Source organism: Terrimonas ferruginea DSM 30193 (assembly GCF_000425585.1).
In the GTDB taxonomy this organism is placed as follows: Bacteria; Bacteroidota; Bacteroidia; order Chitinophagales; family Chitinophagaceae; genus Terrimonas; species Terrimonas ferruginea.
Window position 1 is genome coordinate 230,687 of the sequence record NZ_AUDS01000010.1, and the last position, 57,671, is coordinate 288,357.

At 49.2% G+C, this 57,671-nt stretch carries 47 protein-coding genes and 1 riboswitch (2 of these 48 running past the window's edge); of the genes, 27 read left to right on the forward strand and 20 right to left on the reverse strand.

Annotated features, from left to right (window positions below):
- The 3 genes from H608_RS0104015 to ruvB all read left to right on the forward strand — a co-directional run.
- Positions 1-3,470, forward strand: partial view of a choice-of-anchor J domain-containing protein gene (locus H608_RS0104015; protein WP_162142838.1) — the 3' portion only. 1,204 nt of this gene lie to the left of the window's left edge; 3,470 of the gene's 4,674 nt are visible here — the last part of the coding sequence; the start codon falls outside the window, past its left edge; it ends in the stop codon at positions 3,468-3,470.
- A 97-nt stretch (positions 3,471-3,567) separates the two neighbouring features.
- Positions 3,568-4,011: a DMT family transporter gene (locus H608_RS0104020; RefSeq protein ID WP_071836908.1), complete on the forward strand. Its 444-nt coding sequence runs from the start codon at positions 3,568-3,570 to the stop codon at positions 4,009-4,011.
- Positions 4,012-4,049: 38 nt separating this feature from the next.
- Positions 4,050-5,075, forward strand: coding sequence for a Holliday junction branch migration DNA helicase RuvB (gene ruvB / locus H608_RS0104025; protein ID WP_028786554.1), 1,026 nt, complete (start codon positions 4,050-4,052; stop codon positions 5,073-5,075).
- Positions 5,076-5,287: 212 nt separating this feature from the next.
- On the opposite strand, the gene H608_RS0104030 is transcribed toward ruvB, so the two are convergent.
- Positions 5,288-5,986 carry a response regulator transcription factor gene (locus H608_RS0104030; protein ID WP_028786555.1) on the reverse strand — a complete coding sequence of 233 codons (699 nt, stop codon included), beginning with the start codon at positions 5,984-5,986 and terminating at the stop codon, positions 5,288-5,290.
- Between the two features lie 133 nt (positions 5,987-6,119).
- Here H608_RS0104030 and H608_RS0104035 point away from each other — a divergent pair, with 133 nt between their 5' ends.
- Both H608_RS0104035 and H608_RS0104040 read left to right on the forward strand, forming a co-directional pair.
- Positions 6,120-6,491, forward strand: coding sequence for a co-chaperone GroES (locus H608_RS0104035; RefSeq protein ID WP_028786556.1), 372 nt, complete (start codon positions 6,120-6,122; stop codon positions 6,489-6,491).
- 343 nt (positions 6,492-6,834) lie between these two features.
- Entirely contained in the window at positions 6,835-8,361 is a 1,527-nt protein-coding gene (locus H608_RS0104040) for a helicase HerA-like domain-containing protein (protein WP_028786557.1), read from the forward strand.
- A 154-nt stretch (positions 8,362-8,515) separates the two neighbouring features.
- Here H608_RS0104040 and H608_RS0104045 read toward each other — a convergent pair whose 3' ends face one another.
- A complete protein-coding gene (locus H608_RS0104045) occupies positions 8,516-10,423 on the reverse strand; it encodes a RecQ family ATP-dependent DNA helicase (protein WP_028786558.1) in 1,908 nt (635 codons plus the stop codon).
- Positions 10,424-10,471: 48 nt separating this feature from the next.
- The gene (locus H608_RS0104050; protein ID WP_028786559.1) at positions 10,472-12,604 is read right to left on the reverse strand and encodes a heavy metal translocating P-type ATPase; all 2,133 of its coding nucleotides are present in this window, start codon (positions 12,602-12,604) and stop codon (positions 10,472-10,474) included.
- A gap of 133 nt (positions 12,605-12,737) precedes the next feature.
- Between H608_RS0104050 and tsaE the strand changes: the two genes are divergently transcribed.
- Together tsaE and H608_RS0104060 are read left to right on the forward strand one after the other, a co-directional pair.
- Positions 12,738-13,154, forward strand: a complete 417-nt coding sequence (gene tsaE / locus H608_RS0104055) for a tRNA (adenosine(37)-N6)-threonylcarbamoyltransferase complex ATPase subunit type 1 TsaE (RefSeq protein WP_028786560.1) — start codon at positions 12,738-12,740, stop codon at positions 13,152-13,154.
- A gap of 41 nt (positions 13,155-13,195) precedes the next feature.
- Positions 13,196-14,410: an alanine dehydrogenase gene (locus H608_RS0104060; RefSeq protein ID WP_028786561.1), complete on the forward strand. Its 1,215-nt coding sequence runs from the start codon at positions 13,196-13,198 to the stop codon at positions 14,408-14,410.
- Positions 14,411-14,539: 129 nt separating this feature from the next.
- Here H608_RS0104060 and H608_RS0104065 read toward each other — a convergent pair whose 3' ends face one another.
- From H608_RS0104065 to H608_RS0104075, 3 genes are read right to left on the reverse strand one after another with little or no spacing between them, the layout of a single operon-like run.
- Positions 14,540-15,832, reverse strand: a complete 1,293-nt coding sequence (locus tag H608_RS0104065; RefSeq protein ID WP_028786562.1) for a TolC family protein — start codon at positions 15,830-15,832, stop codon at positions 14,540-14,542.
- Positions 15,833-15,859: 27 nt separating this feature from the next.
- On the reverse strand, positions 15,860-17,437 hold the full coding sequence (locus tag H608_RS0104070; RefSeq protein WP_028786563.1) for a DHA2 family efflux MFS transporter permease subunit: 1,578 nt from the start codon (positions 17,435-17,437) through the stop codon (positions 15,860-15,862).
- 25 nt (positions 17,438-17,462) lie between these two features.
- Positions 17,463-18,512 carry an HlyD family secretion protein gene (locus tag H608_RS0104075; RefSeq protein ID WP_028786564.1) on the reverse strand — a complete coding sequence of 350 codons (1,050 nt, stop codon included), beginning with the start codon at positions 18,510-18,512 and terminating at the stop codon, positions 17,463-17,465.
- 98 nt (positions 18,513-18,610) lie between these two features.
- Between H608_RS0104075 and H608_RS23405 the strand changes: the two genes are divergently transcribed.
- Positions 18,611-19,147: a MarR family winged helix-turn-helix transcriptional regulator gene (locus tag H608_RS23405; RefSeq protein WP_028786565.1), complete on the forward strand. Its 537-nt coding sequence runs from the start codon at positions 18,611-18,613 to the stop codon at positions 19,145-19,147.
- 109 nt (positions 19,148-19,256) lie between these two features.
- On the opposite strand, the gene H608_RS0104085 is transcribed toward H608_RS23405, so the two are convergent.
- Together H608_RS0104085 and lpxA are read right to left on the reverse strand one after the other, a co-directional pair.
- Positions 19,257-19,877 carry an ABC transporter ATP-binding protein gene (locus H608_RS0104085; RefSeq protein ID WP_028786566.1) on the reverse strand — a complete coding sequence of 207 codons (621 nt, stop codon included), beginning with the start codon at positions 19,875-19,877 and terminating at the stop codon, positions 19,257-19,259.
- Entirely contained in the window at positions 19,858-20,664 is an 807-nt protein-coding gene (gene lpxA, locus H608_RS0104090; protein WP_028786567.1) for an acyl-ACP--UDP-N-acetylglucosamine O-acyltransferase, read from the reverse strand. Before lpxA ends, H608_RS0104085 begins: the two co-directional genes overlap by 20 nt.
- A 163-nt stretch (positions 20,665-20,827) precedes the next feature.
- Here lpxA and H608_RS0104095 point away from each other — a divergent pair, with 163 nt between their 5' ends.
- Together H608_RS0104095 and H608_RS0104100 are read left to right on the forward strand one after the other, a co-directional pair.
- Positions 20,828-21,772, forward strand: coding sequence for a helix-turn-helix transcriptional regulator (locus H608_RS0104095; RefSeq protein WP_028786568.1), 945 nt, complete (start codon positions 20,828-20,830; stop codon positions 21,770-21,772).
- Positions 21,773-21,828: 56 nt separating this feature from the next.
- Positions 21,829-22,383: a hypothetical protein gene (locus tag H608_RS0104100; RefSeq protein WP_155990038.1), complete on the forward strand. Its 555-nt coding sequence runs from the start codon at positions 21,829-21,831 to the stop codon at positions 22,381-22,383.
- A 129-nt stretch (positions 22,384-22,512) separates the two neighbouring features.
- Here H608_RS0104100 and H608_RS0104105 read toward each other — a convergent pair whose 3' ends face one another.
- The gene (locus tag H608_RS0104105) at positions 22,513-23,016 is read right to left on the reverse strand and encodes a ferritin (RefSeq protein WP_028786570.1); all 504 of its coding nucleotides are present in this window, start codon (positions 23,014-23,016) and stop codon (positions 22,513-22,515) included.
- A gap of 296 nt (positions 23,017-23,312) precedes the next feature.
- On the opposite strand from H608_RS0104105, the gene H608_RS0104115 reads away from it, so the two are divergent.
- Positions 23,313-23,543: a hypothetical protein gene (locus H608_RS0104115; protein ID WP_028786571.1), complete on the forward strand. Its 231-nt coding sequence runs from the start codon at positions 23,313-23,315 to the stop codon at positions 23,541-23,543.
- Between the two features lie 333 nt (positions 23,544-23,876).
- On the opposite strand, the gene H608_RS0104120 is transcribed toward H608_RS0104115, so the two are convergent.
- Positions 23,877-24,416 (reverse strand): tetratricopeptide repeat protein, encoded by a 540-nt coding sequence (locus H608_RS0104120; RefSeq protein WP_155990040.1) that lies wholly within the window; start codon positions 24,414-24,416, stop codon positions 23,877-23,879.
- A gap of 34 nt (positions 24,417-24,450) precedes the next feature.
- On the opposite strand from H608_RS0104120, the gene H608_RS0104125 reads away from it, so the two are divergent.
- Entirely contained in the window at positions 24,451-26,592 is a 2,142-nt protein-coding gene (locus tag H608_RS0104125; protein ID WP_028786573.1) for a sensor histidine kinase, read from the forward strand.
- 51 nt (positions 26,593-26,643) lie between these two features.
- On the opposite strand, the gene H608_RS0104130 is transcribed toward H608_RS0104125, so the two are convergent.
- Both H608_RS0104130 and H608_RS0104135 read right to left on the reverse strand, forming a co-directional pair.
- Positions 26,644-29,043 carry a ribonucleoside-diphosphate reductase subunit alpha gene (locus tag H608_RS0104130; protein WP_028786574.1) on the reverse strand — a complete coding sequence of 800 codons (2,400 nt, stop codon included), beginning with the start codon at positions 29,041-29,043 and terminating at the stop codon, positions 26,644-26,646.
- A 70-nt stretch (positions 29,044-29,113) separates the two neighbouring features.
- On the reverse strand, positions 29,114-30,085 hold the full coding sequence (locus H608_RS0104135) for a ribonucleoside-diphosphate reductase small subunit (RefSeq protein ID WP_028786575.1): 972 nt from the start codon (positions 30,083-30,085) through the stop codon (positions 29,114-29,116).
- A 120-nt stretch (positions 30,086-30,205) separates the two neighbouring features.
- Positions 30,206-30,441, reverse strand: a riboswitch (cobalamin riboswitch).
- Between the two features lie 217 nt (positions 30,442-30,658).
- Here H608_RS0104135 and H608_RS0104140 point away from each other — a divergent pair.
- The 11 genes from H608_RS0104140 to H608_RS0104190 all read left to right on the forward strand — a co-directional run bounded on the left by H608_RS0104140 (position 30,659) and on the right by H608_RS0104190 (position 45,305).
- A complete protein-coding gene (locus H608_RS0104140; RefSeq protein WP_028786576.1) occupies positions 30,659-30,994 on the forward strand; it encodes a DUF6686 family protein in 336 nt (111 codons plus the stop codon).
- Positions 30,995-31,148: 154 nt separating this feature from the next.
- Positions 31,149-31,727 (forward strand): nitroreductase family protein, encoded by a 579-nt coding sequence (locus H608_RS0104145; protein ID WP_028786577.1) that lies wholly within the window; start codon positions 31,149-31,151, stop codon positions 31,725-31,727.
- A 115-nt stretch (positions 31,728-31,842) separates the two neighbouring features.
- On the forward strand, positions 31,843-32,265 hold the full coding sequence (locus H608_RS0104150; protein ID WP_028786578.1) for an SET domain-containing protein: 423 nt from the start codon (positions 31,843-31,845) through the stop codon (positions 32,263-32,265).
- Between the two features lie 175 nt (positions 32,266-32,440).
- The gene (locus H608_RS0104155) at positions 32,441-35,173 is read left to right on the forward strand and encodes a TonB-dependent receptor (RefSeq protein ID WP_162142839.1); all 2,733 of its coding nucleotides are present in this window, start codon (positions 32,441-32,443) and stop codon (positions 35,171-35,173) included.
- 26 nt (positions 35,174-35,199) lie between these two features.
- Entirely contained in the window at positions 35,200-36,597 is a 1,398-nt protein-coding gene (locus H608_RS21185; protein WP_051268019.1) for a DUF4876 domain-containing protein, read from the forward strand.
- Between the two features lie 20 nt (positions 36,598-36,617).
- Positions 36,618-38,159 carry a DUF6850 family outer membrane beta-barrel protein gene (locus tag H608_RS0104165; RefSeq protein ID WP_155990041.1) on the forward strand — a complete coding sequence of 514 codons (1,542 nt, stop codon included), beginning with the start codon at positions 36,618-36,620 and terminating at the stop codon, positions 38,157-38,159.
- Between the two features lie 41 nt (positions 38,160-38,200).
- Positions 38,201-39,358, forward strand: coding sequence for a cytochrome-c peroxidase (locus H608_RS0104170; protein WP_028786581.1), 1,158 nt, complete (start codon positions 38,201-38,203; stop codon positions 39,356-39,358).
- Between the two features lie 290 nt (positions 39,359-39,648).
- A complete protein-coding gene (locus H608_RS0104175) occupies positions 39,649-40,116 on the forward strand; it encodes a DUF4920 domain-containing protein (protein ID WP_028786582.1) in 468 nt (155 codons plus the stop codon).
- 121 nt (positions 40,117-40,237) lie between these two features.
- Positions 40,238-41,404, forward strand: a complete 1,167-nt coding sequence (locus tag H608_RS0104180; protein WP_051268020.1) for a PepSY-associated TM helix domain-containing protein — start codon at positions 40,238-40,240, stop codon at positions 41,402-41,404.
- Positions 41,405-41,600: 196 nt separating this feature from the next.
- The gene (locus H608_RS0104185) at positions 41,601-44,078 is read left to right on the forward strand and encodes a TonB-dependent receptor (RefSeq protein ID WP_051268021.1); all 2,478 of its coding nucleotides are present in this window, start codon (positions 41,601-41,603) and stop codon (positions 44,076-44,078) included.
- 84 nt (positions 44,079-44,162) lie between these two features.
- Positions 44,163-45,305: a PepSY-associated TM helix domain-containing protein gene (locus H608_RS0104190; RefSeq protein ID WP_028786585.1), complete on the forward strand. Its 1,143-nt coding sequence runs from the start codon at positions 44,163-44,165 to the stop codon at positions 45,303-45,305.
- On the opposite strand, the gene hemL is transcribed toward H608_RS0104190, so the two are convergent.
- From hemL to hemA, 8 genes are all read right to left on the reverse strand, one after another.
- Positions 45,292-46,581, reverse strand: coding sequence for a glutamate-1-semialdehyde 2,1-aminomutase (hemL, locus tag H608_RS0104195; RefSeq protein WP_028786586.1), 1,290 nt, complete (start codon positions 46,579-46,581; stop codon positions 45,292-45,294). The genes H608_RS0104190 and hemL overlap by 14 nt on opposite strands.
- A gap of 41 nt (positions 46,582-46,622) precedes the next feature.
- Positions 46,623-46,991 (reverse strand): four helix bundle protein, encoded by a 369-nt coding sequence (locus tag H608_RS0104200; RefSeq protein ID WP_028786587.1) that lies wholly within the window; start codon positions 46,989-46,991, stop codon positions 46,623-46,625.
- Positions 46,992-47,090: 99 nt separating this feature from the next.
- Positions 47,091-48,071, reverse strand: a complete 981-nt coding sequence (gene hemB, locus H608_RS0104205; RefSeq protein ID WP_028786588.1) for a porphobilinogen synthase — start codon at positions 48,069-48,071, stop codon at positions 47,091-47,093.
- Between the two features lie 39 nt (positions 48,072-48,110).
- Positions 48,111-49,016 carry an oxygen-dependent coproporphyrinogen oxidase gene (gene hemF, locus H608_RS0104210; RefSeq protein ID WP_028786589.1) on the reverse strand — a complete coding sequence of 302 codons (906 nt, stop codon included), beginning with the start codon at positions 49,014-49,016 and terminating at the stop codon, positions 48,111-48,113.
- A gap of 186 nt (positions 49,017-49,202) precedes the next feature.
- The gene (gene hemE, locus H608_RS0104215; protein WP_028786590.1) at positions 49,203-50,234 is read right to left on the reverse strand and encodes a uroporphyrinogen decarboxylase; all 1,032 of its coding nucleotides are present in this window, start codon (positions 50,232-50,234) and stop codon (positions 49,203-49,205) included.
- A gap of 16 nt (positions 50,235-50,250) precedes the next feature.
- Entirely contained in the window at positions 50,251-50,955 is a 705-nt protein-coding gene (locus tag H608_RS21190; RefSeq protein WP_051268022.1) for a uroporphyrinogen-III synthase, read from the reverse strand.
- Complete coding sequence (gene hemC / locus H608_RS0104225; RefSeq protein ID WP_028786591.1) at positions 50,942-51,901, reverse strand: hydroxymethylbilane synthase; 960 nt, start codon at positions 51,899-51,901, stop codon at positions 50,942-50,944. Before hemC ends, H608_RS21190 begins: the two co-directional genes overlap by 14 nt.
- Before the next feature lie 6 nt (positions 51,902-51,907).
- Positions 51,908-53,143: a glutamyl-tRNA reductase gene (gene hemA, locus H608_RS0104230; protein WP_051268023.1), complete on the reverse strand. Its 1,236-nt coding sequence runs from the start codon at positions 53,141-53,143 to the stop codon at positions 51,908-51,910.
- A 145-nt stretch (positions 53,144-53,288) separates the two neighbouring features.
- On the opposite strand from hemA, the gene hemH reads away from it, so the two are divergent.
- The 4 genes from hemH to H608_RS21200 form a co-directional block, all read left to right on the forward strand.
- Positions 53,289-54,347: a ferrochelatase gene (gene hemH / locus H608_RS21195; protein WP_051268024.1), complete on the forward strand. Its 1,059-nt coding sequence runs from the start codon at positions 53,289-53,291 to the stop codon at positions 54,345-54,347.
- Positions 54,348-54,362: 15 nt separating this feature from the next.
- Positions 54,363-54,911, forward strand: coding sequence for a CopD family protein (locus tag H608_RS0104245; protein ID WP_028786593.1), 549 nt, complete (start codon positions 54,363-54,365; stop codon positions 54,909-54,911).
- A gap of 274 nt (positions 54,912-55,185) precedes the next feature.
- Positions 55,186-57,249: a TonB-dependent receptor plug domain-containing protein gene (locus H608_RS0104250; RefSeq protein ID WP_028786594.1), complete on the forward strand. Its 2,064-nt coding sequence runs from the start codon at positions 55,186-55,188 to the stop codon at positions 57,247-57,249.
- 23 nt (positions 57,250-57,272) lie between these two features.
- Positions 57,273-57,671: the beginning of an HmuY family protein gene (locus tag H608_RS21200; protein WP_081658786.1), read on the forward strand. It continues 660 nt past the right edge of the window; only the first 399 of its 1,059 coding nucleotides appear in the window; its start codon is at positions 57,273-57,275; its stop codon lies beyond the right edge, outside the window.

Genomic DNA, 57,671 nt, shown 5'->3' on the forward strand with positions numbered 1-57,671 from the left:
GTACGGATGCTGTGCAACTGGTAGCTACTATTACACCTCCGGCCACTGCGCTGGACGGTAATACGAGAATGCGCATTACCAAGAAGTTCGGTACCTCAGGTCAGGCGGTTGCTGTAGCTGCAGCTCCTCCCTGTAACACGGCCGGCTTCGGTCAGGCAGAAGATTACATGGTAAATGTATCTACGCCACTTTGCGCATTACCAAGCAACATTACCGCTTCTTCTCCCATTCCTGTAGGCGCGATACTTAACTGGACCGCCGCTTCTCCGGCTCCCGGAGCAACAGGAGGATATGAGTGGGCGGTTACTTCAACCAACACTTCTGCTACAACCAACGTTGTGTCTTCCGGCACAACTCCCGATAACGTAACAACTACTGCCAACGCAACCGGCCTCACTGCCAATACTGTTTATTATGTATGGGTACGTACGCATTGCGGTGGCGGAGTTTACAGCCCATGGGCCGGACCTGTCCAGTTCAGATCAGCTTGTAACCCGACTACCTTACCGTATGTACAGAAGTTTGATGCCATTACTCCGCCAGCTTACCCTGACTGTTTCACCGTTCAGAACGTAAACGGTGGCCTCACATGGCAGACATGGACAACATCATCAGGTCTGGCGGCCAACTCTCAGCCTAACTCTATCCGTTGTACGGTAGACGCCAGCGGACCGGCTGACGACTGGTTCTTCCTGCCTGCGTTCAACCTCACCGGTGGTACTCCTTACTACCTGTCTTTTGCTTACAAAGGATCAGATGTTGGATTCATCACCCGTATGGAGGTTAAATATGGCAACGCTCCGAATGCAGCGGCAATGACCAACACGCTGTTTACCAACAATAATATAACCAGCAGCCTGAATGACCCATGGGCTTTCCAAACCAGTCCGTTCACTCCGGCTGCCAGCGGTATCTATTATATCGGCTTCCATTGCACCACTCCTGCAAGCCAGGGCTGGCTGTATGTGGATGATATCGGTGTTGAGCTTTGCCCGACTCCGACAAATGTGAATGCTGTTGGCATCACGCCAACCAGCGCCGTGGTAAACTTCACAGGCTCAGCCTCCAACTATATTGTTGAATACGGTCCTGTAGGATTCGTTCCCGGTACCGGTACAACAGCAGGTGGTGGCACCATTATCCCGACCACTTCATCTCCTGTTATCATATCAACAGGTCTGAGTGCAGCTACCAACTATGATGTGTATGTACGTGCAATCTGCGGACCTACTCCAAGCAGCAATACAAAAGGTACACTCACTACCTTGTGTAATGCGACCAACATCATCTATACGCAGAACATGGAAACCGCGACTCCTGCTCTCGGCATGCCTACTTGTACAAGCAAGCAGGATGTGAACGGCAACAGCGGTGCTTACGATCCGGGTGATGGCTTCTTCACTCCGCCTTCAGGTGGTGGTGGATGGGAATCTTATACCGGTACAACGCAGACTTATGTGTCTGCAACCAAGAGCATTGTTTACCGTTACGACGCAAGCAATCTTAACCGCGGCGCTGACGACTGGTTCTACCTGCAAGGGCTGAACCTGACCGCTGGCACTTCCTATCGTCTGAAGTTCTTCTACAAAGCTTCCGACGGACCTGACTACTTCGAAAAACTGCAGGTAACTTATGGTGCTGCAGCTTATGCTCCGGCACAGACAAACGTGTTGTGGACCAATAATAACATTGTTACCAACATCAACAGTCCGTTTGATTCTGTAATCGTTGACTTCTCCCCAGCAGCTACGGGCGTCTATTATATTGGTTTCCATGCAATGTCTGATGCTGATAACGCTTTCCTTTACCTGGATGACGTTTCTGTAAAACTTGCACCGAAAGTAGATGTAGGTGTTACTGCAGTTCCGCTGCCGAACCTGACCTGTCCTACCGACGGCGTGTTCCTGCAGGCTACTGTACGTAACTTCAACACCACTCCGCAGAACTTTGCAACTTATCCTGTTACTGTGAGAGCAGATATAACGGGTGCGGTAACAGGTACGGCCAGTGCAACGATCAACACCGGAACACTTGCTCCGGGTGCCAGCACTACCATTTACCTGAGCCCTGCAATCAACTTCAACGTTGGTGGTACTTATAATATCAAGGCTTACACATCATCTCCGGATGATCCTGAATTTGCGAACGATACACTGCGTACAACTGTAAACGTGAATCCGTTCCCGGTTACTCCTGTTGTTACGCCTGCTGCGCCTGCCATCTGTATCGGCAGCACCGTACAGCTTAGCACGCAGTATACGCCGCCACCGGCACCAGCTACTACCACAGTAACATCCGGAACGATCAGCGTAACTATTCCGGATAACGGACCTGCCGGATCTAATCATACACTGGCAGTAAGCGGTATTCCTGCGGGCATGTCTATCCTGTCTATGACTGTTACTGCTAACGTAGCGCATAGCTGGATGGGTGACGTGGTAATAAACCTCCAGGCTCCAAATGGTAAAATACTGAACCTGATCAACTCTAAAGGTGGCAGCGGTGCCAACCTGACTAATACCGTGTTCAGCTCTACCTCTACCAATGCTATTCCGGCTACGGGAGCGCCTTATACAGGCACTTATCGCCCGGATGCAGCAATCGGCGTAGGTCCTACTGCTTATGTATCCAATGCAGCCGGCTTTGCCGACCTGTTCTCAGTTGCCAATGGTAACTGGACACTGGCCATGCGTGATGTGGAAGCACTGATCACCGGTCGCCTTACTTCCTGGACAATTAACATTACTTACGGTACTGTTAATCCGACTGTAACCTGGGCTCCTGTAACCGGTCTCTTCACAGATGCTGCCGCTACAGTACCTTACACAGCAGGAACCAACGCACTGAGCGTATATGCGAAACCTACACAGACGACCACTTATACCGTAACGGCAACAGGCGCAGGTCCTTGTACACGCACTGCCAACGTTACCGTAACAGTTAACCCGCTGCCAACCGTCACCATCGGTAGTCTGCCTGATACAGTATGTATCAGCGATCAGATCGTGCCGCTGTCCGGAACACCTGCGGGTGGCGTATGGTCTGGTATCGGCGTATCCGGTAACAACTTCATTCCGCCGGCCACTGCAGTAGGAACATACACACTGCGTTATACTTACAATAACCAGTTTAACTGTTCAGCATCTGCCACACGCTCTATCGCGGTGAAAGATTGCCCTGAACGTTACAACCAACTGCGTGACGACGCGGTGATCCTGTGGCCTAACCCAAGCAATGGTCAGTTCAACATCCGCATCAACAGCGTATTGTATGACTGGCTGTCTGTAAGGATCTACACTGCTACCGGCGAACTGGTAGGCCGTAAAGATCTCAGTGGTCTGACATTTGGCCGTGTGATTCCGTTCGATTACTCACACCTGGCCGGAGGCGTATACTTCGTTCAATTCTACTACAAGAATGGCGACCGCGCTACCGACAAGACCTTCAAGATCATCGTTGGTCATAACTAATCATAACTAAACGCAAATCGATATAACCCTGCCAACCGGCGGGGTTATTTTTTTAACGGCAGTATTGATTAATTTCACGGCGATTTAAACAGAGCTTATGCGATTTCTTGTGATGTTTGCTACGTTGTTTGTAGGGGCGTTGATGCCCGTGCAGGCTATTCTGAATGCCAGGCTTGGCCGGCAAAATGGAGGGCCGCTTATCGGCGCCCTCGTGAGTTTCCTGGTGGGAGCTGTATGCCTCGTCATCCTCAATCTTATTGTCAATTACCCGGCTATGCAGCAGATGCGGTCGTGGAGTGCGAGTCCCTGGTATCTCTGGGTGGGTGGTATTCTCGGCGCGATGTTCGTGGGATATATTACATGGGTGAGTCCGCAACAGGGTGTGGCGCTTACATTTGCACTGGCCGTAAGCGGGCAGATATTTGCCTCGATGGTCATCGACCACTACGGCTTATTTGGTACGGCCATCCGCACCATTACCTGGGAGAAAATTGCGGGTGCCCTGCTGATCCTCGGCGGCCTGCTGCTGATCAAAAAATAGACACCGGAAGAATCGGTGTATCTTGCACCGTACATAATATGGCGAATCCCAATCTCGATACCAACAAGTCTTCCCTCAGTGCTGCCGACAAGGAGTTTGAAAATAATATCCGGCCGGCCAGTATTTTGGAGTTTTCGGGGCAATCCCAGATCATCGACAACCTGAAGGTTTTTATACGTGCGGCGAAAATGAGAGGCGAAGCGCTTGATCACGTGCTCTTTCATGGCCCTCCCGGCCTTGGCAAGACCACGCTGTCACGCATTGTGGCCCACGAGCTGGGTGTAAACATCCGGGAGACGAGCGGTCCCGTGATCGAAAAGCCAGCCGACCTCGCAGGTCTTTTGACAGGACTGGAAAAAAATGATGTACTGTTCATCGATGAAATCCACCGGCTTTCCACCGTAGTGGAAGAATACCTGTATGCTGCAATGGAAGACTACCGCATCGATATCATGATCGACAGTGGTCCCAATGCCCGCAGCATTCAGCTGAGCCTGAATCAATTTACGCTCATTGGTGCCACAACGCGCAGCGGCTTGCTGACAGCACCGCTTCTTTCGCGTTTCGCCATTAAATCAAGATTGGAATATTATTCTGCTGACACCTTGCGGCAGATTGTACAGCGCGCTGCGAATATCCTGCAGGTGAAAATATCGATCGAAGCAGCGGGTGAAATCGCACGCAGGAGCCGTGCCACGCCACGTATCGCCAACGGGTTGCTGCGCCGTGTGCGGGACTTTGCGCAGGTACTCAACGATGGCGAAATCGATATGGGTATTACCAAACATGCACTCAAGGCGCTGAACGTGGATGAGTATGGCCTGGATGATATGGACAATAAAATTCTGGCAACGATCATTGACAAGTTCAAAGGCGGGCCGGTTGGCATTACCACCATTGCTACAGCAGTGGGAGAAGAGCCGGGTACATTGGAAGAGGTCTATGAGCCGTTCCTGATCCAGGAAGGATTTCTGCAGCGAACACCCCGCGGCCGGGAAGTGACACCAAAGGCGTATGAACATCTGGGACGTCAGCAACCGGGAGGGCAACCACAGCTCTGGTAATTCAAAAGTAAAAAGTCAAAATTCAAAAAAGGCAATCGTGTGAATAGTGCTCCCTGAGCCCGAAGTGTCGGGCCGGTACTACGGCCTCTCGAAGGGGCACCGCGTCAATGGTCAGTAAGTTAATGAACGATCCGGAATTACGATCATATTCACTTATTCACTGATTGACCTATTGTAAGAAAAAGCCCCTGTATTTGCAGGGGCTTTTTCTTTTATTCTCTGACGACAAGGCGGAAACCATTGCCGTGAATATTGACGATCTCGATCTTTTCATCGTCTTTCAGGTATTTGCGCAGCTTGGCAATGTATACGTCCATGCTTCGGCCGTTGAAGTAAGTATCACTTCCCCAGATTTTTTTCAGTGCCTGATCGCGGGGCAGCAGGTCATTGAGGTGTTCAGCCAGCATTTTCAGCAATTCATTCTCCTTCGGAGAAAGTGTTTGCGTGTTGCCGCCATGTATCAGTTGACGCAACTTGGGGTTGAAATGATAACTGGACAGGTCAAACTCCTTGTTCTCGTTTTCCTTGGTCAGTTCCTCATTGCGTTTGAGAATCGCTTTTATTTTCAGCAGCAATACTTCACTGTCAAAAGGCTTGGTGATATAATCATCGGCACCGAGTTTATATCCCTGGATGATATCCTCCTTCATGGTCTTGGCACTGAGGAAGAACAGGGGAATATCAGGATCTACATCACGGATCTCTTCCGCCAGCGTAAAGCCGTCCATGTTGGGCATCATCACATCCAGCAGGCAGAGATCAAATTTTTCACGTTGAAAAGCGGCCAGGCCGAGACGTCCGTCTCTTTCCAGCGTTACATCATAATCATTTAATTCCAGATAATTCTTCAATACGCTCCCCAGGTTCGGATCATCTTCACACAACAAAATTTTGGGTTTCTTTATATCCATGTTGTTCGTTTTTTACTTTGACGACAAATAAAGTTAAAGGTTTTTGTGATGGAACGGCGACGTGCAGAATTTTTTGTTAAAAGGCCCCGTTTTGCGCCTTATTCTACTCCTTTATCCTCCCTAAATTTGTGCCATGCGTGTTACAACCGACAATAAATGGAAAAAACTGATCATCATCGGCGATCGCGTGCTTGTTAAACCCACTCATCCGGGCGAACGTACGGCGAGCGGTCTTTATCTTCCTCCCGGAGTACAGGAGCGGGAAAAAGTGCAGCAGGGCTATGTGATCAAGACCGGCCCCGGCTACGCCATTCCGATGCCGGTGGAGAATGAACCCTGGAAGTCAGATGAAGAACAGGTGAAGTATGTACCGCTTCAGGCAAAAGAAGGCGACCTCGCCATCTTCCTCGTCAGCGGTGCCACGGAAGTGATGTATGAAAATGACAAATACTTTATCGTACCACAAGGCGCGATATTGATGCTGGAAAGGGAAGAGGACATGTAAGGCTTAAGGCGTAAGGTAGAAGGTGTAAGGCTTTGGGGCATAAGATTTTTCAGATGTGCGAAGGAAGCAGCCGGTTATAAGTTAAACAGCCTTTGTGCTGGTTCGTGAAGACACGAACCAGGGCATTCACCATTCACGATTGACGATTAACGCAGTGCCCCTTCGGGCCGAAGCTTCGGCCATAAGTAATAAGTTGTAAGTAAAGCATAGGCCCGATGTAAACAGCCTTGGTTCGTGTATACACGAACCAAGGCATGGACCTGGCCCCGGCCCGGGCTGTTTTTATTCACGATTGACGATTGACCATTCACCTATTTTCTTACCTTAACCACAAATTTTCTTTATGGCAGACACCACCGCCTTTCTTGATGCCGTCAAAGCCGGCTATACATTCAAAGGAGAATCATTTCGCCTGGGCAGTGCCATGCTCGATGGACATGTAGTGCCCGGCGCCGATGTTTTTATTCCTTTCCGCACGCTTAACCGCCACGGCCTTATTGCCGGCGCAACAGGTACGGGCAAAACAAAAACATTGCAGGTATTGGCCGAAGGCCTGAGTGATGCAAGCATTCCGGTGTTGCTGATGGACATCAAAGGCGACCTGAGTGGTATTGCCGCGGAAGGCGCGTTGAACGATAAGATCAAAGAACGCTACCAACTGCTGAATATGACCTATCAGCCGGCAGCCTATCCGGTGGAATTGCTGACGTTGAGTCAACAGAAAGGTGCCCGCCTGCGGGCCACGATCAGTGAATTTGGGCCCGTGCTGCTTTCCAAAATTCTTGGCCTAAACGACACACAAGGCGGCATCGTAGCCATGATCTTCAAATACTGCGACGATCAGAAACTGCCTTTGCTGGATCTGAAAGATTTTATCAAAGTATTGCAGTTTGTAGCCGACGAAGGAAAGGCTGAACTGGAAAAATCATACGGGAAAATATCCACCACTTCCACCGGAACCATCCTGCGCAAAGTGATCGAACTGCAGCAGCAGGGTGCCGATGTTTTTTTCGGGGAAAAAAGTTTTGAAGTGGATGACCTCATGCGCATCAACCAGGATGGACGCGGTGTGGTGTCGATCGTGCGCGTAACCGACCTGCAGGATCGTCCGAAATTGTTCTCGACATTCATGTTGCAGCTGCTGGCAGAACTATATGCGGTGTCGCCGGAAGAAGGTGATCTCGATAAACCCAAACTGGTGCTGTTCATCGACGAAGCACACCTGATCTTCCAGGAAGCAAGCGAGGCTTTGTTGCAGCAAATAGAAACGATCATCAAACTCATCCGTTCAAAGGGTATCGGCATCTATTTCTGTACCCAGAATCCGATGGATGTGCCTGCTTCAGTGCTGGCACAATTGGGATTGAAAGTACAGCATGCTTTGAGAGCCTTCACGGCCGCCGACCGGAAAATGATCAAACAAACAGCCGACAACTATCCCGAAACGAGTTTTTATAAAACAGAAGAATTGCTGACGCAGGTAGGTATCGGTGAGGCATTGGTAACGGTGTTGAATGAAAAAGGTATTCCTTCCCCGCTTGTGCATTGCATGCTTGCCTCTCCGCGAAGCCGCATGGATATTCTCACCGAAGCGGAGATCGATCAGGTTGTGAGCAAATCACGCATCGCGGCCAAATACAATGAAGTGATTGACAGCCGCAGTGCTTACGAAATTCTCACCGAAAAACTCGAAGCCGCCGCCCAACAGGAAGAAGAAAAAAAGGAAACGGCGAAAAAAGAAAAACCCGCACCGAAAGAAAAAGGATTTTTCGATGACCCTGTGGTGAAAAGCATGACACGCACCGCAGGTAATACGATCATCCGTTCTTTGCTGGGTGTACTGGGGCTCGGTGGACGGAAGAGAAGGTAGGAGGCATATGGCGTAACGTAGTTTTAAGTAATAAGTGATAAGTATTAAGTAATAGGTAATACGTTGTGCCGTTTTGAACCGAAACTCCAGCCCTGGACTCTCGGAGTGCAGACTACTTATAACTTACTACTTATAACGGCTGTTTTCACTCCCTCTACAACAGATGAATCCTTCCGCCAGGATCCACCCTGATTTTGTTTTCGGCTTGCAGGAAGTCGAGCACAACGCTCATCTTTTCTTTACGTATATGAGGCAATGCGGCAAGCAGCTCATGCTGCAACAACGGCTGCTGCAATAATTTTCCGCGCACTTGCTGATGAATGGCCGAGAACTCTTCTTTATTGAGGGTGGTGACTTTTCTCCGCAAACAATTATCACAAATACCGCAATCGGCAATGTCTTTATCACCGAAATAACGGCCGATAATGGTGCTTCGGCAATCTTTTTGCTCGCTGGCAAACTTCACCATGTCATTTACGCGTTGCGTAAATAAGGCTTTTCGTTTTTCATACGCTTCCATATCGATTGTCAATTCTTCCACACGTATGCGGCCGCGCAGCAACATCAGTTGCGGCGTTTCTTTTCGCGGTTCATATTCAACAATGCGATACGAATTGAGCTGGCGCAAACCCTGCTCCACTTCTTTTACATCGGCGCGCATCAACCGGGCAATATTTTTTTCATTGATCGATACGTTGCGGTCGAAAATGCCTTCATAGGCGCGCAGCAACGATTTAATCAGCGGTTCCAATTCCGGGTTGCTGTTTTCAAAGTCGTACAGGGCCGCTTTTGTTGTATTGAATTGCACCATCGAAGGCCGGAAGAATTGCTCATTGAATGTAAGCCAGCCATCGCTCTCCAATGCGCGCAAACTATTAAGCGCTACTGCCGGATCGGGATTGAATTTGCGGATGAAATCGTTGATATCGAAATCGTAATATTGTCCTTCTCCTCCACCAACGGGCAATTGCAGGTAGTTCACAATTCCCTGGTAGATGGTACGGATGTTGTCCAGGGAGGGAAAACGTACCGCGGGCATTTCCTTTAATTCATTCAGTTCATCCTGGTCGTACAACAGCACGGCATAAGCGCGTTGGGTATCGCGGCCTGCACGACCTGCTTCCTGGTAATAGTTCTCCAGGCAATCCGGCACATCGGCATGTATCACCACTCTTACATCGGGTTTGTCTATGCCCATGCCGAATGCATTGGTACAGACCATCACCCTTGTTTCATTTTTCAGCCAGGCTTCCTGTTTGGTACTGCGCGCATCCTGCGTGAGGCCCGCATGGTAATAATCGGACTGAATATTTCTGGCATTCAGCAGTTCACTGATTTCGCGGGTACGTTTGCGTGTCTTACAATAAACCAATGCTGTGCCTTTTACGTTTTCCAGTATCTCCACCATCTTGTTGATGCGGCTGTGCGTGGCAAAAGCACTGTAGGATAAATTCGGACGTGCAAAGGATTGACGGAATATTTTGTGTTCACCAAACGCGAGGCGCTGGCAAATATCTTCCTGTACTTCGGGTGTGGCAGAGGCTGTTAATGCCAGCAGCGGCACATCCGGCAATTCTTCCCGCAACGCGGCGATCCGTAGGTAGGAGGGTCGGAAGTCGTATCCCCATTGAGAAATGCAATGTGCCTCATCCACTGCCAGCAGCGTTATGTTCAGCGCGGGCAGGTATTCGCGAAACAGTTTTGTCTCCAGGCGCTCCGGTGATACGTACAGGAATTTGCAATTACTTTCGGCTACCGTCTGCATGGTACGGTTCACTTCCTGCCATGTCATGCCGGAATAAATAGCGTAGGCTGTGATCTTTTTGCGCCGCAATGTTTCCACCTGGTCTTTCATGAGCGCAATCAGCGGGGAGATCACCAGGCATAAACCTTCCCGGCTCATGGCCGGCACCTGGTAGCAAAGCGACTTTCCTCCACCGGTTGGCATGAGGGCAAGCGTATCCTTTCCGCTTAATACGGAATGCATGATATCCTCCTGCATGGGACGGAAAGCAGGATAGCCCCAGTAACGTTGAAGAATGTCAGATAAGGATGAATCCATGAATGTTCCTGCAATTTAAGGCAGGATAAATAAATGAGGCCAGCGCGATCACGCAACTTTTTTGACAAAAAGCCGTGCGGAATTGATCGCAAGGATCACATCACTCAACCCCATCAGCAATGCACCGTAGGTTGGGCCGTATGTACCCAGCAAGCCGAATGCCGCTACGGGAATGGCTACGATGTTGTAGGAAAATGCCCAGAACAGGTTCTGGCGGATCGTGCGATAGGTATGTAGTCCGAGACCGAGCGCCATCGGCAAATTTTTTAAACCGTGACCTACCAGTACCACCGATGCCGTTTGCATGGCTACCTGCGAAGCGTCGCTCATGGAAATACCGATGGTTGCTTTGGCCAGCGCCGGTGCATCATTTACGCCGTCGCCAACCATTACCGTTGGTGTCTGGGCCGTTAATGCGGTAATGACAGCGAGTTTTTCGGCCGGAGTTTTTTCTGCGATCGCTTCGTCCATGCCGAGTTCATGAGCCAGCGTATTGGCTTTTTGCCGGCGGTCGCCGCTGAGCAATATGGTGCGGATGCCGCGGTCGCGGAGATGATGGATGACTTCCGCTGCTTCGGGACGTACCTCATCTTTCACGTCCACCCAGCCCGCGAGGCGGCCATTAATGATGAGATAAATATTGTGATTGGACTCGGTGGTCAGTCCTTCTGCGATGGCATAAGAGCCGGCGAAATATTGATTGCCTTCTTTGTCGGCGGCTTTCATTCCCTGCCCTTTCACTTCTTCCACGGAAGCCCAGCGGATTTCATCTTTGGCCTTCCAGGCGTTTACGATGCAGCGTGCAATGGGATGTACCGAATATTTTTCCAGGGAAAATAAAATCAACCGGAATTGCTCTTCACGCAGTGCAGGGTCATGTATTTTATAATTATCAATAGCAAACTCGCCGGTGGTCAGCGTGCCTGTTTTGTCAAACACCACCTGTTTGATGTCTTTAAACAATTCGAGGCTCTTCGCTTTCCGGAACAACACACCATTGCGGGCGCCGCGTCCCAGGCCCACGGCAATAGCGGCGGGCGTGGCCAGTCCCATGGCGCATGGGCATGCGATAACCAGTACCGCGATCGAACGCATCAGTGCAGGCGCTATTTCACCCAGATAAAGCCAGTTGCCGATGAAAGTGAACAGGGCAATCGTCAGTACGGTGGGTACAAAAATGGCGCTGATGCGGTCAGCCAATTGTTGCACGGGAGGTTTTTCTCCCTGTGCCTGTTTCACGAGGTTCAGGATATTGGACAGTACCGTGTCTTTGCCCGCGGCTGTCACCTGCGCTTTCACTGTTCCTTCAATCACGAGGCTGCCGCCGACAAGCAGGTCTTTTTTTTGTTTGAAAAGCGGTTCGCTTTCACCTGTAAGGATGGCTTCGCTCACCTGGGCTTCACCCCACAATATTTTACAATCGGCCGGTACTTGTTCACCGGTACGCACCAGCACGAGATCGCCGCTGCGCAGATGTTCACTTTCAACGGGGAATACCTGTTCTTTATATTGATCATCGAAAGCAATCATGTTGGCCATTACTTTCTGGCTTTTAGCCAGTGCATGCAGGGAGCGCTGGGTCGATTGCACAGAGCGGTCTTCCATGTAATTGCCGAGGAATACCAGTGTGATGATGGTGGCAGCCGTTTCGTAATACATGTATCCCGGGCCGAGATCGAGCAGGGTGCCCACCAGGCTATAGCCAAAAGCGGCCGTGGCGCCGATCGCGATCAGTACATTCATATTCGGAATGCCGTTGCGTAAACTCTTCCACGCACTTCTGCCATAGAAGTTCATACCGATGATGTACACCGGCGTGCAGAGTGCGAGCTGGACCCAGGGATTCATCAGCCAATGCCAGCCCGGTTGATGGTGGATCGCCGGGAACATATGCAACATCAGCACAATGGTAAAAGGCAGGCAAAGCCAGAAACGCTGAAGATGTGTCAGCTTTTTGCGGCCGGCACCGGCAGCAGTCTGGCTGCCAACTACGGTGTAACCCAGCGATTGGAGGCCGGCAGCGAGTTGCTGCGTATCGGGCGCTGCGGTTTCAAAGAGTACATCGCCGGTGGCGTAATTGACCTTTACGTTTTTGCTGCCCTGTTTGGCCAGGTATTTATTGATGGTGAGTGCGCAGTTGGCGCAGTCCATTCCTTCTACTTTCCATTGAATTTTTTCCATACACGACGGTTGCGGATATATCCGGATAGATAACAAAAATCCGGTATACAAAGTTAAGACGGACGGGTGCGGCAAGTTTGCGAAGCCGGGAATATTAAAGCAACGAGGTTGCTAAACCTATTATTTTTGCTGTATGGAAAAGGTTTTTTCGCTGGAACAACTGCCTGAAACGGCGCAATGGGTATGGGAACAGGCCGGCGATATAAAAGTACTGGCGCTTCACGGGGAAATGGGAGCGGGCAAGACTACGCTGGTGCATGCGCTGTGCCGGAGCAAAGGCGTTACGGATGTGACCGGCAGTCCCACATTTTCCCTGATCAACGAATATGCCGCGCCCGGCAGCGGCCGCATCTATCATCTCGACCTGTACCGGTTACGTGATGAAGAAGAAGCGATTTATGCGGGCGTGGAAGATTGCCTGTACAGTGGCTATCCCTGCCTGGTGGAATGGCCGGAGAAAGCGCCGGGTATTTTTCCGCCTGAAACATTGCATCTTTACCTCGAACCATTGAATGAAGGGAGCCGGCGACTCAGAATCGGCCGGAATTAAGTACTTTTGAGCCGGCTTACTGCCAACTGTCAATCCATTACATGAGCCAGCAAAAACCGCTAATCAGCACATCTTTCAGCTACGAAACCCTGGAGGAAACATTGGATGTAAAACCGAAGACTGCCGGTATGTACATCGGTATTCCGAAGGAAATAGCTTTCCAGGAAAATCGCATTGCCCTCACTCCGGATGCCGTGAGCGTGCTGGTGAGCAATGGCCACCATGTAATGATCGAACACAATGCAGGTGATGCCTCGCATTTCCGCGATAAAGATTACAGCGAGGCCGGCGCCAAGATCGTATACGACCGCGCCGAAGTTTTCAAAGCACCTATCCTCGTCAAAAGCGCACCCATCATTGATGAAGATCTGCCTTTGCTGCAGATGAACCAGGTGATCATTTCTCCCATTCACCTTTCGGTACTCAAAGCCGAAATCCTTTCGACGATGATGCAGAAAAAGATCACGGCTATTTCATTTGAAAACCTGAAGGACAACAGCGATTCTTATCCCATCGTGCGCAGCATGAGTGAAATTGCTGGCAGTGCAGTAATGTTGATTGCGGCACAATACCTCAGTTCGGCTAATCATGGTAAAGGCGTATTGCTCGGTGGTATCTCCGGTATTGCGCCTACAAAAGTTATTATCATTGGTGCCGGAATTGTAGGGGAAAATGCCGCCCGCGCGGCCCTCGCACTCGGCGCATCGGTGAAAGTATTCGACAACAGCGTGTCAAGGCTCAAACGCCTGCAGAACAATATCGGCCAGCGTATGTGGACCTCGGTGATCGAACCGCGCCTGCTGGCCAAACAACTCAAAACCTGCGAGGTGGCCGTTGGCGCCCTCAACTCGCAAACAGGCCGCACCCCCATGGTGGTGACCGAAGAAATGGTCAGCAACATGCGTCCGGGTTCAGTAATCCTCGATGTAAGTATCGACCGTGGCGGTTGTTTTGAAACTTCCGAAATTACCAGTCATGAACATCCCATCTTCATGAAATACGGTGTGATCCATTATTGTGTGCCCAACATCCCATCGGGTTTTGCCCGCACAGCCTCACAGGCGATCAGCAATGTGCTGATGCCTTTGTTGCTCGAAGCTGGCGAAGAAGGTGGTTTTGAAAACCTGGTGTGGCACCGCATTCATCTCCGCAGCGGCATTTATCTTTTCAAAGGAGCATTGACTAATTTTTACCTCAGCCAGCGCTTCGATCTGAAGTTTACGGATATTAATTTGCTGATAGCAAGCCAAAGATAGCCTTCGGCTAATGTGTAAATATGTAAATGTGAAGATGTGCAAATGTCAGTTCTATTGGCTGTATCATTTTCACATTTACACATCCCGCCTTGGCGGGCACATTTTCACATTTCTTCGGTTACAGAAACTTTACCAATAAAGAACCCCCATCAACCTGGCCAACTCTGCATTCGCCGTGGTCAACTGGTACTCGTACTGAATACGTGCCAGCTCTACTTTCTGCAAATTCGTATTGGCATTTAACAATTCCACGTTGGTACTGATGCCGTTTTTAAAGCGGCTTTGAGCTATGCGTAAGGCTTCACGGGCGGCAGAGATCTGGCCTTCGGTGTGTTGAAGACGCTCCTGGTTGGAACGGATATCGGACCGGGCCTGCTCGATGTCTTTGCGATATTGATTGTCGAGCGTTTCGATGCCGAGTTCCTGCTGGCGTGTTTCGCTTTCCGCGAGTTTAACCTGCCGGCGCTGGCGGCCGCCGTCATAGATCGGAACGCTTATGCCCACGCCTGCTGCATAGTTGTAGCGATACTGCATGATCTCCGGCTGAAAGCCATTTTTAAAACCCGTATTACCGATCAGGTTGATCGAGGGTGCCGTGCCTTTCCGCACGATGGCGGTACCTGCCTCGGCCAGTTTTACTCTTTCACGGGCAATGATATAATCGTAGTTGTTGTGACGGGCCGACTCAAGGGCCGCGTCGGTATTTTGCGCCAATTGAATAAAATCGAAATCGCGGCCGGCGGGTAATTTGTCACTGCCGGTTGCATACGATAACAGATTGCGCTGTTTGTCGAGACTATTCTGCAGATCCACTTTACGGTTCTGCTCGATGTCAATATTGTTTTGCATGGTGATGACATCGAGTTGCAAGGCATCGCCATTTTTATAACGAGTCTCCACCTGCTGACGGTTGGCTTCCAGCACGGCTATCACAGAGTCCTGCACCGTAATCGCTTTTTGCAGGTAAATAATGCTGTAATAGATGGACGTTACCTGGCTGGCGAGTTGCGCTTTGGTGAACTCGATGTTTTGTTTGGACAACAACAGTTCTTCTTTTGCTTTTTCCACATTGAGTTTTGTTTTTCCAAAATCAATTACGGGATAAGCAATGGACAAAGTGGTGTTGAAATTGTGATTGGGCTGAAACTGCAACTCCTTGTTTTCACCGTTGACAGGGAAATTCACTTTGGTAACGGGATTGACATAAGTGTAGCTCGCGTCGCCGGTGATCACCGGATTGCGGCCGGTAGCGGCGAGGCCCACTCTTTGTTCGTTAGCTTTCACACCTTCTTCCAGTTCGCGGAAGCGCGGAAAATAATTGAATGACTGTTTGATCAATGACTGCAGTTCCGGATTGGCCTGCTGTGCGTCAGCTGCAAAAAAGCTGAAGGTGATCAATAAGGAGAAGAGATATTTTTTCATACTAAATGCGTTCATTTTTTTCAGAGATCAATGTGCTTCGGCGGCCGCTTTCATGGCTTCCGCCTGTTCGGCTTTCGTTTTTTTCTTTACACGTAAGAAAATTGTCAGCGGCAGCACTATTATAAAAAACAGCGAGATGATATGGAAGGTATCGAGGTATGACAGGTAGTAAGCTTGTCTGTCGATACTGTTGTTGACCATTGCCAGAGCCTGCTGACCTGCGGATACCGGGTCACCGGTACGCGAAGAGAAATAATTAGTGAGCGCGGATAACCGTTCATTCATGGCTGTGCCGGCTGTTGTGCCGGCTATCAGGTCGTAACGGTGTTGCGCATATTGATGGGCGATGTAATTATTGGCCAGTGCAATACCAAAAGCACCTCCCAACTGGCGGATCATATTATTCAGGGAAATACCTGCGGCATATTCTTTCGGTTGCAATCCTGCCACGGCCTGGTTGATCAGGGGTAGCTGCGACATCGACATACCCATGGCGCGCAAGGCGAGCGGGAAAAAGAAAAACCACCGGCCAGCATCCGGGCTTACGGTTGCCGACAACCAGGTATAACTGGCAAACAACAGAAACCCGATAATCAGGAACGGAATAGGCGACACACCTTTCGACATGATCTTACCGATGATGGGCATCATCATCACCCCAATCAAGGTCGGCCATAGCAGCGATAAACCGGTTTCATAGGGCGTGAATCCCAATACGCGTTGCGCCAATACGGGATAAACAAACACCGAAGTGAACAAACCAAGCCCTGCCACAAAGGTGAAGATGGTGGTGAAGGCAAGGTTCCGGTTCTGTAGCACGCGCAGATTGACAGCCGGATTTTTGATACTTAGTTCATACCATACAAATCCGATCAGGCCGAACACGGCAATAACGGAAGAAATGCGGATGGCATTGCTGCTGAACCAGTCTTCGGCCTCGCCACGTTCCAGTACAAATTGCAGACAGCCGATGCCGGCCATCAGCAAAAGAATACCGGTATAGTCGATATGTATATTTTTTTTCTGCTTTCCCTCCCCCGGTTTTTTATCGATGAACGAAATAGAAAGGAGCGTGGCGATGATGCCGATGGGAATGTTGATCATGAAGATCAACGGCCAGCTAAAATGCTCCATGATATAACCACCGATGGTAGGTCCGAGCGTAGGACCAAGCACGAGTCCCATACCAAAGAGGCCGGATGCGATGGGCCGGTCTTTCGGTTCAAAAGCATCAAAGAGGATTGCCTGGGAAGTGGATAACAAAGCACCGCCGCCTACACCTTGTATGAAACGCCAGACAATGATCTCAGTAAGGCTGGAGCTTTCCGCACACATATAAGAGGCCACGGTGAAAATGATCATCGAGGCGATATAATAATTCTTTCGTCCGAAATAATCGGCGAGAAATCCGGTCAGGGGAATAATGATGACGTTGGCGATTGCATACGCCGTGATCACCCAACTGATGTCTTCGATGGTCACACCAAGGCTGCCTGCAATATCATACAGTGCCACGTTGACAATCGACGTGTCCACCAGTTCCATCACCGCCGCCGTAACAGTAGTGAGTACAATGATGTACTTCGCAAAACCTTTCAAGGCCATAACAAAAAAATTGAGGCGGTCGGGATTAGTCTACGCGTGCTTCCACTGTTACGCTAAGGCCGGCCTTAAGGATTTTTTTGAGTTCGGGAGTATTATCAAACTCGATCTTCACCGGTACACGCTGGGTTACTTTTACGAAATTGCCCGAAGCGTTGTCTGGAGGAAGAAGCGAGGTTTGTGCACCGGTTGCTTCACTGAAGGAAGTGATGCGGCCGTGTATTTTTAATTTGGGATAACCGTCGATAGACACTTCAACGGGCTGACCGATCGACAGGTTTTTGAGTTGCGTTTCCTTGTAGTTGGCCACGATCCAGAAAGTCTCGTTGTTGACGATGGTAAACAGTGGTTGTCCGGGCTGAACGTACTGGCCTGGTGCCAGGTTGAGTTTGCCTATACGTCCTGATGCGGGCGCTAAGATGCGTGCATAGCTTAAACGGAGGCGGGCATTTTCCAGCTCGGCTTTGCGTGTGGCGATCACGGCTTCGGCTTTGGCGATCTGTGCCTGGATGGTGCCGCCTTGTGCGGAAGCCTGGCTGATCTGTTGGCCACCGGCAATAGCCTGTTGGTGTGCGGCCTGTGCGTTGCTTCGGCTGTCTTCGAGTTGTTTGCGGGTGATGGCGCCTTCATTAAATAAGGCTTCGTCGCGGGCGAGGTCGGTCTGTGCCTTGTCGTCTCTTGTTTTGAGGACGGCTGTGTTGGCACTGGCGACGCGTTCGGCTGCGGTCATGTTGGCAACGGAAGCGCGGGCGTTGGCGAGATCTGCTTCGGCGGTGAGCAGGTTGGCTTCTGCCTGGGCCACGGCGATGCGGTATTCGCGGTCGTCGAGTACCACCAGCGTTTCGCCGGGTTTTACTTCCTGGTAATCGCGGAGGTTGAGGGAATCGATATAACCGGCCACGCGGCTGAGTACGGGCATGGCATTCGACTGTACCTGGGCGTTATCTGTCTCTTCATAATGAAGAGCGTGCTGGATTTTTTTATAGCCAAACCAGCCGCCCACGATAAGTACGAGCGGGAAAAAGACGTATATCGGCTTGAATTTCTTTTTCTTTACGGGTGTGTTAGTGTGTTCCATGGTTGAATAAAACTGAATTGAGAAAACAAAAGTAAACTTAGTTTACTAATTAGTCAACTAGATTGACCAATTTATTTTTTTAATGTTATCTTTGTGGTATGAACAAGCAGGAGTTAACAGAGCAGTTGAGGGCTACCCAGGCCGCGAAGCTTCGCAGTTGGGGTAAGCTCGTGAGTGTATTGAAGCGTCAGTTCGATAACTGGGCCAGTGAGTATTTTTTTCAGGGTGAACATAAACACCTGAAAATGTGGTACATGCCGCTGATTATGAATATTGGTCCGGACGGAATCAACAATTCCGAACTGGCGAAAAAAGCCATGATGACCAAGCAGGCGATGAGCAAGATCGTGAAGGAATTGCTGTCGCTCGGTTATATAGAAAGCCGTCCCAGCCCGGACGACAAGCGTTGTTCCATGATCTACCTTACGGAAAAGGGTCAGCTTTTTACGCTGGATTGCCGCTCGGTTATTTCCACCCTGGAAGCTAAATACGAGGCCCTGGTGGGCAAGGAAAAACTCGACTCATTGAAAGATGTGATGGTCGATATCATCGCTTACAACAATGAACACCTTCATTTGGGACCACAGTGCAATGGGCTGGTGCAGGAGATCAAGGAAGCGTGGAAGGAGAGATAATGAATGTGTAAATGTGTCCGATACTTCGTCCCGAAGTATCGAAGTGTGTAAATGCGAAATGATTTTCACATGGCCCCTGCCTGCAGGGCACATTTACATATTTGCACATTCACTTAAAGTCCGTCACTACAATCCGGTGCTGACAAAACCGGTACTCCACTTCATCATTACTGCTGACGATCAGCAGCCGGTCTTTGCCGTATTGTTCCACTAACTGATGGTAAAGTGATATGCCTGCCTGATCGAGGTTGGTGCAGGGTTCGTCGAGCAGTACAAGGGCGGTGTCGGAAAAAAGACATTGCGCCAGCTTTACTCTTTGTTTCATTCCGGAGGAATAATAACGGATTTGTTTGTCTCTGGCTGATTCGAGGGTGATCAGCGAGGGAATATCATTTACGCTCAATCCCGGCAGCAATGGTTTGAAGCGCGTATGAAATTCCAGGAATTCGCGCAGCGTCATTTCTTCCACTACATCCATATAAGGTGCGCAGATCGAAACCTGGCGGTATACTTTTTCAATGGCCAGTGCGGTGTGACCGGGATGCGCGTAATGGATCTTTCCTTCATTCAGCATCATGTTGCCGCTGAGTACCTGCAGGATGGTGCTTTTGCCCGAGCCGTTGGGACCGGTGATGGCATAGGAATTTCCTGGTTCAAATGTGTGTGTAAAGTGCCGGAATATCCAGTCGCGGTTGTAGCGTTTGCCGGCATCAGACAGAGAGATCCTCATCGCCGTTGCCTTTTTGGTAGCGTTTGATGATACCGCGTCCGCTTTCACGGATGAACGTAACGATTTCGTCGCGCTCGTCGGTAGCGGGGAATTCTTCTTCCAGCAGTTCTACTGCTTGTGAAGTATTTAATCCTTTGTTATAGATAATGCGGTAAATATCGAGGATGTGATTGATCTTTTCAACAGTAAAGCCGCGGCGTTTCAGTCCTACGGAGTTGACACCGGCATAGCTAAGTGGTTGACGCGCAGCCTTGATAAAGGGCGGAACATCTTTACCTACCAGTGCCCCACCGGAAATAAATGCATGAGAACCGATGTGTACGAACTGATGTACGGCGCATACGCCACCGAGGCCGACCCAGTCGCCCAATACTACGTGGCCGGCGAGCTGGCTGCTGTTGCTCAATGTACAGTTGTTGCCGATGATACAATCGTGACCGATGTGGCTGTAAGCCAGGATCCAGCAGTTGTTGCCCACCACGGTTTTCCAGCGGTCGCTGGTACCACGATGGATGGTTACGAACTCGCGTATGGTGCAATTGTCACCAATCTCCACGGTTGTTTTTTCTTCTGCATATTTCCGGTCCTGCGGAATGGCACCAATCACGGCTCCGGGAAAAATGCGGCAGTTCTTGCCGATCCTGGTGCCGTCCATGATGGTAACATTGGATCCGATCCATGTCCCTTCTCCAATTTCAACGTCCTGATGGATAACGGTAAAAGGGTCAACCTTGACATTGGTTGCCAACTTTGCATTCGGGTGAATGTATGTATGTGGATGGATCATGCAGTGCTGTTACAAAAAAGCCACGTTTCATTTTAAAACGTGACCGTGCAAAGGTAACTGTTAACCGGAAAAAAGGAATTTTTTTTAAATAATGCCGCTTCAGACCAACTTTTGACAAACCAGGCTGTTAAAATCGGTGTTCCAACTGTAAATTTGCACGCTGATGCAACCCACTACCGATATACTCACCCTGGCTTACAAGCGCCCCCTGGAGGAAACCTCCCTGGAGTTGTTGCATGAAAGAGAGAGCGTGATGCCCGATGCGGTGCAGTATTCCATCCGCCGGTTTCGCCGCAACAAGCAGTGGAACATGGAGGATACGGGGATGATGGTGTATCACTACGAAGCCGACGACAAAAAGCAAAGTCATCTCGAACTTCGTTTCTGCATCAGCGGTAACGTCTACTGCCGTCACAAACAAACGGATTGCGACCAGTGCCGGAGCCAGTTGTCTGTCAACTGTCCCGAAAAAGAAGAAAGTGTAGACCTGCTGAGTTTCCGTTTTTCCCCCGGTCAGCTTTCACAATTTGCCAAACCGCGCTATACCACGGAAACGATGGTGTGTGACGATATCATCAGTTTCCGCCGCCCGCAATCTTTCAACCGCATTCTTCCTCTTTGCGGTAAATCGCGTGTGGTACTGGAGGCATTACTGAATAATAATTATACGGATACACTCGAAAACATTTTTGTCAACGCGCAGATCCAGATGTTGCTCTTGCATAGCCTGGATTGCATGGTGGGTGAGAAAGAAGTGCATACCATTGCCTGTAAATTCCTGGCCAATGAAGCGGACCGTGACAAAATCGTCAAGGCGCGTGAAGTATTGATCCAGCATATCGGCGAGCCGATCACCATTAAAGAGCTGAGCCGCAAGGTGGCCATGAACGAATGTTACCTGAAAAAAGGCTTTAAGGAAATGTTCGGCACCACCATCTTCGAATTTTATCAAAGCCAGCGCATGGAACATGCCAAGTTCCTGCTCTATGAAAAAGGCCTGAGTGTGACCGATGTGTCCATGACATTGGGATATTCCTCCATTTCGCATTTCAGCACGGCCTTCAAAAAACACACGGGACTCAAGCCTTGTGAGCTTTTATTCCGCTGATCCCCTTTTTCCGGCACGGTTTCTATTCTTATATTTAGGTACTAAATAGTTTTCTCATGAGAATCATTATGTGCCTGCTGGTCTTGTTATGCGTGTGCTCAGCTCATGCACAGGACAGTCTGCAGGTGCCGAAAGGAGTGGTATTGTTCAAGGCTACCGAAGAGCAAATGGAAAAAGCGAAACTATCCCTGCTTCGCGAATTGAATGCAACCACTGCATCTTATCAATTGTTCAACGGTATTGCCTTTATCGGTCCGCGTTTATGGGGTCGCTACGGTACGGATGCCAGCGCTTCGCGTATTCAGCAGGGAGATATGACCATCCGGGTGCCGCAGTTTACCAATGGTCGCCGTACCGGCACAAAAGAAGTAAAAGGAAAAGTGTTGCAATCGCCGGCGGATTTTAAAACTGTGTGGGACATCCTGCTCCGCGATCTGGATGGAAAAGAAGCAAAACTCCGGTTGCCTACAGCCGATGAACTCAATTATTACTGGTCGATCATTTCCTTTGATATCAAATCGCCTGTGCTGGTGATCGAAACGCCGGGATACAACGTGCTGGTAGATATGAGCGGCAATACGGCGAAGGTGTATTGGATGGAAGAGGTTTGATTTGAAAATTTGATGATTTGAAAATTTGAAGATGGAAATACATTTGCAATCCCGTACGTCGGATCCCAATTGTCAAATTTTCAAATCATCAAATTACCACATTAAAAAAGCGGCCAAAGGCCGCTTTTATTATTTCCCTTTCCCTCTGAAATTGAGGATATCTCTGTCGAAGAGGTAGAGGCCGCTTTTATCGTCGCCGATAAGCTCAAGTTTGTCATTGAGTGTGCGGGCTGTTCGTTCTTCTTCTATTTGTTCGTTTACATACCACTGCAGGAAGTTGTGCGTGGCGTAATCTTTTTCTGTCAGTGATAAGTGTACGAGATCGTTGATGCTGTCGCTTACCTTCAATTCATGTTTGAGAAACTCTTCAAACACGCGGCGCAGCGACTGAAACGTGATCATGGGCTGTGGTAATGCGGGAATCGTTGCAAATCCGCCACGCTCGTTGATGAAGCGGATCAACTTCAACATGTGTACACGCTCTTCATCAGACTGCTGATAAAAGAATTCGGTTACACCTTCAAGACCGGGTTGAATTTCGGCCCAGCTCGCCATGGCGAGGTAAGCCTGGGATGATTCGGCTTCCATCTGTACCTGCTTGTTCAGTGCCTCTTGAATGGAGTTGGATAACATGTTTTTATTTTTTACAAATATACACGGTTAAGGCGAAAGGAGTAAGGCTTAAGGAGTAAGGAGTAAGGTGCAAGGCGTAGGGGTAAGCTAAACCTCCATGGTTCGTGTATACACGAACCATGGAGGTTATTCACGATTGACGATTCACTTATTGACTTATTGCTCATTGCCATGGTTCGTGTATTCACGAACCAACTGTAAGGTCTTCGCGTCGCAGCTTGCCGGGGATTTTTCCGGTATTTGAACATCTTTCGAATTGCGCAATCTTGCTATGCTTTTCTTTGAAAAAAAATAAGATGCTCAACTACAAAGTAGTGCCTTATGTAGGCAATATTTCGGTCAAACAGTCTTCACATGACGCGGCTATGGCTATTGAAAGTATTATCAATGATTACTCCCGCCATGGCTGGTCTTTTGTCTCGATCGATCGTTTGGAAACGGCAGTCAATGATCCCGGATGCTTTGGGATCAATGCGCAAAAGACCACCAGTTTCATTCAATTGATAATTTTCAGCCGTGCCGAATGAAATGGGTACTCTTGCTAAGTATTCGTATTTACTGGCTCATTCCTGCAAGCAAAAGACGAAGCTGTCTGTTTAAAGAAAGTTGCAGCCGATACGTTTACCGCATTACATTGAAGTACGGATATAAATGTGGCATCAACAGCCTTAAGCTGAGACGTAAACAATGTTGTGCCGGATTTTCTGTATTAAACGAAGGGAAAGTCAGGTTGACAGATGGTAGTGTGATCGATATTGACCTGACAAAGCTGGTGAACAGGTGAATAAGTCAATAAGGCAATAAGTGAATAAGTTAATAGAATACCTTAGCCCCTACGCCTTAGCCCGAAGTATCGGGCCTTACTCCTTAATCCTTAGTCCTTCCACTTCCTTCAGATTTGCTTTCACCTCATCTATCAGCGGTTTCCAGCGCGGATCGGATTGCAGGGGCTTTAGTAATTCCGAGCCTTCAAGGTGATAAGGATTATAATATTTCCCACCGGTTACCACCCGTTTTAATTCGGCAAAGGCACTGTCCCGCTGACCCAGTGCGGCATACGCTTCTGCCACATTAAAACGGTGACGCACCCGCCCGAGGTTATTGTTTAGTTTGAATGCGAGCGAGTAGACCGATATAGCAGCGGCATATTGTTTTTTTAGAAAAAAAGTATCGGCAATGCCTGCCAGCGGAGCATAACAGCTACTACAGGAGTCTCCGGTAATAGTGCGCTTGAACAAGATCTTCCCGGTTTCCCTGTCACGAAGCTCGAAGTCGCGCGGTCCTTTTGTATTCGTTGAAAAATTATAGTAGATATCATTCTTTACTACTTGCGTAGTGTCCTGCGCATGCAGATTTTGCAGGAGAAAAAGCGTTGATAATAGGAGTGCGATTTTTTTCATCGGTAACCGGTTTTTAAAGTTGTATTTTGCTGTCATGAGCCCCGTTTCCCGAAACCTGCTGCTTTTCTTTTTACTTTTTTCTTTTCTTACGGTAAAAGCCGGCGGCCCGGATCTGCGGAAACGCGTGCAATTGCTTGTCCGCGAACCGTCAACACCCAAACAGGACAGCCTGCTGCAATTAGCCATCGACGAAGCGCAAAAAACGGGCCGCGACGATTACCGGATGCGACTTTATCACCTGTGGTCGTTTATGAAAGTGCAGCAATCCGATTATGCCAGGGGTATTGCTTATGCTAAAACGGCCGTGGATATTGGTTTTTCGTCTCCCCAACTTAAAAATGATGTGTCATTCCGGGATGCGCTTGTTCAACTCGTACTTGCTTACGGTTATATGGGAAAGGCAGACAGTTCCTGGTATTGGATAGACTACGCTATTCCGCTATGCCGCGACCGCGATCCTTTCAACCACTCTTTGTTGTTATCCCTCAGCGGTGTTCGCGAGTCGGAACGCGGACGGATGCGCGAATCAGGTAATTGTTTTGACCAGGCCATTGCGTTAGCCAAAAAAACGCCCAACCCGCACGATGATGTGATGGCTTTGTTCAATAAGGCCGAACTATTGCTTTCGCAAGGCGACTGGGGCGGTGCGCTTTCCGTAGCCACTTCTTTCCAGGACAGGTTAGACGATCCTGCTCTCGGTAGCGTACCCGAAGATCCGGTTGTTCGGATGCCTTTTATGTTTCGCAACGCCAAACACAGCTTGTACCGGACACTGGCCATGGCTTATTTCAATTTATCCGATATAGATGATGCCTGCTATTATCAATCGAAAATCGTAGATGCTTACAAGGCGCGGGAGAACTATCGCTATTTGCCCTATGTCTGGTGCGACCTCGCGGAAATGGAAACCTTCCGCAGCCCGGTTGATAAAGTAAAACATATTTATGACAGCTGCCGGCAGCTCATCAAAGACTATGCAGGCAGTAATGAAATCCCTTTTCATTCATTTTACTATACCGGCGGATGGCTTGCCGAAAAGGAAGGCCGCTACGGGGAAGCGGTGGAATTATACACCCGGGCCTCCGAACAACCCGCTTCGCAAATCTCTATTTCCGTCCCAGCTATTTTACGCGTGTATGCAACAACAGGCAATTATGTTGCAGCCGATTCGCTGATCCGCCATGTTAATTCGAGCGCCAAAGCAAAGGATGCATTTTTCCGGATATTGTTTTTCAAGGAGCAGGCGGCACTGTTGGAAAAAAGAGGACAACATGCACCGGCCCGCGACAGGTGGCTGGACTATTACCGGCTCCGTGATTCCCTGCACAATGCTGCGCGCTATTATATGGTACTGGAAGTGGAGCGTAAATTTTATACGAAAGAAAAAGAAAAGGAATTAAATACGGCTATTGCCGGGCAGGAAGGACAGAAGCGATTGCTGCAGCAACGCAGACGAACGATTATCCTGCTGCTCGCCGGAGCCGCGCTTTTAACGGGACTTTGTTTTTTACTCTACCGTTTTTATCGCGCACGTAAAATACAGGCCCAATTGCTCGCGAAAAAAAATCAACAGGTGGAAACGCTGGTGCGCGAACTGCATCACCGCGTAAAAAATAATCTGCAGGTGGTATCGAGCCTGATGGCTTTACAGGTGAGCCGCCTCGACGACGACAATGCACGCAAGGCATTGGAAGAAGGCCGCTCGCGTGTGGATGCCATGGCGCTCATTCACCAGAAATTATACATGGATGAGGAACTGGCTGCAGTTGACATGCAGGTGTACCTGCAAACGCTGACCACCATGCTCGCCGGCTCTTACGGATATGCCAATGAAAATGTTTCCATCAACGTAGCGTTGAACCAACCGTTGCTCGACGTGGATCAGGCGATGCCGCTGGGTTTGATGATAAATGAATTGTTGTCCAATGCTTTCAAGCACAGCTTTCCCGTTACTGCTGATCCGCATGTACAACTCAGTCTTACGGAAGAGAATGACAGGCTCATACTTCGCATAGCTGACAATGGTCCGGGTGTGGCCGATGTAGCGGTTTTGGAGAAAAGCAATTCATTCGGTTTCAAACTCATCCGCCTGCTCACCATGCAACTGAATGGCACGATGCAGATCGCCGTTGCAAATGGTTTGATTTTTACGATTGAGATGGAACGGCCGGCATAAAAAAAGGTGTACCATACAGTACACCTTTTATCCTTGAATAAAATTGATCGATTAAGAACCGCAGCTAATGCAACCGTCCTGCATGGTACATACCGCACCCTCGACGATTTTGGCTTCTGCTTCGGCTGTGCCACCTTCTACCACGCTCAGGTTGTGCGTGTCGATCAGCGGCTCAACACTTTTGCCACCTTGTTTTTCTACGGTGAACTGCACGGCCTGGGAAGCTGCTTTGGTACGCAGGTAATACATACCCGTTTTCAGTCCTTTCTTCCAGCCATAGAAGTGCATGGAGGTCAGTTTGCCGGTAGTAGGAGCATCAACAAACAGGTTGAGTGATTGTGATTGACAGATGAACGCGCCGCGGTCTGCTGCCATGTCGATGATCGCTCTTTGTTTGATTTCCCAAACGGTTTTGTATACTTCCTTGATCTCTTCGGGAATGCCGTTGATTTTCTGGATAGAACCGTTGTTCGACATGATGGCATTCTTCATTTCGTCGTTCCAGAGATTCAGCTCCACCAGGTCTTTCAGCAGGTGCTTGTTTACCACTACAAATTCTCCGCTTAATACGCGGCGAACATAGATGTTGGAAGTGTATGGTTCAAAGCACTCGTTGTTGCCAAGGATCTGTGAAGTAGAAGCAGTAGGCATCGGCGCTACCAGCAGTGAGTTGCGTACACCGTGCTTCAGCACTTCTGCTTTCAGCGTGTACCAGTCCCAACGAAGGGTAGGTTCTACATCCCACATATCAAACTGGAAGATTCCTTTTGATACAGGTGAGCCTTCGTATGTTTCGTAAGGCCCTTCTATTTTGGCGAGATCTTTACTTGCAGTCATTGAAGCGAAGTAAATAGTCTCGAAGATTTCTTTGTTCAGTGCGCGGGCTTCATCGCTTTCGAATGGCATGCGCAGCAGAATGAATACGTCGGCCAGCCCCTGCACGCCCAGTCCGATCGGACGGTGGCGCATGTTGGAGTTCTCTGCTTCTTTTACCGGGTAGTAGTTGTGATCGATGATCTTGTTCAGGTTCTTCGTTACCTGGTAAGTTACTTCATACAGTTTGTCGTGGTCGAACTTGCCATTGATTACATAACGGGGCAATGCCAGGGACGCCAGGTTACAAACCGCAACTTCGTCAGGTGAAGTATATTCAATGATCTCGGTACACAGGTTGGAACTTTTGATCGTACCCAGATTCTGCTGGTTGCTCTTGCGGTTGGCAGAGTCTTTATATAGCAGGTAAGGGGTGCCGGTTTCAATTTGTGCGTCCAGTATAGAGAACCAGAGTTCCTGTGCTTTTACCTTACGGCGTGCGCGGCCTTCTGATTCGTATTGTGCATAAAGTTTTTCAAATTCTTCACCCCAGCACTCGTGCAGTCCGGGTGCTTCGTTGGGGCAGAACAGGCTCCACTCGCCATCTTCTTCCACGCGTTTCATGAACAGGTCGGGAATCCAGAGAGCATAGAAGAGATCGCGTGCGCGCATTTCTTCTTTACCGTGGTTCTTGCGCAGGTCCAGGAATTCATACACATCGGCATGCCATGGCTCGAGGTATACCGCGAAAGCGCCTTTGCGTTTGCCGCCACCCTGGTCTACGTAACGCGCTGTGTCATTGTATACACGCAGCATGGGAATGATACCGTTGCTGGTGCCGTTGGTGCCACCGATATAGCTGCCGGTAGCGCGGATGCCGTGGATAGCCAGGCCGATACCGCCGGCGCTTTGTGAAATTTTTGCTGTTTGTTTCAGGGTGTCATAGATACCGTCGATGCTGTCCTCTTTCATGGTCAGCAGGAAGCAGCTTGACATCTGGGGTTTAGGCGTACCGGCGTTGAAGAGGGTAGGCGTGGCATGTGTGAACCAGCGTTCGCTCATCAGGTTGTACGTCTTGATAGCGCTGTCGATATCTGTTTTGTGGATACCGATGGCCACGCGCATGAACATATGCTGCGGGCGTTCAGCGATCTTACCATCGAGTTTCAGCAGGTAAGATTTTTCGAGAGTTTTGAAACCGAAATAATCGAATCCGTAGTCGCGGTCGTAAATAATGGTAGAGTCGAGCAGTTCGGCATTGTCCTGAACGATCTGCCATACATCGTCGGCGAGCAGCGGCAGGTGTTTGCCTGTTTTGCTGTCGATGCAGTTGTAGAGATTTTCCATGGTAGCGGAAAAGCTCTTGGTTGTGTTCTTGTGCAGGTTGCTTACGGCGATGCGGCTGGCCAGCAGTGCATAGTCGGGGTGCTTCACGGTGAGTGAAGCGGCCGTTTCTGCCGCCAGGTTGTCCAGTTCGGTGGTCGTTACGCCGTCATACAATCCTTCGATTACTTTTTTTGCCACGTCCACCGCGCTGACGAAGCGGCGGTCAAGGCTGTAACAAAGTTTTTCAATACGCGCTGTTATCTTGTCAAATTTGACACTTTCTTTTTTGCCGTCTCTCTTGATTACCTGCATACTGATATATTTAAATGGTTAGTAGTAAGTCGTAGTTGGTGTTAGTTTTTTTGTTTTCAGCCCTTGTTCTTCAGAAGTCTTCTTCTGTGGAGAAGGATTGACTTTCTTTGGAAGACATGACGCCGGATTTCTGGTAGTCGCCCACGCGTTTTTCGAAGAAGTTGGTCTTTCCTTCGAGCGAGATCATTTCCATGAAGTCGAACGGGTTGGTGGCGTTGAACATTTTAGGGTAACCCAGTTCGCCCAGCCAGCGGTCGGCTACAAACTCAATGTACTGGCTCATCAGGTCGGCATTCATGCCGATGAGTTTCACGGGCAGCGCTTCGGTGATGAATTCTTTTTCGATCTCCACGGCATTGCCGATGATGGAATACACTTGTTCCTGTGTGAGTTGGTTCTTCAGCATGCTGTAGAGCAGGCAGGCAAACTCGCAATGCAATCCTTCGTCGCGGCTGATCAGCTCATTGGAAAACGTAAGTCCGGGCATCAGGCCTCTTTTCTTCAACCAGAAAATGGAGCAGAAGCTGCCGCTGAAGAAGATACCTTCCACGGCTGCGAAGGCCACCAGTCTTTCGGCGAAACTTCCGTTCTCGATCCAGCGCAGGGCCCACTCGGCTTTCTTTTTCACGGCCGGTACGGTATCGATGGCATGAAACAGGCGGTCTTTCTCTTTGGGGTCTTTAATATAGGTGTCGATCAGCAGGGCATAGGTTTCAGAATGGATGTTTTCCATCATGATCTGGAAACCGTAGAAGCAGCGGGCTTCGGGCAGTTGTACTTCACTCATGAAGTTAACAGCCAGGTTTTCGTTTACGATGCCATCGCTGGCAGCGAAGAAGGCAAGCACATGAGAGATGAAGTGACGTTCGCCGTCATTCAGTGAAGCCCAGTCTTTTGCATCAGCACCCAGGTCGATTTCCTCGGCCGTCCAGAAGCTGGCTTCGTGTTTTTTATACTGTTCCCAGATTTTGGGATAATTGATGGGAAGAATAACAAAGCGGTCTTTGTTCTCTTTCAGCAAAATTTCGTCCTCATGCTGCATGATAAAAAATATTGTACGGTTATATAATGCGGCACGACAAGAGACAAAGCGTCCTTAAACTCCTTGCGGAGTTTTTTTCGATCGGTCTTTGCCGGCACCTTATGATCCGGGAAGGCTCCAGACAAATAATTCTGAGTGGCAGGTCTCCTGGCTTGTTTTTCTTGCTTCACACCTTCCCATCCCGGTTTTGAACCGGAACAGTGGTCTAACGTGCAGCTTTCAGCAGGGGAGCGGGCGCTCCCGGAGTGCTGGAAAACATACAGTTGCCCGTCAGCCCGTGATTCTCACACGGTTCCCTATTAAGCTTGATAACAATATGACTCGTTGTTACCAGCGCCAACCCGAATTATTTTCAAGAACTGACGACGAATTTAGCTGCAAAAAGTCCAAAGTCCCACCGATAATTATGCACTGAATGTGGATAGTTTTTTTTGCCCCGAAGCAAAGGCATACTGACAGCGGCCTGCCGCCTTTGTCAGCCCCCGGTCAGTTTTCTGATACCGTAAAACGCTTTTCTGAAATCGTAACCGAAGCACGGACCGTTGGGTGCATTTTTACAGAAACGAAGCAATTATGTGCGCCTATCAAACCCTGTTTCACGACGACAATACCGGCTATGTGGTAAGATGTGCGGAGTGCGAAAAGATCCAGCTTGGTTTCGGAAACCTGGTGATGACGTTTGCCCGCGATGATTTTGATGCGTTTCGCTGGTGGCTGCAGAAAGTGAAGAATGAACAACGCCACGAAAATTCACCTTCACTCCGCTGTATCCTTATTCCTACGCCCTGCGATGGCATGCGGTTGCTGTTGAGCGCGCGGGAGCTGAACGACTTTGATAAAATGCTCGAAGAGGCAGACAGTGAACTGCGCTCGTTGGAACTGCTCAAATTATTCAATGAGCGGTCTTAACTAAACACGACGTTATAAATGTGGATATATCGGTGTGTTCCCGCTCCCGGGAAACCACTAAAAACAAAGCAGCAGTGTCATCCTCCCGGTGGCACTTTTTTTATATCCGTATGTGAAAAATTGCTTCCTTACTTTTGCACGAAATAAGCGATACATGAGTGCAGAGCAATTCAATGAGCTGGTGCGTAGCCGCCGCTCCGTTTTCCCCGATCAGTTTGATACCACACGCCGCGTTGATGACGCGATCGTAGAACAAATATTGACCAATGCCATCTGGGCTCCTAACCACGGCAAAGCAGAACCCTGGCATTTTACTGTTTTCACCGGTGAAGGACTGCAAAAGTTCGCCAACTTTCAGAGTGAGTTGTATAAAGAACTTTCCGGTGAAAATTTTAAAGAAATCACCTACGGCAAGCTGCAGCAGCATCCGTTGAAAGCGTCGCACATCATTGCCCTGGGCATGAAGCGTACGCCGAATAAAAACATTCCGGAGATCGAAGACGTGGAAGCCGTGTCTTGTGCGGTGCAGAATATGTATCTGTCTACAACCGCTTACGGCATCGGAGGTTACTGGACTACCGGTGGCATCACGTATCGCGAGCCGGCTAAAGCATTTTTTGGTCTCGGTGAAGAAGATAAATTATTAGGATTTTTCTATATCGGTCACATAGCCGTGCAGCCAACCGGCGCGAAGCGTCAGCCGCTGGAGGAGAAAAGTACCTGGGTCCGCTGAAGCGGAATTTGACGATTTGATAATTTGAAAATTAGCCGGAACTGCGATCATTAGCGATCAATCTGAATAGCTTCGATTATCAAACTGTTCCTAACCGATTTTCAAATTTTCAAATTTGCTCATTACTCCCTCATACCGCATCATCTTTCCCGTTAAAGTTGCCAAAAGCGGCATTGCCGGGAAAGGAGCTTTTGCTACCGGTCGTATACCTGCCCGCCGTAAGATCGGTGACCTCGGCGGCGTGATCATTACCATGCGCGAAGCACGCAAACTGATCCGCGATATCAAAGTCATCAACCTCGTGGAACTCGATGATGACCTGGCACTGAATGCTTCTGCCAATCCCAACGACCTCAAATACATCAATCACTCCTGCGATCCTAATACTTACCTGCGCGTAATGAAGAACCGCGTGGAATTCTATGCGCTCCGCAATATCAAAAAGGGTGAAGAATTGACAGCCGATTATGGTGAGACACATCACGACGGAAAATTGCCTTGTCGTTGTGGCGCTAACAACTGTAAGGGTTTTCTGTAGCATGTCATCTGCTTGTCACATTCTCTACTTGTTTAGTAGTTTTTCCTGATTTCATAAGTGTCTTTTTTTTCGCTGCTGCACTTTTGCACTCCGATTCCAACCAATGCAGCAAGCCGCCAGATACGCCATCTTTATTAACAAGCACTTTTTCCGGATTTTTTTCCTAAGTGTCATTGTGTTATATAGCGGAGTACAACTCTCAGCGCAGGATACCAATAATGATATAAAGGGAAAAGTGATCGATGTGGCCGGCAAACCGCTTTCCATGGTCACCATCCGTCAGCAGACCACCGAACTCAGCTTCACTTCCCGCGCCGATGGCAGTTTTGTTATTCCGGTTTTACCCGGCGATACCAGCGAGGTGGTTCTTGAATTTACTTATATAGGTAAACAAAAAGCAACCCGCACCGTCAGCACACAAAGCCGCCTGATCCCCGTGATCGTGGTGATGGAAGATAATAGCCTTACACTCGGACAGGTACAGGTTACTGCCGTAAGAAAAGGCAATGTTTCCAACTCCTCCCTTCTTTTTGATAAAGAAACACTCGACCAATTGCAGGCTTTCAGTCTCGCAGATGTATTGAATAATATTCCGGGTAAAGCAGCGGTGGCCCCTCAATTGCAAAATCCACAAACGCTCACGCTTCGCACCGAAGTAGACGGCAACTATGCCCTGAGCAATTCACTGGGCAGCTCTATTTATCTGGATGGCTTCCGTTTGTCCAACGATGCCAATATGCAAAACAGGAGTCTGTCTATCCGCGGCATGTCGGGTTCCATTCTCGGCAGCCGTTCCGATGGAAGCTTTGATGTTCCTTTCGGTGGTATCGACCTGCGGGAAATTCCGGTAGACAATATCGAAAGTGTGGAAGTGGTGACGGGTGTTGCTTCTGCCCAATATGGCGAATTGTCCGAAGGTGCCATCATCGTAAACCGCCAGGCAGGCCGTACGCCTTTTCAGTTTAATACGCGTGTCAACGGTGCGTCTTCCGAATTTTCTTTGTCAAAAGGATTAAGCCTCGGGCCTAAACTCGGTGCATTGAATCTCAGTGTTTCCTATCTCAACAGTAACAAAGATCCACGCGATAAGATCAAATCATTCAACCGCATCAACACCGGTATGATGTGGACCAAACAATTTTCTAAAAAGATCAAGAACACTTTTTCCGTTGATTACAATACCCGCCTCGACGACGTGAAGATTGACCCGGATGATGATTCTCAACTGAAAACTTATTCCAAAAGCCGGGATTTGGCTGTCCGCAACAGGTTGTCCGTTTCCCTGCCAAAATCATTTGTAAGAAGTATCAACTTCAACATCGGTTATACAAAGGGTTACCAGGATACCTTCAATCAGTGGCTGCTCAATGGTCCGCCGAAAGGCATCGCCAACAAAGACACCACCGGCGTATACGAAGGTTATTATCTTCCCGGTGCCTATCTCGCGGAGGAGCGCATCATCGGTGCACCCGGAAGTTTCAGCAGCTCGCTCAGCTTTGCCAGTGTGATCAAACACAAAGCGGTTGTCCATTCATTGTCTTACGGCCTCGACTTTTCTTCTTCTTTTAATGATGGAGAAGGCATCGTAGTGAATCCTGATCGGCCGCGCTGGATTGCAATCAACAACCAGAACGAACGGCCTTATGATTATACGCAAACACCCACGCTCTGGAGCTACGGTATTTACTTGCAGGAAAATATGCATGCAAAGATCGCGGGCCGTTCTCTGAATGCCGGTCTGGGTATGCGTTATGATATTCAAAACGGTTATGGTTCCTTCCAGCCGCGTATCAACGTGCGTTATGCATTGTCAAAAAAATGGGAAATAAATGGTGCTTTCGGTATCGGTACCAAATCACCCACGCTTGCGCACCGTTATCCTGCACCAACCTGGCTGGATATTCCGTTGCTCAATCTTTACAGCAGCACCGTGGGGCAGCCAAGCCTGTTTCTCGTTTATACACAAAAAATTATTCCGGATAACAGCGATCTCAAACCTTCGCAAACAAGACAGGCAGAGTTTGGTCTGCGTTTCAATGACGGCTTTATAACTGCGTCTGTTTTTGGTTACTGGAAAAGAAGCCTCAATGGTTTCAACAGCTATCAACGCTACGAGGGGCTATTGTTGCCGAACTATGATTATGAATATATATCTGGTCAGCCGATCCGTTATTTCCCAACGGGTGACTCTACGGTATACGCGAGTGCCAGCAATTATGTGATCACCAACGGTCTTGAATCCACAACGCGCGGATTGGAACTCATGCTGAGCACAAAGAAGATCAGGGGCATTCAGACAAGCTTTAACCTGAGCTCTTCTTATTCCGAAAGCTCTTATTACAACGCCAACGATCTGCGGGTGGTGCAGGCGGATCAGACTTATGTAAATGCAGGTGGCGCCGCCTGGTTTGGGGTATATAACAAACAAGACAAAGCCAACTGGAGCCTGATGTCGCGCATCGGCACTGATACACATATTCCGGCGTTGGGATTTGTGGTGAGCCTCTCTGCCGACATCTGGTGGCAACGCGCAACAAAGGAGCTGGGCAGAAGCAATCTTCCGGTCGGTTACCTCGACAAAAACCTGAAGTTTGTACCGATTGAAAACTTCGATGCATCCAACCCTGATTATGGCTACCTGAAGCTGGACCCGGATATGATAACGATCATTCAGAACGGAGTGGAGACCGTACTGCCGCGTACAGAACCTACGCGTTTGCCCTTCTCTTATGCCAGTCTTAACATGCGTATTGCCAAAGAAATTAAAAAACAAATTCGTCTTTCGCTGAACATATTTAATGTATTGAACGTGGCCAATGGTTATTACAAAGTACTGACCACGGGGCCAACCTTTACCCGGCAGACAGCGCCGATCAGTATTTCAGCGGGAATGAGTATTCGATTTTAACTGCCGAACATCTAAAACCGATTAGTATGCGTATTCAGAAATTGTTATTGTTTTTATGTGTGTCCATGCTGGCTATTTCTTCGTGCCGCAAAAATGACCTGGGTGGAGGCTCCGCAAAGCCCGTGGCCCTGACCGTTCGCCTGCAATATGGCGATGACGTATCAGCGCTCAACCTGCCGAAGCAAAATGCACAGATCAAAATCACCAACACCACCAGCGGTACCACCAACCAGGTAACGACCAATGCAGAGGGTGTGGCAACGTTTGCCAGCATCGCTCCGGGTACTTATACCATTACCGCGTCTATCACCATTCCTGCCGCTACCTATTCGTCTCTGAGCGGTACCACTGTGGATGAAGATGTAGTATTCAATGGTAACCTGACTGCTCAATCCATCGTGCAGGCAACTAATGAACTCACTATTCAGCTTTCTGCCGGCCGCCTGGGTGACTGGGTATTCAAGCAGATATATTATGCAGGTTCCAATACTTCCACAGGTGCAGCTTTCCGCGATCAGTTTGTGGAGATTTATAATAATTCCAACCAGACCCTGTATGCCGATAGCCTTTGTTTTGGTCAGGTGTATGGCGTAAACAATACGACTGCCAACTATCCCAATCATGGTTATTTGTCCAATAACCAATATGACTGGAGTCAGGCGGTGGGTATGAACGTATCCAATGCAAATCAGAATTATGTATACCTGCGTTCATTGTATATGATTCCCGGTACCGGTACACGTTATCCTGTTGAGCCGGGCAAGAGCATCATCATTGCACAGACTGCATTGGATCATACCAATCCTTACACGATGAATGACGGACTGCAGCAAGGCATTACCAATCCGGCTTTGACGGTGAACCTCGCCAATGCTGATTTCGAAACTTACCTGGTAGATTACAAACGTGCTACGTATGTACCTCCCGCAAATAACCCTACTGCACAATTTTCTCCCTACAAATGGGATTTGAATAATCCTGCAGTAACGAACATGGAAGTGATCTACCTGAACTCTGGCAATGATATGGTGCTCGATAACCTGGGCCGCGATGCGTTCGTCATCTTCAAGCCCACTAAAGATCCCAAAACATTCCCGATGTTCCCCGAGCCTACAGTGCTTGCGGCAAATATTACCGCAACTACCGAGCGTTTTTACCAGATACCCGACAGCCTGGTAGTAGATGCGGTAGAAATTCAGCGTACAGTGGAAACACAACGCGTGCCCAAGCGTCTGCAAAACAAACTGGATGCGGGTCCTGCAAATGTTACAGGCGGACAATACACTTCCCAGTCGCTCGTGCGTAAGACGGCGCGTACTGTCGGCACGCGCCGTGTATTGCGCGATACCAACAACTCCGGCAACGACTTCTTTACCAAACAAAAGGCAGATCCTTCCAAAAGCGAAGCTTCTTTTGCGGAATAAGTGCGAGAGAATAAATGAAGATGTATAAAAAATTAATCACACTCGGTTTGTTAGCTCCACTCTTCAGTGGGGCACAAACCGGTCGTGTTGCTGACAGCCTTTACTTTTACGGCCAGGAAAACCGGCAACTGATCTTTACGCAATCCAACGCTACGCTGTTGCAGGCCGCACCGTTTCGCAAAGCAGCGATAGCAAGATTGTCGTGGGACAGAGAGTCCGGATCGTTCCGCCGTTCGCAACAGGCGCAGGAAGGCAACACGATTGCTTTTTATACAGAAGGATTTGAACAGCTCGGACGTTTTCGTCTGGCCGGCAAGTTTCGTTTTGACCGCGTGCGCGAAGACAGTCTCGGCTGGAATCTTCAGGGCCTGGAAGAAGAAGGACAGCCTTATTATTTCTTTGCCGCAAAAGCTGGTGAATACGAGCGGCAGAATTACAAAGCAGATGCCATTATCAGTTATGAACTGATGAAGAACAAAGTGTATCTGTCGACTGGCGTAGATTATCTCTATCATTGGACAACACGCTCCGTCGATCCGCGACCTGATTCGAAAACCTATCGTTTGCTGCTTCGTCCCGAGCTGAGTGTGCGTTTGGGTACGCATTTGGTCGGTCTGCAGGGCGTTTGGGGTCGCGGACGCGAAGCAAATGCCAAGCCCGCTTATAAAAACAGCAACTACGCCGGCAATCTTACTTATCTCGATCGCAACCTGAATCTTAGTCTCGGCTACGGACACTTCGCGCGTACTGCCGATCATGGATTATTCCACTATGATTATTTCTCGGGTGTCGGCGTTAACTATGACGGTAATTGGAAAGGGCTTTCCATTCAGTTCCGTTCAAACTATCTTTTCACGGAACAGGAACATACCTTTTACGACTGGGGACGTGAGAAGTCTGAACTATACAGCCTTGTACAAAACGACCGGGCCGAAGCTGATCTGCTGATCACGAAAGCAACAGCGGCAAACCGCCAGCAACTGCGGTTAACCGGCACCAGTGTAAAAACATTGAACTGGAGTTCTGAATTTAACGGCACCAATTATCAATATGTGAGAAGTTCGGTCGATGTAGGGTATTGGTACAGGTTGGAAGGAAAAAGAAAACTTAAACCTGAATTCGGCTTGGGTATCAACTGGACGGATGTAACGCGCGAAGATGTGGTGGTAAGTCATTACCTGCAATATTCCATATTGCGCCCGGCTGTTTATGCAAATGTGTATTACGATCAACAGCACAGTCGTTTTGCAGCAGGCATTGAAGCTGCTTACAATATGTCGTTGCAGGCTTCGTTGCAAGTGCCGCCGACACAGGTAGGTTACTTCACCAAAGGCATCGCTATTCCTGATTACCTGTACTATGGCAGCAACTACTGGCAGGGAAGATTGAACCTGCAATACCAAACCTCTAAATTGCTACCCCGTATGTCAACCGGTTGGAAAGTGACGGTTGACTGGAGCAGGCTGTCTGCCGGAGCGGAGGGGCCATTGCCCGGGGAAACATTTTTCAAACCCAGCGGTAATCGTTTGCAATACGGCATTTCCATGTTGCTCTATCTCTGATCTATTGGTTTAAGAACCTAAACATTATTAGCTTTGCACCCATGAAAAAATGGGCAGTCCTTTGTCTTATCGTCTGCTCCGCTATCGCCTGTACGGTAGCGGTGAAAAATAGTGCCCCGGCCAAACCCAAACTGGTCATTCCTGCCGGCACCTATGAAGACACGCTCCGTTTTTTATATTCCCTTTCACCTGATCAATGGCCAGCTCCGTCGGTCGATTCGGGTGTGGTATGGAAAGAATTAGGCGTGGTACTGGACAGCCCTTTAAAACCTTACATGGATTCGCTGCGCCACCTGATCGGTTTGGGAAAAATGTTATTCTTCGATCCGCGGCTCAGTGGCAGCAACCAGATTTCCTGCGCCAGTTGTCATGTGCCCGATCTTTCCTGGACAGATGGTCGCGGTAAATCGGTCGGACATGATCAGCAGTCCAACAAACGCAATGCTCCCAGCATCCTGAATGTTTGGTATTACGAGCGCCTCTTCTGGGATGGCCGCAGTCACAGTCTCGAAGACCAGGCTTTCAGTCCCATCAACAGCGAAATTGAAATGCACAGCGACATGCCCGAAGTAATGGCCAAACTGCGCAGGATTCCCGGTTATAGACCTTTTTTCGATTCAGCATTCGGCCGTCCTGAAATTTCTCCGGAAACAGTCACCGAAGCGTTAGCCGCCTTTCAACGAACCGTGGTCAGTCGCAAAGCCGACTTCGACGATTTTCTTTCGCGTGATAAACAAGCCCTGTCGGATGCCGCACTCCGCGGTCTGCACATCTTCCGTACAAAAGCGCGTTGCATGAATTGCCACAACGGTCCTTTATTTACCGACAATAGTTTTCATAATATCGGGCTTACTTATTACCAGCGCGAGAACGAAGACCTCGGGCGTTACAAGGTAACCGGCCGCGCTGAAGACGTAGGCCGTTTTAAAACGCCTTCCCTGCGCGATGTGATCCGCACACGCCCCTGGATGCACAACGGTTTGTTTGATAACATAGAAGGAGTGATCAACATGTATAATGCCGGTATGCCACAGCCCAAACGCAAACCGGAACAGGCCGCCGATACTTTATTTCCCCGCACAGATGTGCTCATCAAAAAGCTGGATCTGAACAAGCAGGAAAGGGACGACCTGATCGCCTTCCTGCACGCGATAACGGCTGAGCCGCTCCGGGTAAAGATGCCGGTACTGCCGAAGTAATTCAAAATTCAAAAGTCAAAAGTCAAAAAGAGTGAAGGGTCAATTGGCAATTGTTAATCAGAGCTTGAAAAACTTTTGCCGCTTAATTACTTTGCGCCTTTGCGTGCAAAACGGCTTCGGTTCACGCAAAGCTGCGTGAGGCGCAAAGAGCATTCCGCCAATTTTTGAATTTTGACTTTTGAATTTTGACTTAGTTGTTTGTTTATCAGCTTAATACCTGTTTTTTACCAATTCCAGACTTTCCGTTTGTTATGAATGGTTAACTTTGTGCTCCAATTAAACATTGTTACATGAAAAGAATCGTTCTTGCCGCAGCCCTGTTCAGCACTGCTGCTATTGCACAACCTCCGGCTGGTGATGCCAAACCCGGTGACAGCTATGGTGAAAAAGTAAACCCCGCGGGCGCGATCGCCATTGCAGAAATTCCTGCCAAACTCGCCAACACAGAATCCATCGATACCAAGATCAAAGCCAAAGTACTGGATGTATGCCCCAAGAAAGGCTGCTGGGTATCATTGGCAATCAATGATTCTACCACTGCATTCGTAAAAATGAAAGATTATGCTTTCTTCACACCGTTGGCGCTCAAGGGCAAAACGGTTGTACTGGATGGCAAGGCCTTCGTAAAAACGACTTCTGTTTCCGAACTCCGTCACTATGCGGAAGACGCGAAGAAATCTCCGGAAGAAATTGCCGCTATCACTGAGCCGAAAAAAGAAATCCGTTTTCTGGCAAACGGTATCACGGTAGTGGAATAAACAGATCGCCTTTAAAATGTTAAAGCGCCCATCCGGGCGCTTTTTTTGGCTCCTGGCGGGCAGTATTTCCGGTTTGCGTAAGCGCTGATACCCGCGCCTGATGCACTTTTGCACCTTCAACATGGCAGAAAAGAAGGCAAAGAAAAAAAGTTTCCTGCAGGCACAACGTGGCCGGGTTCTCTGGGCACACCGCTGGCTGGGCCTGATCTCCGGCCTGGTCGTTTTTATAGTATCGATCACCGGATGTATTTATGTTTTTGAAGAAGAACTGCGGGATATTTTTCAAAAAAAATACTACCACGTTTCTACCGACGGGCATACCGCACGTCAGCCACTGGAAAATGTATCCGCCGCATTATACAAAGCCTTCCCGGATGCTTCAGTAAGACAAATCCGCTTTGATGAAGCGGCCGGCGCTACCATTCAATATTTTACCAAAGACAGCAAGGTTATTTCCATGAATCCTTACACGCTCGAAGTGGCCGGGGTGAGGAGTACAAAAACGGATTTTTTTTACTGGATACTCGATGTGCATCGTCATCTCGCGTGGGGCGATACCGGCAGCGAGATCATCAAATGGAACGTACTGATATTTTTTATCCTTTGCGTGAGTGGTCTGATCATCTGGTGGCCCAAACAGCGGAGATTTTTCAAACAGGCCGCTCGTATAAAATTTCAACGGAAGAATTTAAAACGCCTCAATTGGGACCTGCATTCCGTACTCGGATTTTATGCATTGGCCGTCTTGTTGTTGATATCACTTACCGGTATGTTCTGGATGTTTGATTGGGTGAAAGATGGCGTAAGGCTGGCTACGGCAACACCAGCGGTGAAAGAAGCAAAGATCCAGTCGCAACCATTGGACGGAAAAATCTACACCATCGAACAGGCATACAGCCAGGCGATTGCAAACTATCCCAGGCCGGAAAAAGTGGTACTCATTAACGCCGCAGACGAGCCCAAAGCGGCTATCCGCGTGTTGTTCCGTTATCCTTATACTGTAGTGCGCAAGCAAAGCACATTTTTCTATGACAAATACAGCGGTCAACTGCTGAAGGCGGCGCCTTATAGCGCTGATACGCCTTATGATAAAGTAGCGAAGGCCAATTACCAGTTGCATACCGGCAACATCCCATCGCTCGGTATCGGCAGTAAGATCATTTATTTCCTGGCCAGTCTTTTCGCGGCATCGCTGCCCGTTACCGGCGTCATCATCTGGTGGGGACGCGGTAAAAAAGGGAATAAGAAGAAAGTCAGCCGGCCGGTACAGGTGGCCACTGCCGCCTGAGGTGTTTCCGGTTTGCGTAAACCATTTTCCCGATAGCGCGTGGAGCCGTTTCAGCCCACCGGTAATTTTGCAACCGGTTCTTACAAGTTTAAAAAAAACATGGGTGGTCCCGGAGTTTTCTTTTGTTGGCAGATTAAGCAGTTAGTATGATGCAAAAGTTTTCCGGGGCGCACCCGCCTATAACAATCTCCATCAGATGAGTCCCGTACATACATTCCGAAAACTTTCTTTTGCATTTTCCGTGCTACTCGTATTTTCTTTTTTAAGTCAACCTGCATTTTCGCAAACCAGTTTCGGTTCCCTGAAAGGCACTGTTTTAACCTCGGATGGTGAACTGGCAGCCGGCGTTACCGTCCGTTTGCGTGGTACGTCGCGGACTATCATCACCGATGATGCAGGACAATTTGTTTTTCCACGCATGAATGCCGGCAACCACGAACTGGAAATTTCGTTCGTTGGTTACGAAACACTTCACCAGCAGTTGAGCATCGAAGCTGGTAAGGAAACAACCGTTTCCCTTTCACTGCGCTTGTCAGGCGAACAGTTACAGGAAGTAATTGTGAAGGGCCAGACCGGCCGCATCAATCCGGTACGCAGCGACCAGGTAGCACGCATACCGCTTAAAAATTTAGAAAACCCGCAGGTGTATACCACCATATCGCGCCAGTTGATCACCGAGCAACAATTGTTCACGGCCGACGATGCCATGCGTAATGCCACAGGTGTACAGAAAATGTGGGAAGGTACCGGCCGCAGTGGCGACGGCGGAAGTTATTACAGCAGCCGCGGTTTTATCATGCAGGCCAAACTCCGCAATGGCCTGGCAGGAGTGGTCAGCAGCACCATCGACGCGGCCAACCTCGAACGCATTGAAGTGATTAAAGGTCCGTCTGCCACGCTTTTTGGCAGCACCCTCACTTCTTACGGCGGTCTTATTAACCGCGTAACTAAAAAACCTTATGATCGTCTTGGCGGCGAAGTAAATTATTCATTGGGCCAATATGATTTCAACCGTTTCAGCGCCGATGTTAACACGCCGATTGATCAAAAGAAACAATGGTTGTTCCGCATGAACGGTGCGTTGTCGACAGAAAATAGTTTCCAGGATCAGGGTTATGCAAAAGCCGGCGCGATTGCTCCATCGCTGCAATACAAACCCAATGATAAACTCACGGTGAATCTGGATGCGGAATTGTATTATGGCAAAAGCATCGGTAAACAAATCTATTTCTTTTATTTCCCTGCAGCCGCATTGGGCGCAACCCGTGCCGATCAGTTGCCTGTTGATTATAAAAAGTCATACATGGGCGAAGGTTTGACGCAGCATACGCGCAGTGCTAACTACTATGCGCAGGTGAATTATAAAATCTCGAAAAGCTTTACGTCTTCCACCAACTTCACGCTGAGCAACAGCTACTCCAATGGTTTCGGACCTTATTTTTATTTTGTGCCGGATGATGTGGCAACGGGTGATCCCGCACAAGCCGGTAAATCGAATTACATCACGAGAGCGGATCAGTCGACGCGCGACAGCCGCAGCCGATTGTTCGGCGTGCAGCAAAATTTCAATGGCGATTTTATGATCGGCAACATGCGTAACCGTATCGTGGCCGGCCTGGATTACCTGCGCCTCAATTCAAAACAGGAGTTCTTCGGAAGCGTGTTTGATGTAGTGCCGGTCAACGACAAAGACTATGACTACAGTGCTTTCAACGGTGATGCGTTGAACAACCTGTATGCAAATAATGCTCCTGATTTCGTTTATCCTATCCGTTACGTCAGCAATACCTACAGTGCTTATGCACTCGATGTGCTGAGCCTGACGAAGAACCTGCAGGTACTCGCGGGATTACGATTGGATTATTTTGACAACAAAGGTGGTTCCGAAGGTGGCGCAGTGCCCGCTTATAACCAGGCTGCGCTTTCACCTAAATTTGGCATCGTATATCAGCCGCTGGCAGATCGTGTATCCATCTTTGCCAACTATCAGAATAGTTTCAACAACAAAGGTGCTTACACCGCTTACGATCCCCAGGATGCCGACAGCCTTGTACAGTTGATGGCAAAGCCCGAGCAGGCTAACCAGACAGAAGCCGGGGTGAAACTCGATATGTTGGGCGGAAGATTGTCTGCTACTGTTTCCTATTATTATATTGTAGTGAAAAACATGTTACGTACCAATCCCGATCCGGAAGCGGCTTCACGTTTTGCGCAAATACAAAATGGCGAACAACGCAGCAAAGGGCTGGAAGTGGAAATAACCGGCAACCCGGTTCGCGGGTTGACGATCGTAACAGGGTTCAGCTATAATGATTCCAAAATGCAGAAAGCCGATGCGGATGTAAACGGCCGTCGTCCAACCACTGCATCGTCGCCGGTGAATGCGAATATCTGGGCGGGATACCGTTTCCCGGACGGATCGCTGAAAGGACTGGGATTTGGTGTGGGTGCCAACTATGCCAGTGATAACAAAGTGATGAACAGTCAAAGCATGGGCGTATTCATTCTGCCATCGTACACCGTGTTGAATGCATCGGCTTATTATCAATGGGAAAAATTCCGTCTCGGTGTAAGAGCGGATAATTTTACCAACCAAAAATACTGGATCGGGTATACGACGATGAATCCGCAGAAGTTGCGCCAGGTGGTAGGCACTTTGTCGTACCGGTTCTGAAAATGAAAAAATAAAGAACAACAGTTGCTCCCGCGAAAGCCGCGGGGGCAATTTAATTATACAGCATTATACGAATCCGCATTTATGTCGTTCAAAAAAATAATCGGTCAGGTACACTTATGGCTGGGATTGAGCTCGGGGCTTATCGTGGTATTCCTGGGTATTACGGGCTGCATATTGGCGTTCGAACATGAGATAAAATATTTCACGGATAAAACACAGTTCACCCAAGAAGAGGCGAAGCCTTTATTGCCTCCGTCGCAACTGCGCGCTATTGCCACCAAAGCCTTGCATGCTGATCCGCGTTCAATTGAATACCGTGGCGCCGGCAAATCCGTATTTGCTTATTATTATGATGAAAAAGATTACCGCGTTGCTGTATTGAACCCCTATTCCGGGGAGATATTGAAAGTGCGGAACATGAACACGGAGTTTTTCCGCGTGGTGATGATCGGTCATTATTATCTGTGGCTGCCGCCGCATATCGGGCAGCCGATCGTGGCATCTGCCACGTTGATCTTTTTGGTGATGCTGATCACCGGCGTCATTCTCTGGTGGCCGCGCAACAAAGCGGCGCGCAAACAACGGTTCACGATAAAACTAAATGTGCGCTGGCGTCGACGCAACTACGACCTGCACAATGTATTGGGCTTTTATATGTCGTGGGTAGCGGTGTTCCTGGCCATTTCCGGACTGGTGATGGGCTTTCAATGGTTTGCCCGCACGGTTTACTTTGTGAGCTCGGCCGGTAAAACGATGCCTGCACATGAGCATCCGGTATCGGATACTACACTGGCGGCAACTGCCGGAGCAAAGGGTGAAGACATTATCTGGCAACAGTTGCGTGCGATAGCGAAACCGGATGAATCGGTAGCTGTTTATTTACCGGCCACTTCATCCGACGCGCTGGAAGGCGCTGTCAATCACCGGCCGGGCACCTATTACAATACCGACTATTATCACTATGATCAATATTCATTGAAAGAACTGCCGGCAACGGGCATCTATGCGGGTAAGTTTAAAGATGCGGCGGTAGCGGATAAAATTGCGCGCATGAATTATGACATTCATGTAGGCGCAGTATTGGGATTGCCGGGGAAAATATTGATGTTTGCGGCGAGCCTTATTGCCGCTTCGTTGCCCATCACCGGCTTTTATATCTGGTGGGGACGGAGAAAAAAGAAACGTATGCCCGCCAAAGCAACCCCGCCTTCTATGCCTCTTTAGCCAGGAACTCTTCGGTTGCCTTAATGGTGTGATCAAGATCAGCCTGTTCTAATGCGTTGCTGATAAACCATGTTTCGTAAGCAGAAGGTGGCAGGTAAATACCGGCATTCAGCATATGATGGAAATACCGGTTGAAGCGTTCGTTGTTGGCCGTCGCGGCATCTGCAAAATTATTGACGGGCTTATCACTGAAGTGCACGCTGATCATGCTGCCGGTACGGTTGATGATATAAGGAATACCTGAGCGTTGCAATACTTCATCGAGGCCTTTGTGCAGGTAGGCCGTTTTGTCTTCGAGTTGCTGATAGATCTGCGGATTGTCTTTGAGTGTTTTCAATAGCGTATAGCCGGCGATCATAGCCAATGGGTTGCCGCTGAGCGTGCCTGCCTGGTAAACGCTGCCAAGTGGGGCGATGTGTTCCATGATTTCGCGTTTGCCGCCGAATGCGCCAACAGGCATTCCTGCGCCAATCACTTTTCCATAAGTCACCAGGTCAGCTTTGACTCCCAGGCGTTCCTGTGCGCCACCGGCTGCGAGGCGGAAGCCTGTCATTACTTCATCAAAAATGAGTACGATATTTTCTTCGTCGCATATTTTACGCAGTCCTTCGGCAAAGCCGGGAGCCGGAGGAATACAGCCCATGTTACCGGCAACAGGTTCCAATATGATGGCGGCGATTTCGCCTTTGTTTTGCTGAACGAGTTGGTTCACCGCGTCCAGATCGTTGTAGGCGCAGGTAAGTGTGTCTGCGGCAACGCCGGCGGTTACGCCTGGCACGGTTTGTATATTGAAGGTAGCGAGTCCGCTGCCTGCTTTTACGAGAAAGCAATCAGCATGTCCATGGTAGCAGCCTTCGAATTTGATGAATTTATTTTTTCCCGTATAACCTCTTGCGAGTCTTATGGCGCTCATGCAGGCTTCGGTGCCGCTGCTCACCATGCGGATAAGATCGACATTGGGTACCATGCTTAGAATGAGCTCGGCCATTTCTGTTTCCAGGGCCGTGGGCGCGCCATAGGAGGTAGAAAAAGCGGCGCGCTGGCAGATAGCTTCCACTACTGGTTGGTAAGCATGTCCGAGGATCATTGGTCCCCAGGAGTTGATGTAGTCGATGTAGCGGTTGCCGTCTTCATCATACAGGTAAGCGCCTTCGGCGCGTTTGATAAATATGGGCGTGCCACCCACGCTTTTAAAGGCCCGTACGGGGGAGTTGACACCGCCGGGGATGCTTTGTTGAGCGCGAAGAAACAGGGTGTTGCTGGTTGGGGTGTTCATGCTTCTGGCTTTTAGGTTCGTCAATCGTGAATCGTTAATCGTCAATGGTTGTTTTCCTGTGATTTGATCAGTTTACTAAGCATCGAAAAACATTTGACAATAAGTGTCCCAATTGATTCAAGATCGGGGTCGTTAATTAAATTAAGATCTTTTGCAATGTCTAGTGCTGCGTCAACCTCTATGAGTGATCCGCGGGCAACTTCGTAAAATCTTTTTCTTTCTGCAGAAGATTTTCTGGAAGCGCTTTCTGCAATATTTAAGTGAACTGAAAGTGCTGCTCGTCTTATCTGTGATGACAAAATAAACTTTTCTTCGGGCGGCAGTTTTTTTGCTAACGAATAACACGCGGTTACAAACTGACGCGAGTAACGATGGATATCTAACTCCTGATGGTTGAGAACAAGAAACATTTTTTTAGTCTCAAAATAATTTGCTTCTTATTCCAGGCAATGAGGGAATCACCAGCGCCAATAGTTATTTTTCGTCCTAACCTATCCACGATTGACGATTCACGATTCACGCAGCAGCTTCGCTGCCTCTTTCGCAAAATACGTCGCTATCAAATCCGCTCCGGCTCTTTTAATGGATGTCAGGCTTTCAAGAATCGCTTTGTTCTCATCAATCCAGCCTTTTTCCGCCGCTGCCTTGATCATGGCATACTCACCACTTACATGATACGCACTCACCGGCACTGTTACGCTATTCTTCACTTCACGAATGATATCGAGATAGGCCATGGCTGGTTTTACCATTACGATGTCGGCACCTTCTTCTACATCCAGCAGTGTTTCGCGGATGGCTTCGCGGCGGTTGGCATAATCCATCTGGTAAGTTTTCTTATCGCCAAAACCTGGCGCGCTGTCCAGTGCATCACGGAACGGACCATAGAAACAGGAAGCATATTTTGCACTGTAACTCATGATGCCCACTTTAGTAAAATTGTTTTCTTCCAGTGCTTTGCGGATAGCACCGATGCGGCCATCCATCATATCGCTGGGCGCTACCATGTGGGCACCGGCTTCAGCATGACTTAAACTCATTTTTACCAATGCTTCAACGGTTTCGTCGTTTATGATCTCTCCGTCTTTTACAATGCCGTCATGGCCGTACTCCGAATAAGGATCTAGCGCTACATCGGTCATCACATACATCTCCGGAACGGCTTCGCGGATGGCGCGGATGGTGCGTTGCATCAGGCCGTCTTTATTCCAGGCTTCTTTACCGGTATTGTCTTTAACCTCGTCGGCAGCTTTTACAAAAAGCAATACACTGCGGATGCCGAGTGCGTGCAGTTCTTTTACCTCACGCACGGTGCGGTCGAGCGAATAGCGGTAATAGCCCGGCATCGAAGGAATTTCGTGCGCCACTTCTTCCCCTTCGTCTACAAACAACGGGGCAATAAAATCGGCGGGACTCAATGTCGTTTCCGCTACCATGGCACGGATAGCGCCGGTTGTGCGGAGTATGCGGTTTCTTCTTTGGAGATGCATGTTCAGTTGTTTACGGTACAAAATTAACGCAAATGGCTGCTATACCCAGTCTTTCGGTGACTGGCATACGGCGAGCAGCCTTGCTTCTTCGCTTCCTGGTTGCGGCTGATAGTTATAATCGAAGCGAACAGTAGGAGGCAGGCTCATTAAAATACTTTCGGTGCGACCGTTGGTTTTTAAGCCGAAGATGGTACCGCGGTCGTGGATGAGGTTGAATTCAACATAGCGTCCACGACGTATCTCCTGCCAGTATTTGTGTTGAGGTTGCCATGTCATTGACTTGCGTTTCTCCGTGATGGGTATATACGCTTCGATAAACGAATTGCCATTTGCCTGCTGAAAAGCGAACAGGTCTTCGAGAGTGCGGTTTTCAGCAGGACGCAGGTAATCATAAAACACCCCGCCGATGCCTCTCGTTTCCACACCGCGATGTGCGTTGTTGAAATATTCGTCGCATTGTTTTTTATAAAGCGGATACCATTCTTCTCCGAATGGATCCATGGCGTTCTTCAATGTCTGGTGAAAATGTTTCGCGTCTTCATCGAAAAGATAATACGGGGTGAGGTCGGCGCCGCCACCAAACCACCGGTCAATGATGTCGCCGGCTTCGTTGTATAATTCAAAGTAGCGCCAGTTGGCGTGTGTAGTAGGGACAAATGGATTTTCCGGATGAATAACGAGGCTGAGTCCACAGGCAAACCAGCTATGTCCGTCGATTTTCAATTGCTGCCGCATGGTTGCGGTAACCGGACCAAAAACAACTGACGTGTTCACACCGCCTTTTTCAAACAAAGCACCGTTGGCGATCACACGGGTACGGCCGCCGCCACCTGCTTCGCGTGTCCAGTTATCTTCCTGGAATTTGGCGAGGCCATCTGCCTGCTCGATTACCGCGCAGATGCGGTCCTGCAGGTCATGAATAAAGTTGATCCATTGTTCGCGCATAGTAAGTAAAAATTCAAAATTCAAAAGTCAAAAAGGAATGAATCGTCAATGGTGAATCGTGAATCGTCAATAAGGCTGCTTCATCAAAAACTTATAACTTAACACTTACAACTTATTACTTAAGCCTTACGCCTTAGGCCGAAGCTTCGGCCCGAAGTGTCGGGCCTTTCACCTTATACTTATAACTCACCACGCAAACTCCTTCACCGTATTCACAAACGCCTTAGCATGATCCACCGGTACCTGTGGTAAAATGCCATGCCCCAGGTTAGCTATATAACGGCCGGGACCAAAGGCACGTAACATCTTACGTGTTTCGGCTTCGATCACGGGAATGGGAGCAAACAATTTTGCGGGATCAAAATTTCCCTGCAACGTTACCTTATCGCCGGCAAACTGACGCGCCATTGAAGCGCTGATACACCAGTCGATACCCAGGCCCTGCGCCCCGGTTGCGGCCATGGCTTCAAGACTGTGCCAGGCACCTTTTGCAAACACGATCACCGGTGCTTCATCTTTTACAGCCGCAACGATCTGGCTGATATAAGGCAGTGACCATACAGCAAAATCATCCGGGCTTAACAAACCACCCCAGCTATCGAATAACTGCACTGTATCGGCACCTGCATGGATCTGCTGACGCAAATAAGCGATGGTGGTGTCGGTGATCATCTGCAACAACTGATGTGCGGTTTCGGGCTGGGTGTAACAAAATGCCTTTGCTTCGTCGAAGGTTTTGCTGCCTTTCCCCTGCACCATGTAACAGAGCAATGTCCAGGGGGCGCCGGCAAAACCGATCAATGGTACGCGGCCATTCAGTTCCTTTTTGATCAGGCGGATGGCATCAAACACATAACCGAGTGTTTCGTCTACATCAGGTACACGTATACGGGCAAAGTCGGCATTGCTTTTAATGGGGTCGGGTAGTACCGGACCTTTGTGTTCGATCAGTTGCACTTCGAGTCCCATAGCCTGCGGAACCACCAGGATATCGGAGAAAAGAATGGCTGCGTCCACCCCCACAATATCAACCGGCTGCAGGGTGATCTCGCAAGCCAGCTCAGGTGTCTGGCAACGTTCGAAGAAGCTGTATTTTTCACGGATCCGGATATACTCGGGCAGGTAACGTCCGGCCTGGCGCATCATCCATACAGGAGGACGGCTTGTTTGTTCTCCGCGCAAAGTTTTTAATAAAAGGTCGTTCTGTAGTGTGGACATATCGGTGTTATAAAAATTAGCGATTATAAAATTTCATCACTTCGCCGATCATCTCGGCCTTGCCGGTTTTGCGGCAGGTAATGATTTCGAATTTTCCTTTTTTCTCCAGGGAAGCCGTTGTGGTAGGCCCGGTTGAAAAAATAGTTTGTGCACTGTTGATCTTGTTGTGCCGGAAAAAACCATCGACAGCAGACGGACTGAAAAATAAAAGTCCATCGAAATCATTTTGCACGCGATGCGGTACAGTTACCGTATGATATACGTTGATCTCATTCACGAGTACGCCGTTTTTTTCCAATATTTCCGGCAGATCGTCCATGCGTGAAGTGCCGGAGAAAAAAATGATCTCATCGGGTTCCTGTTCTTCCAATATGATTTCTGCAAGAGAAGCTGCATTGTTGGCCGTGCCGGCGATCATATTTTCTCCGAAAACAGATGCCGCCAGTTCAGTAGTCTTTTCACCAACGCAATAAATCAGCCAGTCGGGCTGCTGTTCTTCTTTTGTGTCGGCAACAACCTTCACGGCATTCTGACTGGTGAATACCACGATACTGCTCAACAGGAATGCGTTGTCAATTTCCTGTTGTATTTCCGTGGAACCGATTGCTTCTGTTTCGATAAAAGGCAATACGGTGATGTCGATGTTTTCTGCGGCTGCATCATCGACCAAAGCGCGGGGCAGACGGGCGGTTGACAATAACCGGATTTTATTTTTTTCCATAATCGGATGCTTCCGCAATGGCGCGGCCGCCATTGGCCAGCAGTTCTTCTGCGGCGATTGTCCCGATGGTGGAAGCGTCTTCCAGGGGGACTGTTTTTTCAATAACAGCTTTTTCTTTTCCGTCGGGCGTGAGGATACTTCCCTGGAAGAAAAGTTGCTGATCGTTTATCTGAGCCAATGCACTGATCGGCGTTGAACATCCGCCCATCAGAGTACGCAAGAAATCTTTTTCAGCCTGTGTACACAAGGCCGTATGCAGGTGATGAAAAGATTGGCAGGCTTCGTATGTAAATGCATCATTTTCTCCGCATACCACAACGATGGCGCCTTGCGCGGGAGCGGGCAGCATCCAATCGAGTTCGATTGCATTGTCCGGCAAAACACCGATACGCTGCAATCCTGCCGCTGCGAAGATCGCTCCATGCCATTGGCTTTCTGCTAATTTTTTCAAACGTGTGTTGACGTTGCCCCGGAGATTTTCCATCGTGCTCTGCGGATAACGGTGCAGCCATTGAGCACGGCGGCGGATCGAACTGGTGGCAATCACAGCAGGAAACGAAGTAAAAGCTTCGTCTTCGTTGTTCAGTTGTTCGAGAAAAGGGATTGCATCCGTGTCTTGCTTCGGTACCAATACATCCTTATAGCTGGCACGTTCGAGCACGGCAGTTTGCACGATGCCTGCGGGCAAACGGGTAGGCACATCTTTTTGCGAATGCACGGCAAGGTCGATGCGTTTTTCGAGCAGAGCGATATCGAGGCTTCGCGTGAAGATACCCTGTACGCCCATTTCGTAAAGTGGTGTGGTGAGGTTGATATCGCCTTCGCTTTTGATGGGGACGAGCTCGGGGGCATAACCGGCTTTTTCAAGCAGGTCTTTCACTTTATTGGCCTGCCAGAGGGCAAGCTGGCTTTCCCTTGTTCCTATACGTAAAATCTTTTCCGGCATTTCAGCTTAGCGCATTTGCAGATAATCGTTGATCGCATTGATGAACTGGCAACCTTTTTCCTGGTTGGTGCGCAGGTTAACAGCCAGGCGTGAAACGGCTTTCTGAACTTTTTGTTCTTCTGCTTTCGGGGCCATTTCGCAGTATTGCGGTTGAATCTCGCTCAATTCATACAGCTTGTCTTTCCAGCTTTTGATATGAAGGGAATAGCGGTATTCATGCAGCCAGTTGCAGAATTCAGTTTTATAATGAAGAATAATTTCTTCGGCTTTAGGCACTTCTGCCTGGCGACGGGCAAAAGTTTTATCCAGGATGGTGGCAGATATTTCATCCACATCGATCACTTTCACATCCGCAATATTGCGCACGGCAGGATCAACATTAACGGGCACCGACAGATCGAGTACCAGTTGCTTTTTATTTCCTTCGAAAAAAGAAGGAACAACGGTATGTGCGGAGGCATTGGTGCATACGATCACCACATCGGCTTGTTTTACCGCATTGGAAATATGTTCGTAAGCAACGGCGGTAGTACCGGTACGTTCTGCCAGTAATTGTGCCGTTTCAAATGTGCGGTTGCTCAGGCTTACCTGTGCATCCGGAAGATATTCGCGGAGATTGCGGACCACGTTTCCGCCGAATTTTCCTGTGCCAATCACCAGCACGTTGCGGCGATCCGCAGCGGGCAATTCGCGCAGCAATTCGATGGCTGCATAAGAAACGGAAACCGTTCCACTGCTGAGTTCGGTGGCGGTCTTTATTTTTTTGGAAGCCTGGTAGGCATAATTGACGGTGCGATTCATGATCGGCCCGATCATATCGAAAGAGGCCGCCATGTCTACGGATTGTTTGAGCTGCCCCAGGATCTCATAATCGCCAAGAATTTGCGAGTCCAGTCCAGCTGCTACATGATAGAGATGGTTCAATGCATCCAGCCCGCTTTTGAGATAGGCGAATTGTAAAAACTGATCGCGGCTGCCGCGTGTCACCTGCGTAAGCAGGTTAACGAGCAACATCACGTGCTCGGCAAAACCATATATCTCGGTGCGGTTGCAGGTAGAAACAACGAAAACGCTGCGGAGATTCAACTGTTGCGCCTGTTCGGCAATGCGGGCATATTCTTCACGACTGACAGAAAAAGATCCACGGACAGCCGTACCGGCAGCCTGGTAATTGATGCCGGCCACGCAAAAGCGGTCGAGGATCTGGGTGGATATCATATTTTCCTGCGTGTGCGGAATCATACAGATGCGCAAAGTTAGGAGGGTGCAACAGGATAAAAGTCACAAGTTTGTCATGGAAGAAATAAAGCGACAAAGCATTGTTTTTTTGGATGAATAGAGGTATATAACCGACCTTTGCAGCCCGGTAAAAAATCGCCGTTTCAAGATGAATTCTCCCCGTAAAGCCATACTGCTGATGAATCTCGGATCGCCCGACAGTACATCTGTAAAAGATCTGCGGACTTACTTAACTGAGTTTCTCATGGATGAGCGGGTGATCGACAAACCGCGGTGGCTGCGCAGCCTGCTGGTGAAAGGCATTATTGTGCCTTTCCGTGCACCGAAAAGTGCCAAAGCTTACCAGTCGATCTGGACGGAAGAAGGATCACCGCTGATCGTATTGACCAAACAATTGCAATCGGCCGTACAGGAGCAGGTATCTTACCCGGTTTCCATCTGTATGCGGTACGGCAATCCCTCGCCCATGACAGCCATGCAGGAGTTGAGCAAACAATATCCTTCGCTGGAAGAAGTGGTATTGGTGCCGCTTTATCCGCATTACGCGTGGAGCAGCTACGAAACGGCGGTGGTGTATGCTTTGCACCAGCACAAACACGGCGGATTCAACTTTAAAATGACGGTAGTGCCGCCGTTTTATGAAGAGCCTGCTTACATCGATGCACTGGCAGAAAGTATGCGTCCGTATCTCTCGCAGCCGTATGACCTGATGATCTTCAGCTATCACGGCATTCCGGAGCGCCATATTACCAAACGTCATCCTGCAGGTACGCACAATCTGAGCACATCGGATCAATGTTGTTCTGAAGCAAAATACCAGCGTTACTGTTACCGTCACCAGGTGATCCGGACCACGCATCTCGTAGCGGAGAAATTGGGTATCCCGCGGGAAAAATATACCTTATCGTTTCAAAGCCGTCTCGGCCGCGATCCGTGGTTGCAGCCTTATACCGCAAAAAGCCTCGGGGAATGGCCTGGCCAGGGATATAAAAAAGCGGTGATTGCGTGTCCCGCGTTCGTAAGCGATTGCCTGGAAACCATCGAAGAGATCGGTGAAGAAGGACGCGAGTTGTTTCTGCATGCCGGCGGCGAATCGTTTACGCTGATTCCTTGTCTCAATACCCATCCAGATTGGGTGAAGACCCTGGTTGGGTTGCTGGACAAAGCGGCACCTGCTGAATTGGAAGACGATAGTTTTGAAGGGTAAAATATAACTCCGGCCATGAATCTCTACATCAAAGCGCTGCATATCATTTTCATCGTTACCTGGTTTGCCGGGCTTTTTTACATGCCGCGACTGATGATCTACAATACCGAGGCAGGGCAGCAGCCCGAGCCGGCGCGCGGTATTTTACGCAGCCAATTCGGCATCATGATGAAGCGGCTCTGGTTCGGCATTACCTGGCCATCGGCCGTGCTCACGCTCATCATGGGCGGCTGGACTTTGTGGTCGGGCGGATGGCTCAACAACTTCGGGCAGCATTCCTGGCTGCACATCAAACTGACTTTTGTTATTTTCCTATATGCTTATCATTACTCCCTGCATGTATTGCTAAGGCAGCAACTGGCAGGCACTTTCCGTTATTCTTCGCAGCAACTCCGCATCTGGAACGAAGTAGCCACCATTTTCCTGATCGCGATAGTGATGCTGGTGACAGTGAAGCAGAACATGAGCGTGGTGTGGGGATTAACCGGACTGGTATTGTTTGTGGTTGTGCTGATGAGCGCGATCAGGATTTATAAGCATGCGAGGGAGCGAAAGCGGATGTGAAAATGTACCCGCCGGAGGCGGGATGTGTAGATGTGAAAATGAAACAGCCGGAATAATTCAAAAAGGTAACGCTTATACAATCATATTGTCCAATCGTTATAGGTCATTCACATTTGCACATGGTCCCTGCGGCAGCAGGGCACATTTCCACATTGACAAATCGCAAAGCGATTTGTCACCTCCCTGTCATTTACCGGTTGGCGTAAATCCTTTTTCCTGATTGCGAAAGCGTACCGTTTTTTTTCAGGGCACCTTTGCAGCCTGAACGGCTACCATGAAGAAAATTTACGCATTAAGCATTCTCCTGGCCGGCATGTTGCCGGCTTTCGCTCAAACCGATACCACACAAGCGCTTGGCGAAGTGGTGGTGACAGGTCAATATGCCCCGCAACCACTCCGCAGCTCAGTATATAAAGTGCGGACCATTAATGCAGAATACATCCGCATGCGCGGCGCTACCGATATCGTGGGTGTACTCAACAGCGAACTCGGTATCCGCTTCGCCACCGACAACACTCTCGGTGAATCCGATACCCGCATACTTGGATTAGGCGGCGCCCGCGTCAAGATCCTGATCGACGGCGTGCCACTGGCCGACCGCGATGCTACCAAACAAAGCCTCACACAAATAGATATCAATACCATTGAAAAAATCGAGATCGTGGAGGGTCCGATGAGTGTGATCTATGGTACCGACGCACTGGCCGGCGTGATCAATATCATCACCCGCAAAGCTGTCAAAGGCCGCGACAACCTCAGCATTTCCGTACGTGTGCAGGAGGAAAGCATTGCTGATACCTACAGCCCTTTCTCCGGCAACGGTATCCACAACGAAAACATTACCATCAACTGGAACAATGCGCACTGGAAAGCCAGCGCATACGTTACCCGGAACAACTTCGGCGGTTATACCGACACGGCGGCATTCCCCGCAAAAGTTTTCAAGCCCAAAGATCAATGGATGGGCGGTGTGGGTCTAGGTTACCGTTTCCGTCAGTTCAACGCATGGTACCGTGTCGACTACCTGAACGAAGAACTGTTTGCGGCATCTCCGATGAACCTGAACACCGGTCTTTCTTTCCGCCAATACTATATTACCAACCGCTATACGCATCAGTTGCAAACCGACTGGACTATTTCCCCGAAATGGAAACTCAATACGGCCGCCTCCCTGCAGGATTATAAAAGAAACACGGAGTCTTACACCAAAAACTACGTGACCGGCCAGCAGGTGCGCAACGACAACCCGGCCAATATCGCCGCGGGATATTGGGATATAACAAAATTCCAGACTTTCTTTTTCCGCGCAGCGGGCGTATGGGAAGCTTCCCCAAAGATATCTGTACAACCCGGGTTTGATATTAAGTATGATAAAACGAGTGGCCAGCGTGTAAGTGGTACGCCTTCTATTACCGACTATTCATTTTTCCTTTCTTCGGAAATCAAACCCGTAAGCTGGGTGAATATCCGGCCGGGAGTACGTTTCAGCAAAAACGCTGTTTACGATGCACCGCCGGTTATTCCTTCGATCAATACCAAGTTTCGCCTGAGCAAAACCCTCGATCTGCGTGCATCTTACGCACGCGGATTCAGGGCGCCGATCCTGCGCGAACTTTATTTCAATTTCTTCGATGCCAACCACAGTATCCAGGGTAATCCCGATCTGAAAGCGGAAACCTCTAACAGCTATATGCTGTCCATCAGTTGCAACACCTTCAGCGTTGGTGGCGTTCGCATCACTTCATCTTTGTCCGGTTTCTACAATGACTACCGCGACTTCATCGATCTCTACGGCTTCCGCGATGCGAACAACAACGAGATATTCTCTTATTTTAACCGCGACAGGTACCGCACCATCGGTGGCATCTTCGACAATACTATCACCTGGAGAAATCTGACGGCTAATGTAGGCGTGTCTTATATCGGCTACTACAACAAATTCCAGGAAGATAAAAGCCTGGCCGGTGAGCGTTCACGTTTTGCCTGGTCGCCCGAAGTGAATGCAAACGTACTGTATGCATTTCCCCAACTCAAAGGAAGCGTGGGGCTGTATTACAAATTCACCGGCAAAATTCCCGTGTACAACCTGAATGCGGACGATGAAATCGTGCTGTCCGAACGCGACGCATTTCATTGGGCCGACCTTACGTTGTCAAAAGATCTCTTCAAGTATTTCCGTCTGCAGGCCGGTGTCCGCAATCTGTTTGATGTAACAAGACTGAACAGCACACAAGGTGGCAGCAGTGGAGCGCACAGTGGCGGTGCCGTTACCAACTATGCCTACGGCCGTTCTTACTTCGCCGGCATCGTATTTCAATGGAATAAATCAACCAAATAAATAACAAATACAAATACCCACACATGAAAAGATTATCTCTCGCATTGACCGGCCTGATGTTCTTAGCTGCCTGCGGCAAAGACGATGACAAAGTAACGATCCCGCCTGCGGAAGGAAGCACCGTTACGCTGAACGGCGGAACAGGCGGAGCCAGTGCAGAAAATGCTGCATACATCGACATGAGCACCGGCACTGCAACAGGTGTTAAACGTTCCTCCTGGGATCTTGGTTTTTATAGCGGATCTGATTTCCGTGTGATCCTGAACAATACCACCAGCGCAGGCGCTAAGATGACCACTGCTACCAGCCTGGCTGCTGTGGGTGCTGCGGATACGATCGGCCTTACACTCGCTATCAACCAGGTGGCTCCCGGTCCTGATCAATATGCTTTCTTCGATCCGATCGACGGAAGCCTGACCAAC

Coding starts and splice junctions, on each gene's coding strand:
- H608_RS0104020 (WP_071836908.1), top strand. CDS start 3,568: ATGCGATTTCTTGTGATGTTTGCTACGTTGTTTGTAGGGGCGTTGATG.
- ruvB (WP_028786554.1), top strand. CDS start 4,050: ATGGCGAATCCCAATCTCGATACCAACAAGTCTTCCCTCAGTGCTGCC.
- H608_RS0104030 (WP_028786555.1), bottom strand. CDS start 5,986: ATGGATATAAAGAAACCCAAAATTTTGTTGTGTGAAGATGATCCGAAC.
- H608_RS0104035 (WP_028786556.1), top strand. CDS start 6,120: ATGCGTGTTACAACCGACAATAAATGGAAAAAACTGATCATCATCGGC.
- H608_RS0104040 (WP_028786557.1), top strand. CDS start 6,835: ATGGCAGACACCACCGCCTTTCTTGATGCCGTCAAAGCCGGCTATACA.
- H608_RS0104045 (WP_028786558.1), bottom strand. CDS start 10,423: ATGGATTCATCCTTATCTGACATTCTTCAACGTTACTGGGGCTATCCT.
- H608_RS0104050 (WP_028786559.1), bottom strand. CDS start 12,604: ATGGAAAAAATTCAATGGAAAGTAGAAGGAATGGACTGCGCCAACTGC.
- tsaE (WP_028786560.1), top strand. CDS start 12,738: ATGGAAAAGGTTTTTTCGCTGGAACAACTGCCTGAAACGGCGCAATGG.
- H608_RS0104060 (WP_028786561.1), top strand. CDS start 13,196: ATGAGCCAGCAAAAACCGCTAATCAGCACATCTTTCAGCTACGAAACC.
- H608_RS0104065 (WP_028786562.1), bottom strand. CDS start 15,832: ATGAAAAAATATCTCTTCTCCTTATTGATCACCTTCAGCTTTTTTGCA.
- H608_RS0104070 (WP_028786563.1), bottom strand. CDS start 17,437: ATGGCCTTGAAAGGTTTTGCGAAGTACATCATTGTACTCACTACTGTT.
- H608_RS0104075 (WP_028786564.1), bottom strand. CDS start 18,512: ATGGAACACACTAACACACCCGTAAAGAAAAAGAAATTCAAGCCGATA.
- H608_RS23405 (WP_028786565.1), top strand. CDS start 18,611: ATGAACAAGCAGGAGTTAACAGAGCAGTTGAGGGCTACCCAGGCCGCG.
- H608_RS0104085 (WP_028786566.1), bottom strand. CDS start 19,877: ATGAGGATCTCTCTGTCTGATGCCGGCAAACGCTACAACCGCGACTGG.
- lpxA (WP_028786567.1), bottom strand. CDS start 20,664: ATGATCCATCCACATACATACATTCACCCGAATGCAAAGTTGGCAACC.
- H608_RS0104095 (WP_028786568.1), top strand. CDS start 20,828: ATGCAACCCACTACCGATATACTCACCCTGGCTTACAAGCGCCCCCTG.
- H608_RS0104100 (WP_155990038.1), top strand. CDS start 21,829: ATGAGAATCATTATGTGCCTGCTGGTCTTGTTATGCGTGTGCTCAGCT.
- H608_RS0104105 (WP_028786570.1), bottom strand. CDS start 23,016: ATGTTATCCAACTCCATTCAAGAGGCACTGAACAAGCAGGTACAGATG.
- H608_RS0104115 (WP_028786571.1), top strand. CDS start 23,313: ATGCTCAACTACAAAGTAGTGCCTTATGTAGGCAATATTTCGGTCAAA.
- H608_RS0104120 (WP_155990040.1), bottom strand. CDS start 24,416: ATGAAAAAAATCGCACTCCTATTATCAACGCTTTTTCTCCTGCAAAAT.
- H608_RS0104125 (WP_028786573.1), top strand. CDS start 24,451: ATGAGCCCCGTTTCCCGAAACCTGCTGCTTTTCTTTTTACTTTTTTCT.
- H608_RS0104130 (WP_028786574.1), bottom strand. CDS start 29,043: ATGCAGGTAATCAAGAGAGACGGCAAAAAAGAAAGTGTCAAATTTGAC.
- H608_RS0104135 (WP_028786575.1), bottom strand. CDS start 30,085: ATGCAGCATGAGGACGAAATTTTGCTGAAAGAGAACAAAGACCGCTTT.
- H608_RS0104140 (WP_028786576.1), top strand. CDS start 30,659: ATGTGCGCCTATCAAACCCTGTTTCACGACGACAATACCGGCTATGTG.
- H608_RS0104145 (WP_028786577.1), top strand. CDS start 31,149: ATGAGTGCAGAGCAATTCAATGAGCTGGTGCGTAGCCGCCGCTCCGTT.
- H608_RS21185 (WP_051268019.1), top strand. CDS start 35,200: ATGCGTATTCAGAAATTGTTATTGTTTTTATGTGTGTCCATGCTGGCT.
- H608_RS0104165 (WP_155990041.1), top strand. CDS start 36,618: ATGTATAAAAAATTAATCACACTCGGTTTGTTAGCTCCACTCTTCAGT.
- H608_RS0104170 (WP_028786581.1), top strand. CDS start 38,201: ATGAAAAAATGGGCAGTCCTTTGTCTTATCGTCTGCTCCGCTATCGCC.
- H608_RS0104175 (WP_028786582.1), top strand. CDS start 39,649: ATGAAAAGAATCGTTCTTGCCGCAGCCCTGTTCAGCACTGCTGCTATT.
- H608_RS0104180 (WP_051268020.1), top strand. CDS start 40,238: ATGGCAGAAAAGAAGGCAAAGAAAAAAAGTTTCCTGCAGGCACAACGT.
- H608_RS0104185 (WP_051268021.1), top strand. CDS start 41,601: ATGAGTCCCGTACATACATTCCGAAAACTTTCTTTTGCATTTTCCGTG.
- H608_RS0104190 (WP_028786585.1), top strand. CDS start 44,163: ATGTCGTTCAAAAAAATAATCGGTCAGGTACACTTATGGCTGGGATTG.
- hemL (WP_028786586.1), bottom strand. CDS start 46,581: ATGAACACCCCAACCAGCAACACCCTGTTTCTTCGCGCTCAACAAAGC.
- H608_RS0104200 (WP_028786587.1), bottom strand. CDS start 46,991: ATGTTTCTTGTTCTCAACCATCAGGAGTTAGATATCCATCGTTACTCG.
- hemB (WP_028786588.1), bottom strand. CDS start 48,071: ATGCATCTCCAAAGAAGAAACCGCATACTCCGCACAACCGGCGCTATC.
- hemF (WP_028786589.1), bottom strand. CDS start 49,016: ATGCGCGAACAATGGATCAACTTTATTCATGACCTGCAGGACCGCATC.
- hemE (WP_028786590.1), bottom strand. CDS start 50,234: ATGTCCACACTACAGAACGACCTTTTATTAAAAACTTTGCGCGGAGAA.
- H608_RS21190 (WP_051268022.1), bottom strand. CDS start 50,955: ATGGAAAAAAATAAAATCCGGTTATTGTCAACCGCCCGTCTGCCCCGC.
- hemC (WP_028786591.1), bottom strand. CDS start 51,901: ATGCCGGAAAAGATTTTACGTATAGGAACAAGGGAAAGCCAGCTTGCC.
- hemA (WP_051268023.1), bottom strand. CDS start 53,143: ATGATTCCGCACACGCAGGAAAATATGATATCCACCCAGATCCTCGAC.
- hemH (WP_051268024.1), top strand. CDS start 53,289: ATGAATTCTCCCCGTAAAGCCATACTGCTGATGAATCTCGGATCGCCC.
- H608_RS0104245 (WP_028786593.1), top strand. CDS start 54,363: ATGAATCTCTACATCAAAGCGCTGCATATCATTTTCATCGTTACCTGG.
- H608_RS0104250 (WP_028786594.1), top strand. CDS start 55,186: ATGAAGAAAATTTACGCATTAAGCATTCTCCTGGCCGGCATGTTGCCG.